57 protein-coding genes are annotated in these 55,191 nt (G+C 70.3%); 25 read left to right on the forward strand and 32 right to left on the reverse strand.

Features of this window, described 5'->3' with window-relative positions; all coding sequences use genetic code 11:
* Positions 1-585 precede the first annotated feature (585 nt).
* Positions 586-1,227, reverse strand: a complete 642-nt coding sequence (locus ACFY10_RS00005) for a DNA-3-methyladenine glycosylase (protein ID WP_390662693.1) — start codon at positions 1,225-1,227, stop codon at positions 586-588.
* Between the two features lie 137 nt (positions 1,228-1,364).
* Here ACFY10_RS00005 and ACFY10_RS00010 point away from each other — a divergent pair, with 137 nt between their 5' ends.
* From ACFY10_RS00010 to ACFY10_RS00020, 3 genes are all read left to right on the forward strand, one after another.
* Entirely contained in the window at positions 1,365-2,147 is a 783-nt protein-coding gene (locus tag ACFY10_RS00010; RefSeq protein ID WP_390662694.1) for a sporulation protein, read from the forward strand.
* A 42-nt stretch (positions 2,148-2,189) separates the two neighbouring features.
* Positions 2,190-2,729, forward strand: coding sequence for a YbhB/YbcL family Raf kinase inhibitor-like protein (locus tag ACFY10_RS00015; RefSeq protein WP_390662695.1), 540 nt, complete (start codon positions 2,190-2,192; stop codon positions 2,727-2,729).
* Positions 2,730-2,873: 144 nt separating this feature from the next.
* Positions 2,874-3,380: an HNH endonuclease gene (locus ACFY10_RS00020; RefSeq protein ID WP_390662696.1), complete on the forward strand. Its 507-nt coding sequence runs from the start codon at positions 2,874-2,876 to the stop codon at positions 3,378-3,380.
* A 63-nt stretch (positions 3,381-3,443) separates the two neighbouring features.
* Here the strand turns inward: ACFY10_RS00020 and ACFY10_RS00025 are convergent, their stop codons facing one another.
* The 3 genes from ACFY10_RS00025 to ACFY10_RS00035 all read right to left on the reverse strand — a co-directional run bounded on the left by ACFY10_RS00025 (position 3,444) and on the right by ACFY10_RS00035 (position 5,837).
* Complete coding sequence (locus ACFY10_RS00025; protein WP_390662697.1) at positions 3,444-4,388, reverse strand: SPFH domain-containing protein; 945 nt, start codon at positions 4,386-4,388, stop codon at positions 3,444-3,446.
* Between the two features lie 131 nt (positions 4,389-4,519).
* A complete protein-coding gene (locus ACFY10_RS00030; RefSeq protein WP_390662698.1) occupies positions 4,520-4,951 on the reverse strand; it encodes an NfeD family protein in 432 nt (143 codons plus the stop codon).
* Positions 4,952-5,045: 94 nt separating this feature from the next.
* Positions 5,046-5,837, reverse strand: coding sequence for an ABC transporter ATP-binding protein (locus ACFY10_RS00035; RefSeq protein WP_390662699.1), 792 nt, complete (start codon positions 5,835-5,837; stop codon positions 5,046-5,048).
* 143 nt (positions 5,838-5,980) lie between these two features.
* Between ACFY10_RS00035 and ACFY10_RS00040 the strand changes: the two genes are divergently transcribed.
* Positions 5,981-6,769 (forward strand): hypothetical protein, encoded by a 789-nt coding sequence (locus ACFY10_RS00040; protein ID WP_390662700.1) that lies wholly within the window; start codon positions 5,981-5,983, stop codon positions 6,767-6,769.
* 193 nt (positions 6,770-6,962) lie between these two features.
* Here the strand turns inward: ACFY10_RS00040 and chpE are convergent, their stop codons facing one another.
* From chpE to ACFY10_RS00055, 3 genes are all read right to left on the reverse strand, one after another.
* The gene (gene chpE / locus ACFY10_RS00045) at positions 6,963-7,208 is read right to left on the reverse strand and encodes a chaplin ChpE (protein WP_390662701.1); all 246 of its coding nucleotides are present in this window, start codon (positions 7,206-7,208) and stop codon (positions 6,963-6,965) included.
* 169 nt (positions 7,209-7,377) lie between these two features.
* Positions 7,378-8,019, reverse strand: coding sequence for a response regulator (locus ACFY10_RS00050; protein ID WP_390662702.1), 642 nt, complete (start codon positions 8,017-8,019; stop codon positions 7,378-7,380).
* Positions 8,012-9,190 (reverse strand): GAF domain-containing sensor histidine kinase, encoded by a 1,179-nt coding sequence (locus ACFY10_RS00055; protein ID WP_390662703.1) that lies wholly within the window; start codon positions 9,188-9,190, stop codon positions 8,012-8,014. Before ACFY10_RS00055 ends, ACFY10_RS00050 begins: the two co-directional genes overlap by 8 nt.
* Positions 9,191-9,415: 225 nt before the next feature.
* Here ACFY10_RS00055 and ACFY10_RS00060 point away from each other — a divergent pair, with 225 nt between their 5' ends.
* From ACFY10_RS00060 to ACFY10_RS00070, 3 genes are all read left to right on the forward strand, one after another.
* Complete coding sequence (locus ACFY10_RS00060) at positions 9,416-10,114, forward strand: SDR family NAD(P)-dependent oxidoreductase (protein WP_390662705.1); 699 nt, start codon at positions 9,416-9,418, stop codon at positions 10,112-10,114.
* On the forward strand, positions 10,111-11,196 hold the full coding sequence (locus ACFY10_RS00065; RefSeq protein ID WP_390662706.1) for an S-adenosylmethionine:tRNA ribosyltransferase-isomerase: 1,086 nt from the start codon (positions 10,111-10,113) through the stop codon (positions 11,194-11,196). The genes ACFY10_RS00060 and ACFY10_RS00065 overlap by 4 nt, the downstream gene beginning before the upstream one ends.
* Before the next feature lie 299 nt (positions 11,197-11,495).
* Positions 11,496-12,254 carry a transglycosylase SLT domain-containing protein gene (locus ACFY10_RS00070; RefSeq protein WP_390662707.1) on the forward strand — a complete coding sequence of 253 codons (759 nt, stop codon included), beginning with the start codon at positions 11,496-11,498 and terminating at the stop codon, positions 12,252-12,254.
* 94 nt (positions 12,255-12,348) lie between these two features.
* Here ACFY10_RS00070 and ACFY10_RS00075 read toward each other — a convergent pair whose 3' ends face one another.
* The gene (locus tag ACFY10_RS00075; RefSeq protein WP_390662708.1) at positions 12,349-14,865 is read right to left on the reverse strand and encodes an FHA domain-containing protein; all 2,517 of its coding nucleotides are present in this window, start codon (positions 14,863-14,865) and stop codon (positions 12,349-12,351) included.
* 240 nt (positions 14,866-15,105) lie between these two features.
* On the opposite strand from ACFY10_RS00075, the gene ACFY10_RS00080 reads away from it, so the two are divergent.
* Both ACFY10_RS00080 and serB read left to right on the forward strand, forming a co-directional pair.
* A complete protein-coding gene (locus ACFY10_RS00080) occupies positions 15,106-17,151 on the forward strand; it encodes a streptophobe family protein (protein WP_390662709.1) in 2,046 nt (681 codons plus the stop codon).
* A gap of 634 nt (positions 17,152-17,785) precedes the next feature.
* Positions 17,786-19,012, forward strand: a complete 1,227-nt coding sequence (serB, locus tag ACFY10_RS00085; protein ID WP_390662710.1) for a phosphoserine phosphatase SerB — start codon at positions 17,786-17,788, stop codon at positions 19,010-19,012.
* A gap of 109 nt (positions 19,013-19,121) precedes the next feature.
* On the opposite strand, the gene ACFY10_RS00090 is transcribed toward serB, so the two are convergent.
* The 4 genes from ACFY10_RS00090 to ACFY10_RS00105 all read right to left on the reverse strand — a co-directional run bounded on the left by ACFY10_RS00090 (position 19,122) and on the right by ACFY10_RS00105 (position 21,553).
* Positions 19,122-19,640: a SixA phosphatase family protein gene (locus ACFY10_RS00090; protein ID WP_390662711.1), complete on the reverse strand. Its 519-nt coding sequence runs from the start codon at positions 19,638-19,640 to the stop codon at positions 19,122-19,124.
* A gap of 65 nt (positions 19,641-19,705) precedes the next feature.
* On the reverse strand, positions 19,706-19,912 hold the full coding sequence (locus ACFY10_RS00095; protein ID WP_390662712.1) for a hypothetical protein: 207 nt from the start codon (positions 19,910-19,912) through the stop codon (positions 19,706-19,708).
* A gap of 181 nt (positions 19,913-20,093) precedes the next feature.
* Complete coding sequence (locus ACFY10_RS00100) at positions 20,094-20,210, reverse strand: SGM_5486 family transporter-associated protein (protein ID WP_086023195.1); 117 nt, start codon at positions 20,208-20,210, stop codon at positions 20,094-20,096.
* Positions 20,211-20,254: 44 nt separating this feature from the next.
* On the reverse strand, positions 20,255-21,553 hold the full coding sequence (locus tag ACFY10_RS00105; protein WP_390662713.1) for a CynX/NimT family MFS transporter: 1,299 nt from the start codon (positions 21,551-21,553) through the stop codon (positions 20,255-20,257).
* A gap of 70 nt (positions 21,554-21,623) precedes the next feature.
* Here ACFY10_RS00105 and ACFY10_RS00110 point away from each other — a divergent pair, with 70 nt between their 5' ends.
* Positions 21,624-22,313 (forward strand): FadR/GntR family transcriptional regulator, encoded by a 690-nt coding sequence (locus tag ACFY10_RS00110; protein WP_390662714.1) that lies wholly within the window; start codon positions 21,624-21,626, stop codon positions 22,311-22,313.
* On the opposite strand, the gene ACFY10_RS00115 is transcribed toward ACFY10_RS00110, so the two are convergent.
* From ACFY10_RS00115 to fabG, 3 genes are all read right to left on the reverse strand, one after another.
* Positions 22,294-22,641, reverse strand: coding sequence for a hypothetical protein (locus tag ACFY10_RS00115; RefSeq protein ID WP_390662715.1), 348 nt, complete (start codon positions 22,639-22,641; stop codon positions 22,294-22,296). The two genes, ACFY10_RS00110 and ACFY10_RS00115, sit on opposite strands and share 20 nt — an antisense overlap.
* Before the next feature lie 175 nt (positions 22,642-22,816).
* Positions 22,817-23,584: an enoyl-ACP reductase FabI gene (fabI, locus tag ACFY10_RS00120; protein ID WP_390662716.1), complete on the reverse strand. Its 768-nt coding sequence runs from the start codon at positions 23,582-23,584 to the stop codon at positions 22,817-22,819.
* A 5-nt stretch (positions 23,585-23,589) separates the two neighbouring features.
* The gene (gene fabG, locus ACFY10_RS00125; protein WP_390662717.1) at positions 23,590-24,294 is read right to left on the reverse strand and encodes a 3-oxoacyl-[acyl-carrier-protein] reductase; all 705 of its coding nucleotides are present in this window, start codon (positions 24,292-24,294) and stop codon (positions 23,590-23,592) included.
* A gap of 254 nt (positions 24,295-24,548) precedes the next feature.
* On the opposite strand from fabG, the gene ACFY10_RS00130 reads away from it, so the two are divergent.
* The 3 genes from ACFY10_RS00130 to tyrS all read left to right on the forward strand — a co-directional run bounded on the left by ACFY10_RS00130 (position 24,549) and on the right by tyrS (position 28,874).
* On the forward strand, positions 24,549-26,072 hold the full coding sequence (locus tag ACFY10_RS00130) for a TldD/PmbA family protein (RefSeq protein WP_390662718.1): 1,524 nt from the start codon (positions 24,549-24,551) through the stop codon (positions 26,070-26,072).
* Between the two features lie 82 nt (positions 26,073-26,154).
* Entirely contained in the window at positions 26,155-27,549 is a 1,395-nt protein-coding gene (locus ACFY10_RS00135; protein WP_390662719.1) for a metallopeptidase TldD-related protein, read from the forward strand.
* 56 nt (positions 27,550-27,605) lie between these two features.
* On the forward strand, positions 27,606-28,874 hold the full coding sequence (gene tyrS, locus ACFY10_RS00140) for a tyrosine--tRNA ligase (protein WP_390662720.1): 1,269 nt from the start codon (positions 27,606-27,608) through the stop codon (positions 28,872-28,874).
* Between the two features lie 88 nt (positions 28,875-28,962).
* Here tyrS and ACFY10_RS00145 read toward each other — a convergent pair whose 3' ends face one another.
* A complete protein-coding gene (locus ACFY10_RS00145; protein ID WP_390662721.1) occupies positions 28,963-29,241 on the reverse strand; it encodes a GlsB/YeaQ/YmgE family stress response membrane protein in 279 nt (92 codons plus the stop codon).
* 246 nt (positions 29,242-29,487) lie between these two features.
* Between ACFY10_RS00145 and ACFY10_RS00150 the strand changes: the two genes are divergently transcribed.
* Entirely contained in the window at positions 29,488-29,886 is a 399-nt protein-coding gene (locus tag ACFY10_RS00150) for a DUF3099 domain-containing protein (protein WP_390662722.1), read from the forward strand.
* Between the two features lie 225 nt (positions 29,887-30,111).
* Positions 30,112-30,330 (forward strand): hypothetical protein, encoded by a 219-nt coding sequence (locus ACFY10_RS00155; RefSeq protein ID WP_232653188.1) that lies wholly within the window; start codon positions 30,112-30,114, stop codon positions 30,328-30,330.
* A gap of 12 nt (positions 30,331-30,342) precedes the next feature.
* Here ACFY10_RS00155 and moaA read toward each other — a convergent pair whose 3' ends face one another.
* The 3 genes from moaA to ACFY10_RS00170 all read right to left on the reverse strand — a co-directional run bounded on the left by moaA (position 30,343) and on the right by ACFY10_RS00170 (position 33,479).
* Positions 30,343-31,332 (reverse strand): GTP 3',8-cyclase MoaA, encoded by a 990-nt coding sequence (gene moaA / locus ACFY10_RS00160; RefSeq protein WP_390662723.1) that lies wholly within the window; start codon positions 31,330-31,332, stop codon positions 30,343-30,345.
* 168 nt (positions 31,333-31,500) lie between these two features.
* The gene (locus ACFY10_RS00165; protein ID WP_390662724.1) at positions 31,501-33,126 is read right to left on the reverse strand and encodes a cation acetate symporter; all 1,626 of its coding nucleotides are present in this window, start codon (positions 33,124-33,126) and stop codon (positions 31,501-31,503) included.
* The gene (locus ACFY10_RS00170; RefSeq protein ID WP_390662725.1) at positions 33,123-33,479 is read right to left on the reverse strand and encodes a DUF485 domain-containing protein; all 357 of its coding nucleotides are present in this window, start codon (positions 33,477-33,479) and stop codon (positions 33,123-33,125) included. The genes ACFY10_RS00165 and ACFY10_RS00170 overlap by 4 nt, the downstream gene beginning before the upstream one ends.
* Positions 33,480-33,731: 252 nt before the next feature.
* Here ACFY10_RS00170 and ACFY10_RS00175 point away from each other — a divergent pair, with 252 nt between their 5' ends.
* From ACFY10_RS00175 to ACFY10_RS00190, 4 genes are all read left to right on the forward strand, one after another.
* Complete coding sequence (locus ACFY10_RS00175) at positions 33,732-35,258, forward strand: S8 family serine peptidase (RefSeq protein WP_390662726.1); 1,527 nt, start codon at positions 33,732-33,734, stop codon at positions 35,256-35,258.
* A 109-nt stretch (positions 35,259-35,367) separates the two neighbouring features.
* Positions 35,368-36,891, forward strand: a complete 1,524-nt coding sequence (locus tag ACFY10_RS00180) for a S8 family serine peptidase (protein ID WP_390662727.1) — start codon at positions 35,368-35,370, stop codon at positions 36,889-36,891.
* 70 nt (positions 36,892-36,961) lie between these two features.
* Positions 36,962-38,326: a CoA transferase gene (locus ACFY10_RS00185; protein WP_390662728.1), complete on the forward strand. Its 1,365-nt coding sequence runs from the start codon at positions 36,962-36,964 to the stop codon at positions 38,324-38,326.
* A 106-nt stretch (positions 38,327-38,432) separates the two neighbouring features.
* Positions 38,433-39,437 (forward strand): CopD family protein, encoded by a 1,005-nt coding sequence (locus tag ACFY10_RS00190; RefSeq protein ID WP_390664100.1) that lies wholly within the window; start codon positions 38,433-38,435, stop codon positions 39,435-39,437.
* 14 nt (positions 39,438-39,451) lie between these two features.
* Here ACFY10_RS00190 and ACFY10_RS00195 read toward each other — a convergent pair whose 3' ends face one another.
* The 6 genes from ACFY10_RS00195 to ACFY10_RS00220 all read right to left on the reverse strand — a co-directional run bounded on the left by ACFY10_RS00195 (position 39,452) and on the right by ACFY10_RS00220 (position 45,568).
* Positions 39,452-40,498, reverse strand: coding sequence for a zinc-dependent alcohol dehydrogenase family protein (locus ACFY10_RS00195; RefSeq protein WP_390662729.1), 1,047 nt, complete (start codon positions 40,496-40,498; stop codon positions 39,452-39,454).
* A 127-nt stretch (positions 40,499-40,625) separates the two neighbouring features.
* On the reverse strand, positions 40,626-41,339 hold the full coding sequence (locus ACFY10_RS00200; protein ID WP_390662730.1) for a VIT family protein: 714 nt from the start codon (positions 41,337-41,339) through the stop codon (positions 40,626-40,628).
* 24 nt (positions 41,340-41,363) lie between these two features.
* Positions 41,364-42,596: an amidohydrolase family protein gene (locus ACFY10_RS00205; RefSeq protein ID WP_390662731.1), complete on the reverse strand. Its 1,233-nt coding sequence runs from the start codon at positions 42,594-42,596 to the stop codon at positions 41,364-41,366.
* Entirely contained in the window at positions 42,593-43,879 is a 1,287-nt protein-coding gene (locus ACFY10_RS00210; RefSeq protein WP_390662732.1) for an amidohydrolase family protein, read from the reverse strand. The genes ACFY10_RS00205 and ACFY10_RS00210 overlap by 4 nt, the downstream gene beginning before the upstream one ends.
* A 7-nt stretch (positions 43,880-43,886) precedes the next feature.
* Complete coding sequence (locus tag ACFY10_RS00215) at positions 43,887-44,771, reverse strand: SDR family NAD(P)-dependent oxidoreductase (protein WP_390662733.1); 885 nt, start codon at positions 44,769-44,771, stop codon at positions 43,887-43,889.
* On the reverse strand, positions 44,771-45,568 hold the full coding sequence (locus ACFY10_RS00220) for an acetoacetate decarboxylase family protein (RefSeq protein ID WP_390662734.1): 798 nt from the start codon (positions 45,566-45,568) through the stop codon (positions 44,771-44,773). The genes ACFY10_RS00215 and ACFY10_RS00220 overlap by 1 nt, the downstream gene beginning before the upstream one ends.
* A gap of 182 nt (positions 45,569-45,750) precedes the next feature.
* Here ACFY10_RS00220 and ACFY10_RS00225 point away from each other — a divergent pair, with 182 nt between their 5' ends.
* The 5 genes from ACFY10_RS00225 (at position 45,751) to ACFY10_RS00245 (ending at position 50,530) form a co-directional block, all read left to right on the forward strand.
* Positions 45,751-46,749, forward strand: a complete 999-nt coding sequence (locus ACFY10_RS00225) for a DEDDh family exonuclease (RefSeq protein WP_390662735.1) — start codon at positions 45,751-45,753, stop codon at positions 46,747-46,749.
* A gap of 63 nt (positions 46,750-46,812) precedes the next feature.
* Positions 46,813-47,046 carry a hypothetical protein gene (locus ACFY10_RS00230; RefSeq protein WP_275770846.1) on the forward strand — a complete coding sequence of 78 codons (234 nt, stop codon included), beginning with the start codon at positions 46,813-46,815 and terminating at the stop codon, positions 47,044-47,046.
* 49 nt (positions 47,047-47,095) lie between these two features.
* Complete coding sequence (locus ACFY10_RS00235) at positions 47,096-47,887, forward strand: SURF1 family protein (protein WP_390662736.1); 792 nt, start codon at positions 47,096-47,098, stop codon at positions 47,885-47,887.
* A gap of 94 nt (positions 47,888-47,981) precedes the next feature.
* Entirely contained in the window at positions 47,982-49,769 is a 1,788-nt protein-coding gene (locus tag ACFY10_RS00240) for a glycoside hydrolase family 15 protein (RefSeq protein WP_390662737.1), read from the forward strand.
* 5 nt (positions 49,770-49,774) lie between these two features.
* Positions 49,775-50,530 (forward strand): SDR family oxidoreductase, encoded by a 756-nt coding sequence (locus tag ACFY10_RS00245; protein ID WP_390662739.1) that lies wholly within the window; start codon positions 49,775-49,777, stop codon positions 50,528-50,530.
* Between the two features lie 108 nt (positions 50,531-50,638).
* On the opposite strand, the gene amaP is transcribed toward ACFY10_RS00245, so the two are convergent.
* Genes amaP through ACFY10_RS00270 form a run of 5 tightly spaced genes read right to left on the reverse strand, consistent with a single transcriptional unit; the run spans position 50,639 to position 52,982 of the window.
* Positions 50,639-51,217 carry an alkaline shock response membrane anchor protein AmaP gene (gene amaP, locus ACFY10_RS00250; protein WP_390662741.1) on the reverse strand — a complete coding sequence of 193 codons (579 nt, stop codon included), beginning with the start codon at positions 51,215-51,217 and terminating at the stop codon, positions 50,639-50,641.
* Positions 51,218-51,222: 5 nt separating this feature from the next.
* The gene (locus ACFY10_RS00255) at positions 51,223-51,879 is read right to left on the reverse strand and encodes a DUF6286 domain-containing protein (RefSeq protein ID WP_390662742.1); all 657 of its coding nucleotides are present in this window, start codon (positions 51,877-51,879) and stop codon (positions 51,223-51,225) included.
* On the reverse strand, positions 51,876-52,259 hold the full coding sequence (locus ACFY10_RS00260) for an Asp23/Gls24 family envelope stress response protein (RefSeq protein WP_390662743.1): 384 nt from the start codon (positions 52,257-52,259) through the stop codon (positions 51,876-51,878). Before ACFY10_RS00260 ends, ACFY10_RS00255 begins: the two co-directional genes overlap by 4 nt.
* Positions 52,256-52,441, reverse strand: a complete 186-nt coding sequence (locus ACFY10_RS00265) for a hypothetical protein (protein WP_275770853.1) — start codon at positions 52,439-52,441, stop codon at positions 52,256-52,258. The genes ACFY10_RS00260 and ACFY10_RS00265 overlap by 4 nt, the downstream gene beginning before the upstream one ends.
* Before the next feature lie 43 nt (positions 52,442-52,484).
* The gene (locus ACFY10_RS00270; RefSeq protein ID WP_390662744.1) at positions 52,485-52,982 is read right to left on the reverse strand and encodes an Asp23/Gls24 family envelope stress response protein; all 498 of its coding nucleotides are present in this window, start codon (positions 52,980-52,982) and stop codon (positions 52,485-52,487) included.
* 89 nt (positions 52,983-53,071) lie between these two features.
* On the opposite strand from ACFY10_RS00270, the gene ACFY10_RS00275 reads away from it, so the two are divergent.
* Positions 53,072-53,785: a nucleopolyhedrovirus P10 family protein gene (locus tag ACFY10_RS00275; RefSeq protein WP_390662745.1), complete on the forward strand. Its 714-nt coding sequence runs from the start codon at positions 53,072-53,074 to the stop codon at positions 53,783-53,785.
* Between the two features lie 96 nt (positions 53,786-53,881).
* Here ACFY10_RS00275 and ACFY10_RS00280 read toward each other — a convergent pair whose 3' ends face one another.
* The gene (locus tag ACFY10_RS00280) at positions 53,882-54,685 is read right to left on the reverse strand and encodes an enoyl-CoA hydratase/isomerase family protein (protein ID WP_390662746.1); all 804 of its coding nucleotides are present in this window, start codon (positions 54,683-54,685) and stop codon (positions 53,882-53,884) included.
* A 129-nt stretch (positions 54,686-54,814) separates the two neighbouring features.
* A complete protein-coding gene (locus ACFY10_RS00285) occupies positions 54,815-55,036 on the reverse strand; it encodes a helix-turn-helix domain-containing protein (protein ID WP_004002281.1) in 222 nt (73 codons plus the stop codon).
* Positions 55,037-55,191: the final 155 nt, after the last annotated feature.

Below are 55,191 nucleotides of genomic sequence, written 5' to 3' on the forward strand. Positions count from 1 at the left end.
CCGTGAATGTTTTCCCGTAATCGGGACACACATCACGAGAGCGGAACCGCCGGGCGGAATAAGCCCGGCCGTTCACAGCGTCCTCGCTGTGTTTTCTTCAAAGGAACCTCGCCCCGACCGTGACGGCCGGAGACGGGGTATCAACATATCTGGCGTTGATTTTTGGCACGCTGTTGAGTTCTCAAGGAACGGACGCTTCCTTCGTACTCACCCTCGCGGGCTTTCCTCCGGGCGCTTCCCTTCGGTCTTGCGTTTCCGACTCTATCAGACCGTTTCCCGATCCGATTTCCTCGGTGCTTTCCAGGATCCCGCTTTCGCGTTTCCCTTTCCGGCGCTTCCGACTCTATCAGATCCTTTCGGGCCTGACTCCCTGTCGGCGGGGCCTTTCGACATTCACTACGTTAACCGATTCCCCCGGCAACTCATAATCGAGTTCCGCGAGTTCGAATTCAGGCATGCGGGCACGCCGAATTTGCCCCCGCTTAGGGGTGACCGTAGGTAGTGGTTTGGCCGCTTCCGGCTGCTGGCGATCGCCGTACCCGGTTCAAGCGGCTCGGGCTACATTACGCACCTTCCAGGGACGCGTCAACTTGAGCGGCGCCTCGGAACGTGGGCCCGATATGGGCTCACCGTCGGGTCGTTGGCGATCCAGAAGCGCCACGGATGCACGCCCCCGTCACCCGCCACGCCGGTGCGTGGACCGTTGCGTACCTGGTCGGGGGCGATCGCGGTGCCAGTCAGGATCCGCAAGGGGGTGTCCCTGGAGGCGCACGCGTCCGTGCCGTCGAGATCGCGGCCCACGTCCAGGGCTGTGGCCAGGCGTGCGGGCCCTTTGGCCAGTTCTTTGTCGTTTCGGGCCGAGAGTCGACGTTTACGAGCGAGCTCTGCGCCCTCAACGATCTCGCCGGCCCGGAGCAGGACCGCGCTCGCCTTCCCTTCGGGGCCGCACACCAGGTTCATGCAGAACCACATGCCGTAGGTGAAGTAGACGTACACGTGCCCAGGCGGACCGAACATCACGCCGTTGCGGGCGGTGCGGCCGCGATAGGCGTGGGAGCCGGGGTCGTTCGGACCGTCGTAGGCCTCGACCTCCGTGAGGCGCAGGGCGATCGGACCGTCCGGTGTCGTACGCACGAGGATGCGGCCCAGGAGATCGGGGGCGACTTCCAGGACGGGGCGGTCGAAGAACTCTCTGGGGAGTGGCGTACGGTCCGGTGGCGCGATCATGGAGCTTGAGCCTAGTCCAGACGGGTGGAGGCCAAGGGGTGGTCAAGGTTCCCTCTCCTTGCCAGGGTGTGGGGCGGAACCGGCCGTGCCCGGATCGCGTTTGTAGGGATCAAGGGTCCACACGTATAGGGAGAGACATGGCGTTCAAGAAGCTGCTCGCGAGCCTGGGGGCCGGTGGGGCTTCGGTCGAGACGGTGCTGACCGAGGTCAACGTCGTTCCGGGCGGCGTCGTCCAGGGTGAGGTCCGGATCCAGGGCGGGTCCGTGAACCAGGACATCGAGGGCCTCTCCGTCGGGCTGCAGGCCAAGGTCGAGGTCGAGAGCGGCGACGAGGAGTACAAGCAGAACATCGAGTTCACCAAGGTGAGTCTCGGTGGGGCCTTCGAGCTGCAGGCCGGTGCCGTGCACGCGGTGCCGTTCGGGCTCGAGATCCCGTGGGAGACGCCGGTCACGATGATCGACGGGCAGGCGCTGCGCGGGATGAACATCGGGGTGACCACGGAGCTGGCGATCGCGCGGGCCATCGACTCCGGTGACCTGGACCCGATCAATGTGCACCCGTTGCCGGCGCAGAAGGCGATCCTGGATGCGTTCATCCAGCTGGGCTTCCGCTTCAAGAACGCGGACATGGAGCGCGGGCACATCCGGGGTACGCGGCAGAAGCTGCCGTTCTATCAGGAGATCGAGTTCTTCCCGCCGTCGCAGTACCGCGGGCTGAACCAGGTCGAGTTGAGTTTTGTGGCCGACGAGCACGCCATGGACGTCATCCTGGAGATGGACAAGAAGCCGGGTCTGTTCAGCGAGGGCAGTGACACGTTCCGGTCGTTCCAGGTGGGTCTGCACGACTTCCACGGAACCGACTGGGCTGCGTACCTCAACCAGTGGCTGTCCGAGGTCGGCAGCAAGCGCAACTGGTTCTAGGCTCGGAACTGCTGATTCCGTAATCGATCAGGAGGTACCGAGGTGACCGAGCTCAAGCGGCGGCCGCTCCCCCATGACTTCCATCCGTCCGTGCCGTCGTTCACGGTGACGAGTGAGGACGTCGAGGAGGGCGCCACGCTCAAGGACGCTCAGGTCTACGCGGCCGGCAACACCTCGCCGCAGCTGCGGTGGGAGGGCTTCCCTGCCGAGACCAAGAGCTTCGCCGTGACCTGCTACGACCCGGACGCCCCTACGGGGAGCGGGTTCTGGCACTGGACCGTGTTCGATATCCCGGCCTCGGTCACCGAGCTGCCGGCCGGTGCGGGCAGCGGCAAGTTCGAGGGGCTGCCCGAGGGTGCCGTGCAGGTGCGCAACGACTACGGGAGCAAGGACTTCGGCGGGGCTGCACCGCCGCCCGGGGACGGGGCGCACCGGTACGTGTTCACGGTGTACGCCGTGGATCAGGAGAAGTTGGGGCCGGATTCCGATGTCTCTCCCGCCGTCGTCGGTTTCAATCTGCGGTTTCACGCGATCGCGCGTGCCCAGCTGATCGGTGAGTACGAGGCACCTGCCGAAGACTGACGTTCATGGAACGTTTGCCCGCCTCTGGTCTTGGAATTGATCAGGGGCGGGCAGTTTTTATTGCGTTGTCCATCTCGGCGTGCCCGGCCAGAGTTGATCCAAGCCCGCCAGGAGGTGGGCCGGTGCGCATGGGAGGTGGGCTGGATGCGGGACACGCTGGTGCTGAATGCGAGCTTTGAGCCGCTGTCGACGGTGACATTGAATCGAGCCGTCGTTCTGGTGCTGCAGGACAAGGCCGTTGTCGAGCAGGCCCACCCCGAGCTGCGCATGCGCGGAGCCGCGGTCGACATACCCGTGCCCCGGGTGATCCGGCTGTGCAGGTACGTAAGGGTGCCGTTCCGAAGACAAGCTCCGTGGTCGAGGCGGGGTGTGCTGGTCAGGGACCGGCATCGTTGCGCGTACTGCGGCAGGCGTGCGACGACCGTGGACCACGTGGTGCCGCGGGCGCAGGGCGGTCAGGACTCGTGGCTGAACACCGTCGCCTCGTGCGCGGACGACAACCACCGCAAGGCGGACCGGACACCGGAGCAGGCGGGTATGCCGCTGCTGCGGCAGCCGTTCGAGCCGACGCCGCAGGATGCGATGCTTTTGACGTTGGGGGCCGAGGAGTTCGAGGCACTGCCGGGCTGGCTGGCCCAGCCTGCCGCCTAGGCCATACGCAGAACTGGGGCTCGCCTCCCGACGGAGGTGAGCCCCAGTGTCGTACGGGAGACGTCAGTCGATCGACGGCTTCTCTCGGCGTTCCGGAGCCTTCTCCGAGCCTCCGCCGCCTGAATTGCCGCCGAACGGGCCGAGGTTGCCCATGGCGCCGGACAGGCCCTTGAGGGCGTCGCCGATTTCGCTGGGGACGATCCAGAGCTTGTTGGCGTCGCCCTCGGCGATCTTCGGGAGCATCTGGAGGTACTGGTAGCTGAGGAGCTTCTGGTCGGGGTCGCCTGCGTGGATGGCCTCGAAGACCGTGCGGACGGCCTGGGCCTCACCCTCGGCGCGCAGGGCGGCGGCCTTGGCCTCGCCCTCGGCGCGCAGGATCTGGGACTGCTTCTCACCTTCCGCGGTGAGGATGGCGGCCTGACGCGTACCTTCCGCGGTGAGGATCGCGGCGCGCTTGTCACGGTCGGCGCGCATCTGCTTCTCCATCGAGTCCTGGATGGAGGTGGGCGGTTCGATCGCCTTGAGCTCGACGCGGTTGACGCGGATGCCCCACTTGCCGGTGGCCTCGTCGAGGACTCCGCGCAGGGCCGCGTTGATCTCCTCGCGGGAGGTCAGGGTCCGCTCGAGGTCCATGCCACCGATGATGTTGCGGAGCGTGGTGACGGTGAGCTGCTCGATCGCCTGGATGTAGCTGGCGACTTCGTAGGTGGCGGCCCGGGCGTCGGTCACCTGGTAATAGATGACCGTGTCGATGTTGACGACCAGGTTGTCCTGGGTGATCACCGGCTGCGGCGGGAACGGCACGACCTGCTCGCGGAGGTCGATGCGGTTGCGGATGGTGTCTATGAACGGGACCACGATGTTGAGGCCCGCGTTGAGTGTCCGCGTGTAGCGGCCGAAGCGCTCGACGATGGCGGCGCTGGCCTGTGGGATGACTTGGATTGTCCTGATCAGGGCGATGAAGACCAACACCACCAGAATGATCAGGACGATGATGACCGGTTCCATCGTCGTTCCCCGTACCCTTCTCCGCCTCGGCGCTTTCGGAAGATCTTATGGTTGTTGAAGATCTTGCTGGTCGAGTCTGACAGACCGTCGCACAACTCGTGGGCTGTTCGCTTCAGTTGAGTCCTACGAGGTCAGATGACGATCGCGGTGGCCCCTTCGATCTCCACGACATCCACTTCCTGCCCCACTTCGTAGGTGCTGTCGGCGTCGAGCGAGCGTGCCGACCAGACCTCGCCGGCCAGCTTGATCCGGCCTCCGGAGCCGTCGACGCGCTCGAGCACGACGGCCTGCTTTCCCTTCAACGCCTCGACTCCCGTGGCGAGTTGGGGGCGCTGCGCGCTGTGCCGGACCGCGATGGGCCGTACGACGGCGATGAGGGCGACCGAGACGACGACGAAGGCGAGTACCTGGGCCACGGATCCGAAGCCCACTCCGGCCATGACGGCGGCGGCGACGGCGCCCACCGCGAGCATGCCGAACTCCGGCATCGCGGTCACCACGAGCGGGATTCCGAGCGCAGCCGCGCCGACGAGCCACCACACCCATGCGTCGATGTCGTTCACATGGTCATGGTAGGACCGCGGGTCCTGCCTGGGACAGGGCGCGATGTGGCTGGGCCGGGCTTCTTACCCGTGTTTTCGCGCGGGCTTCACACCGTCAGGACAGCGGCAGGCCCTGGGCGGTCCAGCGGTCGCCGACCTGTTCGACGACGAGCGGGAGGCCGAAGCAGAGGGAGAGGTTGCGGGAGGTGAGCTCGAGTTCGAGCGGGCCGGCGGCGAGGACCTTGCCCTGGCGGATCATCAGGACGTGGGTGAAGCCGGGGGCGATCTCCTCGACATGGTGGGTGACCATGATCATCGATGGGGCGATCGGGTCGCGGGCGAGGCGGCCGAGCCGGCGTACGAGGTCCTCGCGGCCGCCGAGGTCGAGGCCGGCGGCGGGCTCGTCGAGGAGGAGGAGCTCGGGGTCGGTCATCAGGGCGCGGGCGATGAGGGTGCGCTTGCGCTCGCCCTCGGAGAGGGTGCCGAACTTGCGGTCCACGTACTCGGTCATGCCGAGGCGGTCGAGGAAGGCGCGGGCGCGCTGCTCGTCGATGTCCTCGTAGTCCTCGTGCCAGCCGGCGGTCATGCCGTACGCGGCGGTCAGCACGGTCTGCAGGACGGTCTGGCGCTTGGGGAGTTTGTCGGCCATGGCGATGCCGGCCATGCCGATGCGCGGGCGCAGTTCGAAGACGTCGACCTTGCCGAGGGTCTCGCCGAGGATGGTGGCGGTGCCGCTGCTGGGGAAGAGGTAGCTGGAGGCGACGTTCAGGAGGGTCGTCTTGCCGGCGCCGTTGGGGCCGAGGATGACCCAGCGCTCGCCTTCCTTGACCGACCAGGAGACCTGGTCCACCAGAGCCCGGCCCTCACGGACCACGGATACGTCCTGAAGCTCCAGAACATCGCTCATGAGCGCGTTGTCTCCCCTTGCAGTGTGACCGGTCTCGGGTCGGCGTCTCGGCTGTCGCGTGCGCTTTCGGGCACAGCCCTCGAAGAAATCTACGCCACCGGTCCGCCCGCCCATTCCATCGGTCCGGTCCTTAGGGTGGAGGCATGCTCTCGGAACCGCGTTCAGGACGCCTTGCGGCTTGGGGAAATGCCCTTTTGGCCGGACTTGTCTCGCCGGACGACGCTGTGCTCGCGATCGTCGGGGACGATGCCGTGCATCGCGTGGAGGGGCTGCCCGGTGAGTCGGCGCCCGTCGGGCTCACGCTCGCGCTGGGTCGGCTGCGGGCGCTCGGCGTCACAGGGCTGCGGGTCGCGCTGCCCGCGCCGGGGCATCCGCTGGGCCTGAGCGGGCCGCCGGAGTTCAACGCGCGGGCGATGGAGGCCGAGGAGGCGGTGGTCTGTCACGGGGCCGCGTTCGGGCTGGTTCCGGAGGTGTACGAGGCCGGGCCCGAGGGCGATGTGCACGTCGAGGTGGTGTGGCACTGTCTGCCGGTGCGGGAGGCTCCGCCGGCCGATGTGCCCTCGCTGGGTGAGGCCGAGCGGGAGCTGGCGGAGGCGTTGCGGGAGGCGACGGAGGTGCTGTCGCGGTTGGACGTCGCCGGGTCGGGGCCAGTTGCGGAGGCGGCGATCGATGCCTACCGGGCGCGGGCCGAGCGGGGGCGGGAGGTGCTGGCGCCGGGGTATCCGCCGCGGGCGGTGCGGGTGCTGGAGCTGGCGCAGCGGGTGGGGCTGCTGATCTCCCTCGCCCACGGCAACGGGCACGGGGGTGCGGTGAGCGCCGGTGAGATGGGGGCGCGGGCTCAGGCTCTGCGGCCGGTGGAGCGGACGGCTCGGCGGGCGCAGGTCGCCGCGTACAACGCGTATGTGGAGGAGCGGGAGCGGGGGGTTCGGTGAGCGTTGGGTTTTCTGTGGCCGGCGGTTGCGTGGCCGTGTCTGGGGGCTTTGCCCCCAGACCCCCTTTGTCGGCCTGAACGGCCTCGTCCTCAAACGCCGGACGGGCTGAATACCGCTGACCGGCGCCGGAAAGACAGACCGGCCTCCCGGGGTACCCGGGAGGCCGGAGGTCATGCGCGGCGTGTGGCAGACGTCAGTGGTTGACGGCCAGGTTGCCGAAGGCGGGGTTCAGCACACCGACGACGTTCACGCTGTTGCCCGAGACGTTTACCGGGACGTGCACCGGGGCCTGGACCAGGTTGCCCGAGGCGATGCCGGGCGAGCCCGCGGCCGTGCCGTCGGCGTGCGCGCCGCCGGTGGCGGAGGCCATTCCGGCTCCAGCGGCGAGCAGGCCGCCGGCCACCATCGTCACAGCCGCTGCCTTCTTCAGGTTCTTCACTTTCCAAGCCCTCCCTAGCGGTTGCCGCGGCAATCGCCGCAGCACGCACTGAAGAACGGCGGAGATCCACGAAGGATGCGCCATCTGGGGGACATTCCCACGACGGTATGAATCTCAGTCCGGAACGGAACCCTCCGTATTGCCGTGGCGTACCGGCGCGCGGCGCGTTTCAGCCGGTCACGCCGTGGCGCACGGCCCACAGCGCCGCCTGGGTGCGGTCCGCCAGATCCAGCTTCATCAGGATGTTCGAGACATGGGTCTTCACGGTCTTCTCGGACAGGACGAGGGCGCGCGCGATCTCGCGGTTCGAGCGGCCGTCGGCTATCAGTCCCAGCACCTCGCGCTCCCGTTCCGTGAGCGAACCGCCTCGTCCCTGGCCCGAGTTGGCCTCTTCCTGGGACAGCAGGGCGCCCGCGACCTCGGGTTGGAGCAGGATGTGCCCGGCGTGGACGGAGCGGATGGCGCCGGCCAGGGCGTCCGGGTCCACGTCCTTGTAGAGGTAACCGGCGGCTCCGGCGCGCAGGGCCGGGACCACCGTGCGCTGTTCGGTGAAGCTGGTGACGATCAGCACGCGCGCGGGATTGTTCAGCTCGCGAAGCTTGCGCAGGGCGTCGACGCCGTCCATGCCGGGCATCTTGACGTCCATCAGCACGACGTCGGGCTGCAGCTCCTCTGCGCGGGCGACTCCTTCGGCGCCGTCGGCCGCCTCGCCCACGACCTCGATGTCGTCCTGCACCTCGAGGAACGTGCGCAGGCCGCGGCGGACCACCTGGTGGTCGTCGACGATCAGCACCTTGATTGCGTCAGCCACCGGGGACCTCCATCTCGATCGTGGTGCCCTTGCCGGGCGCCGATTCCACGGTCAGCACGCCGCCGACCCCGCTCGCGCGGTCACGCATGGACACCAGGCCCAGGTGGCGTCCCGCGCGGCGTATCGACTTGGGGTCGAAGCCGCTGCCGTCGTCCGTGATGCGGAGGACCGTTCGGGTGTCGTGCCGGGCCAGGGCCACGTCCACGTGCTGTGCCCCGGAGTGCCGCAGGGCGTTGTGCAGGGCCTCCTGGGCGACGCGCAGGACGGCCTCCTCCTGGGTGGCGGGCAGGGCCCTCATGCCGCGGCTGTCGAAGGTCACCCGCGCGGTGTGGGCGCGGTCGAGGACCTGGATCTGGGTGCGCAGGGTGGCGACCAGGCCGTCCTCGTCGAGGGCCGCGGGGCGCAACTCGACTACGGCGGCACGCAGTTCGTCGGCGGCTTCGGCGGCGAGCACCGCCACCTGCTGCAGTTCGCCCTTGGCCCGGGAAGGGTCGCGGTCGACGAGGGCGGCGGCGGCCTGGGCGGTCAGGCGCAGGGAGAAGAGCTTCTGGCTGACCGCGTCGTGCAGTTCGTGCGCGAGGCGGGAGCGCTCCTCGGCGATGGTCAGCTCGCGGCTGCGCTCGTACAGGCGGGCGTTGGTGAGGGCGATCGCGGCGTGCTGGGCGAGGATGGCGAGCAGTTCCTCGTCCTCCTCGGTGAAGCCGCAAATGCCTTCCGGTTTGGGGCACGGGGGGTGTGGAGGGTTTCCCCCCACAGGGCGCCCCTTGTTCGCGAGGAAGAGCGCTCCGATGACCTCGTCGCCGTCCCTGATGGGCAGGCCCAGGAAGTCGGACATGTCGGGGTGCGCGGCCGGCCAGCCCTCGAATCGGGGGTCCTTGCGCACGTCGGCTAGGCGCTCGATCTTCGCGTCCTGCAGCATCGCGGCGAGGATGCCGTGCTGGCGCGGGAGCGGACCGATGGCCTTCCACTGCGCGTCGCTCACGCCGTCGACCACGAACTGGGCGAAGCCGCCGTGGTCGTCGGGGACGCCGAGGGCGGCGTACTGCGCGTCGAGCAGCTCGCGGGCCGAGGCGACGATCGTCTTGAGGACGTCGCGCACCTCGAGATGCCTGCTCATGGCCAGCAGCGCGGAGCTCACCGCGGCGAGGCCGGACCGGGGGCCTTGACTCATGCCCTCAAGGTACCGGCGGGGTGTGACAACGCGGATCGGACCAGTGGCGGCGGGGTCTGGGGCCGTGGGCCTAGGCCCGGCGGACTAGGTCCGGGGCCCCGGACCGGCGGCTTAGGCCGAAGGGCCCCGGCTTGTTGCGGCCCGCGTCCGAGGCGGGGCGGGCGGTGCCGTTCCTACGTTGAGGTCACCGCCGATCGACGGGCGGTCGAGACGAGGGGACGTGTCATGCCGGTAGCGATCATCACGGGGGCTTCGAAGGGGCTGGGGCAGGCGCTCGCCGGGGCACTGGCCGCGCGCGGCTGGGACCTGGTGCTCGACGCAAGGACCGAGGGGGTTCTCACGGAGGCGGCGGGGGCCGTGTCCGCGTACGGCACGCGTGTGACCGCCCTGCCCGGGGACGTCACGGACGCCGGTCACCGGGCCGAGCTGGTGGCGGCCGCGTGGAAGCTGGGCGGCATCGATCTGGTGGTGAACAACGCGAGTGCGCTGGGCGCCGAGCCGCTCGTACGGCTGGAGGGGCTGCCTCTGGAGGGGCTCAGGCGGGCGCTGGAGGTGAACGTGGTGGCCGCGCTGGGCCTGGTCCAGGAGGCGCTGCCGCTGCTGCGGGCGTCCGAGGCCGGCACGGTGATCGCGGTCAGCTCGGACGCGGCCGCCGAGGCCTACGAGACCTGGGGCGGCTACGGGGCGTCCAAGGCGGCCCTCGACCACCTCGCGGCGGTGCTCGGCGAGGAGGAGCCCGGGCTGCGGGTCTGGGCGGTCGACCCGGGCGACATGGCCACGGACCTGTACACGGCGGCCGTACCGGACGACGGCGATCCGCGGCCGGCGCCGGCCAGTGTGGTGCCGGCGTTCCTGCGGCTGCTGGACGAGCGCCCGGCGAGCGGGCGGTACGCGGCCCCGGCACTGCTGGAGGAGCAGCGGTGACGGTGGCGGTGCGCGTACCGGAGGAACTGTCGGCCCGGATCCCGGTCGAGCAGCGCGGGGTCGGGCTCGACCGGGATGCCGTACGACTGCTCGTGTCGCGTGGGACCGAGGTGTCGCACCACGCGTTCGTGGAGCTGCCGCGGCTGCTGCGGGCCGGGGACCTGCTCGTCGTGAACACCTCGCCCACGCTGGCCGCCGCCGTGGACGGGCGGGTCGGGCACGCGCGCGTGGTGGTGCACTTCTCCACGCGCGGGGACGACGGGCGGTGGGCGGTCGAGCTGCGGGATCCGGACGGGAAGGGCACCACGCGCGCGCGTACGGGCGGGCCCGCGGGTTTGGAGGTGCGGCTGCCCGGGGGCGGGTGGCTGGTCCTGGAGGAGCCGCTGAGCGCGCGCGGCGACCGGTTGTGGTGGGCGCGGGTGTCCGGGCCCGGGGTCCTGGGGATGCTGCGGGAGCACGGGCGGCCCATTCGCTACTCCTATACGGAGCGGGACCAGCCGCTGTCCGCGTACCAGACGGTGTTCGCGCTGCCGTCCGCCGACGGGACGGGCAGCGCGGAGATGCCGAGTGCGGCGCGGCCCTTCACGGCTCGTCTGGTCGCGGAGCTGGTGAGCCGGGGTGTGCAGTTCGCGCCGATCACGCTGCACACCGGGGTGGCCTCGGCGGAGGTGCACGAGCCGCCGTATCCGGAGCGGTTCTCAGTGCCGGAGGCGTCGGCGCGGCTGATCAACGCGGCCAGGGCCGGGGACGGGCGGGTCGTGGCGGTCGGGACGACGGCCGTGCGGGCCGTGGAGTCGGCGGCGGGGCCGGACGGTGTCGTACGCGCGCGTGAAGGGTGGACGGACCTCGTCGTCACCCCGGAGCGCGGGGTGCGGGTGGTGGACGGGCTGCTGACCGGGCTGCACGAGCCGGAGGCCTCGCATCTGCTGATGCTGGAGGCGATCGCCGGACGGGCCGCGATCGACCGCAGCTACGAGGAGGCGCTGCGCGGGCTCTACCTGTGGCACGAGTTCGGGGACATCCACCTCATCCTCCCGGAGGAGGGCCCTCACGCAGTGCATTGCGCCAGCAACTGCCGGTGAGACTGATGCGTCGCGCGTGTGAGCCCGCGCATAGGGCGCAGATCACGTACGAAGGCCGATAGGAGACATACCTTCCCCCCATGAGCGGGGAAGACGGTCCAGTCTGTCCGTTTTTGCCCTTCCCCGCTCCACTACCGGGGATCGTACGTCACACCTTTGCCACGACATTTTGCGGCCGCTAAGAATGGCTGCCGTCGCTCAGCGCCGCGGGTTCCCACCGCGGCGTTTGTGCGGGAAGGACCCATGTCCCCCGCCGGACAGAGAGCGACCTCCGCGCTATTCGAAGAGGTCCGTCTGCCATGCTCAAGAACACCAATATTCGCCGTCTCAGTCGTTCGCTGACCCGTCACCAGAAGGTCGCGATGGCGGGTGTCGCCACCCTCGGTGCCGCCGCTCTCGCGTTCTCCGCGGTGCCCAGCAACGCCGAGACGACCACGAACGAGGCCACCGTCTCCACGGCCAAGGTGGAGTACGGCTCCGACCAGATCAAGGACGTCAAGGCCAGCGTCACCGACCAGCTCGCCGGTGCCAGCCTGAAGGCCGAGGCCATCAAGGCCAAGGCCGAGGCCAAGAAGGCCGAAGCCAAGAAGAAGGCGGCCGCAGCGGCCGCAGCGAAGAAGAAGGCCGCCGCAGCGGCCGCGGCCAAGAAGAAGGCCGAGGCAGCGCGCAAGGCGAAGGAGGCCGCGAGCCGGTCCGCCAAGCGTGCCGCGATCAAGCCGGTCGCCGCGAAGACCTACGCGAACAACCTCGACGGCTGGATCAGGAACGCGCTCGACATCATGCAGGCCAAGGGCATACCGGGCAGCTACAACGGCCTGTACCGCAACATCATGCGGGAGTCCTCGGGCAACCCGATGGCCATCAACGACTGGGACATCAACGCCATCAACGGCATCCCGTCGAAGGGCCTGCTGCAGGTCATCCCGCCGACCTTCAACGCCTACCACGTCGCGGGCACGTCCTGGGACATCTACAACCCGGTCGCCAACATCACCGCCGCCGCGAACTACGCGGCCGACAAGTACGGCTCGATCGACAACGTCAACAGCGCGTACTGAGGTCGGCGCGGACCTCTTCACGTGAACGCCGAAGGGCGGCACCCCCTGACGGGTGCCGCCCTTCGCGCCGTACGAGAGCGTCGTAGGACTGCGACTACTTGCGCATGACCTCCGGCTCGTGGCGGCGCAGGAAACGGGCCACGAAGAAGGCGCAGATCACGCCGAGCGCGATCAGGGCGATCATGTCCATGCTCCAGGCGCCCACGGTGTGCTCCCAGAGCGGATCGTTGGGCTTGCCCTTGCCGGGCGGGCTGATCCTGTTGAAGTCCAGGGTGGCGCCCGCGGCGGCGACGGCCCAGCGCGACGGCATCAGGTACGAGAACTGGTTGACGCCGATCGCGCCGTTCAGGGCGAAGAGGCAGCCGGTGAAGACGACCTGGACGATCGCGAACATGACCAGCAGCGGCATGGTCTTCTCGGATGTCTTCACCAGTGCGGAGATGATCAGGCCGAACATCATCGAGGTGAAGCCCAGGGCCATGATCGGGATGGTGAGCTCGATGAGTGTGAGCTTGCCGAGGACCAGGCCCTCCGTCGGGATCTTCCGGCTGGCGAAGCCGATCATGCCGACCATCAGGCCCTGCAGCACCGTGATGAAGCCGAGCACGAAGACCTTGGACATCAGGTAGGCGGAGCGGGACAGACCGGTCGCGCGCTCCCGCTCGTAGATCACCCGTTCCTTGATCAGCTCACGGACGGAGTTCGCGGCGCCGGCGAAGCAGGCGCCGACCGCGAGGATCAGCAGGACGGTGGTGGCCGTGCCGTTCGGGACGGGCTGGCCCGTCGTCGGGTTGATCTCCGTGTTGACCAGCAGGTCCTTGCCCGAGTCGATGAGCAGGCTCACCGAGCCGAGGACCAGCGGCAGGATCACCGTCAGGGCGAGGAAGCCCTTGTCGGAGGCGATGACGGAGACGTAGCGGCGCACCAGGGTGCCGAACTGGCTCATCCAGCCCTGCGGCTTCGGCGGCTTCATCGCCTGCATCGGGGGCATCTGTACGGACTGCGGCGCAACGGCGTCGATGTCCGCGGCGTACATCTGGTAGTGCTGCGAGCCCTTCCAGCGTCCCGCCCAGTCGTAGTCGCGGTAGTTCTCGAAGGCGGAGAAGACATCGGCCCAGGTGTCGTAGCCGAAGAAGTTCAGCGCCTCCTCGGGAGGGCCGAAGTAGGCGACCGCGCCGCCCGGTGCCATCACCAGGAGCTTGTCGCACAGCGCCAGCTCGGCCACGGAGTGGGTGACGACGAGGACCGTACGGCCGTCGTCGGCGAGGCCCCGCAGCAGCTGCATGACGTCGCGGTCCATGCCCGGGTCGAGGCCGGAGGTCGGCTCGTCCAGGAAGATCAGGGACGGCTTGGTGAGCAGCTCCAGGGCCACCGAGACGCGCTTGCGCTGGCCACCGGAGAGGGAGGTGACCTTCTTCTCCTTGTGGATGTCCAGCTTCAGCTCGCGCAGCACCTCGTCGATGCGGGCCTCGCGCTCGGCGCCGGTGGTGTCGGACGGGAAGCGGAGCTTGGCCGCGTACTTGAGGGCCTTCTTGACGGTCAGTTCCTTGTGCAGGATGTCGTCCTGCGGGACCAGACCGATGCGCTGGCGCAGCTCGGCGAACTGCTTGTACAGGTTCCGGTTGTCGTAGAGGACGTCGCCCTGGTTGGCGGGGCGGTAGCCGGTGAGTGCCTTGAGCAGGGTCGACTTGCCCGAGCCGGAGGGGCCGATGACCGCGATCAGGGACTTCTCCGGGACGCCGAACGAAACGTCCTTGAGGATCTGCTTGCCGCCGTCGACGGTCACCGTCAGATGGCGGGCCGAGAAGGACACCTCACCGGTGTCGACGAACTCCTCGAGGCGGTCGCCGACCAGGCGGAACGTGGAGTGGCCGACGCCGACGATGTCGTTCGGGCCGAGCAGCGCCGAGCCGCCCTTGGGGATCGGCTGGCCGTTGACGTACGTGCCGTTGTGCGAGCCCAGGTCGCGGATCTCGAAGCGGCCGTCGGGTGTGGCGTGGAACTCGGCGTGGTGGCGGGAGACCTGCAGGTCGGAGACGACCAGCTCGTTCTCCAGGGCACGGCCGATGCGCATGATGCGGCCGATGGAGAACTGGTGGAACGTGGTCGGGCTGCGGTCGCCGTAGACCGGCGGCGCCCCCGCGCCACCACCGGGGCCCTGCTGCTGCGGAATCGGCGCGGCGGCCTGCTGAGGTGCGGCCTGCTGCGGCTGCTGCCAGCCGGCCTGCGGTGCCTGCTGCTGCGGCGGTGTTTGCTGCGCCCAGCCGGGGCCCGCGCCCTGGGCGGCGTACGGCTGCTGGGGCTGGGCGACGGCGGCCGCCGCGCCGGTGACGTTCACCAGCGGGCCGTCGGTCGCGTTGCCGAGGTGCACCGCCGAGCCGGGCCCGATCTCCATGTGGTGGATCCGCTGCCCCTGCACGAACGTGCCGTTGGTGGAGCCCTGGTCCTCGATGGCCCAACTGCGGCCGCCCCAGCTGATCGTGGCGTGACGCCAGGACACTCTGGCGTCGTCGAGCACGATGTCCCCCTGCGGATCACGTCCGAGGGTGTACGGCCTGGACGGGTCGAGCGTCCAGGTACGTCCATTCAATTCCAGTACGAGTTCCGGCACTCCATGCCCCACTGAGTAGTCCCCCGAGTTACCCCCAACACAGGGAGTCTAGGGATGTCGAACATCGTCGGGAACTATTTCAGGCTCGCCCCCCTGACCGAAAGCCGGGCCTTGTGAACACCACGCGCATACGCATCGGCTGGTTCCGTTGACGGGGTTGAAACCGACCCGGAGAGTGGTAATCCACGCGAGGGGGACATGAGCGGCCGCCGTGCCGCGATGCGGATCGGGGGGTCTGCCATGAGCGCGTCGTCGAGTGTCGAGGCCGCGAGGAGCGGTACGAGTGTGCCGTGGGGGGACGTTCTGCTGTCCGCCATCGCCTCTGTGAGCTGGGCGTTGATCGGGATGGCGGGCACGGCGGCGCTCGGCCTGCACCTTCTGGAGGCGGACGCGGCGGGCTCTTTGGGGCCGATGACCGCGGCTGTCGTGGCACTTGGGGCGGGTGGTTCGGTCACGCCGTCCGGCGACGTGTCCGCGTTCGGCCTGACAGGCGCTCAGGCGCATACCGCCGTCACGATCACGCCACTGGGTGTGAGCCTGGTCGGCGCGCTTCTGCTGTCGTGGTTCTTCCTGCGGTCCTTGCGCGCGGCGGGAGTTGTGATCGCACCGGCCGAACTGCTTGCCCGCGCGGGCGCGGTGGTCGCGCTGTTCGTGGCGACGCTGGGCGGGCTGGCCTGGGCGGGGCACGACGTCATCACGATCGACGGCGGCTCGCTGGGGCTCGACAAGCTGCCCGGCGGCGGAGGGGGCGGCGGCGTCAAGATCCCCGGCCTGGGCGACATCGGGAACATCGGCGGGCTGCTGCCCGACAACATCGGCAACCTCATCCACGCGAAGGCGGCGGTCGGCTTCACCGTCGACACGGCGGCCACCCTGCTGGGCGGTCTCGGCTGGTCGACCGGCATCCTGCTGATCGCCCTGCTGGCCTCACGCCGCACCCCGCTGCCGCGCGGCTGGGAGGCCGTGCACCGGGTCGTACGGCCGGCGGCGTCGGCGATCGTCACGGTGATGCTGATGGCGGTGGTGGCGGGCTTCGCGGCGGCGGCGTACGCGGCGATCGGCGACGACCATCCCAAACGGATCTTCGGCGCCGCGCTGCTGGGTGCGCCCAACGGCACCTGGCTGGGCATCCCGATCGGCCTGTTCGTGCCGTTCGACGGCAAGGCGACCGGCGAGCTGGCCAAGCTCCTGCCGGATCCGCTGGACAACCTGCTCACCGCGAAGACCGGCCAGTCGGTGACGCTGGGGCGGCTCGCGGAACTGGACGGGCGGGTGTGGCTGCTGGCGGTGGCGGCGGCCGTGATGATGCTCCTGGCGGGGGTGCTGGCCGCGGTGCGGACCCCGGTGGGGGCCGGGGGGCCTGCTACCGGGGGCTCCGCGGTGAGTGGGGCTTGGGCAAGTGGAGCGGCCGGGGCTGCGGCTTCCGGGACCGATGGGGCTTGGGGAGGCGGCGCCGCCGGGGGAAAGGCTTCCGGGGGCATACGGGGGCCGGGTGCCCTCGGCTTTGCCGGGCGCTGTGCGTTGCGGCTGGGCGTCGTTACGGCGTTGACGTTGCCGTTGCTCGCGTGGCTGACGGAGGTGTCGGTGGACGCCTCGCTGTCGGTGCTGGGCTTCGATGCGTTCGGCGCCGGGATCGAGCTGCACGGGCACCTCAGCATGGCGCTGCTCCTGGGCGCCCTCTGGGGTGCGGGGGCGGGGGCTGCCGGGGCGTTGCTGGCGTGGGCGACCGGCGCGGCGGGGCGGCGGGCGGCGCCGTTGGCGCTGAGCGGCGGGGCCGCGGGGGCGCCGGCCGGGGATGCCGGGTATCCGCAGTACGCGCGCGAGGCCGGGGCCGGGGTGCCTGCGGTGGGGGGCGAGCGGGGCGTGCGCGGGGGTGCCTCGGGGCCGTACAGGCCCAGTACGCCGTACCGGGCGCCGAACCCCGCCACCAATCCGTATCTGCAGTTGCCGGACGGGCTGCGGGAACCGGAGGACGCGCGGCCGCCGGACCGGGCCCGGCAGGGTGAGGGCGCGCCGCCGGGGGACGGTGCGCGACCGTCCGGTGCCCCCGGCCGCGGACGCCCGTCCGGCGATGCCCGGGACCCCGGCGGTTCGCCGCCGCCCGGCAGCGGCAACAGTGACATGTACGGCGCGCCGACGGTGGCCCGGCCGATCGGGAGTCCCCCGCCCCGACAACCGCGGCAGCCGCCCAGGCCCCGGCGCGGGAGGCGGAAGTCCGGTCCGGACGAGGGCCCGCCCCCGCCCCAGCCGCCGCCCCCTCCGGGGAGGCCGAAGGGCGACGGCTGAACCGGACGGTCGGCCGACGGTGGAACCGGGCTTTCCCGCGCGCGTGCGCCGCTCGAGGCACCCGCTGAGAGCCGGTGTGTCCGATGCGGCTGATGCGGCCGATGCAGTCGTGGCCGACGCAGAAGACTCCCGCCGGCCAAAGGGAGGCCGCCGAGCCGAATGCATCGCCCCCCGACGGAACCGGACCTTCCCGCACACGGGCACCACTCGAGGCACCCCCCGAAAGCCGACGCGGCCCAGGCAGACGCAGCCGACGCGAGAGACTCCCGGTGGCAGAGGCAAGCCACCGAGCCGAATGCATCGCCCCCGGCAGAACCGGACCTTCCCGCACACGGGCACCACTCGAGGCACCCCCCGAAAGCCGACGCGGCCGAGGCGGACGTAACCGACGCGTGAGACTCCCGCCGGCCAAAGAGAGGCCGCCGAGCCGAATGCATCGCCCCGGCGGAACTGGTCCTTGTCGCGCGCGTGTGCCTCTCGGGGTGCCCGCCGAGTGCCGGTGCGGACGATGCGGGTGGGTCAGACGTGGCCGGCGCGTAAGGGACCCGCCATCCGCCCGACACCCACTGTTCCGTGTCCGCTAGGCGGACCGCGGCGGCGGTAGGCACTGGGTGCCGGATACGGTGGGTACACCATGAGCGCTTCGCAGATCCCGACCTCTGACGTCACGCCCGATGCCCCCACCCTCCTTGTCAAGATCTTCGGCAAGGACCGGCCGGGCATCACGGCCGGCCTGTTCGACACCCTCGCCGCCTACTCCGTCGACGTGGTCGACATCGAGCAGGTCGTCACCCGTGGCCGGATCGTGCTGTGCGCGCTCGTGACCCAGCCGCCCACCGGGCTCGAAGGTGATCTGCGGGCGACCGTCCACAGCTGGGCCGAGTCGATGAAGATGCAGGCGGAGATCATCTCCGGCCGCGGCGACAACCGGCCACGCGGCCTCGGGCGCTCCCTGGTCACCGTCCTCGGCCATCCGCTCACCTCCGAGGCGACCGCCCGGATCGCCGCCAAGATCACCAAGGTCGGCGGCAACATCGACCGTATCTTCCGCCTCGCCAAGTACCCCGTGACAGCGGTCGAGTTCGCGGTGTCCGGCGTCGAGACCGAGCCACTGCGCACCGCCCTGGTGACGGACGCGGCGGCACTGGGTGTCGATGTGGCGGTCGTCGCGGCGGGGCTGCACCGGCGGGCGCAGCGGTTGGTCGTCATGGACGTCGACTCGACGCTCATCCAGGACGAGGTGATCGAACTCTTCGCCGCGCACGCCGGCTGTGAGGACAAGGTCGCCGAGGTGACCGCGGCCGCGATGCGCGGGGAACTGGACTTCGAGCAGTCGCTGCACGCGCGTGTGGCGCTGCTGGAGGGGCTCGACGCGTCCGTGGTGGACAAGGTGCGCAGTGAGGTGCGGCTGACACCGGGTGCCCGCACGCTGATCCGCACGCTGAAGCGGCTCGGGTACCAAGTGGGCGTGGTCTCCGGCGGGTTCACCCAGGTCACGGATGACCTCAAGGAACGGCTGGGGCTCGACTTCGCGCAGGCCAACACCCTGGAGATCGTCGACGGGAAGCTCACCGGCAGGGTCACCGGCGAGATCGTCGACCGCGCGGGCAAGGCACGGCTGCTGCGCCGGTTCGCCGCGGAGGCGGGCGTACCGCTCGCCCAGACCGTGGCGATCGGCGACGGTGCCAACGACCTGGACATGCTCAACGCGGCCGGTCTCGGCGTCGCCTTCAACGCCAAGCCTGTCGTACGGGAGGCCGCGCACACCGCGGTGAACGTGCCCTTCCTGGACACCGTCCTGTATCTGCTGGGCGTCACCCGGGAAGAGGTCGAGGCGGCGGACACGCACGACGAGGAGTGATCGCCCCCCATCCGCACGTCGAGGGGCCCGGCACCGCTGTGGTGCCGGGCCCCTCGGTCGTCGTGTCGCCTGCTCGCTTCGTCGGTCGCCTACTTGTTCGACGTGTCGGTTACTCGGTCGGCGCCCAGTAGTCGAGCAGCGTGGCCACGCCCGGCTCCAGGGTCTTCCAGGGACCCTCGAAGGACAGGACGGCGAAGGCGGCGGCCGGGAAGCCGCGGCGGTTCATCCGCTCGCCGGCGTCGCCGTCGGCCGAGCCGGCCAGGATCTCGGCGAGGCCCTGCACGCCCGGGTTGTGACCGATCAGTACGGCGTTCTGCGCGTCGTCGGGGGTCTCGTTGAGCAGCGCGATCAGCTCGCCGGGTGAGGCCTCGTAGATCCGCTCCTCGTAGACGGTTTTCGGCCGGTGAGGGAATTCATGGACGGCGAGCTTCCAGGTCTCGCGGGTCCGGATCGCGGTGGAGCACAGGGCCAGATCGAAGGGGATACCGGTGTCGGCCAGCTTGCGTCCGGCGACTGCGGCGTCCGTGCGGCCCCGCTCGGCGAGGGGGCGTTCGTGGTCGGTCACCTGTGGCCAGTCGGCTTTCGCATGCCGGAAGAGGACGATCCTGCGGGGTTCTGCGACGCTCATGGGACCCAGCTTCGCATGAAACAGGCCATGGGGCGCAGGGAGTTGACTGGCGGCCGAACCGGTGCTCAGCGGCCTATGAGCTGCTGTGCCCGCTCGAAGAGGTGGGTGATCGCCGGGTCGCCCGCCGCCGCCTGCGCGTCCGACGGGTTCAGCATCAGAGCCAGGAGCACGATGAAGGCGAGCGTCGGCAGGGCGAGGGCCCACCAGGGCAGCCTCATGTCGACGCCACCCGTGGTCGCCGGGTGGGGCCGGGTGTGCGACTGGGCCGACATGGGTGCCTCCGCTGGTCTTCGATTCTCCGGTGATCCGCCACTCGCGGTCACACTTCGAAGTTACGGAATCCGGAGCCCTCAACCCATCCGGAGATCCACCCAGTTGACCCTGACACTCACCCCCTAGGGGATGGTGGGGCTAGCCCCACCACCGGGCCCGATCAGACCCCGTCGTCGGGCGTCAGGGCGAGGCGATCGTCGCGATGATGGCGATGATCACGAAGATGGCGAAGAACGAGCCGAAGACCAGCAGCATCTTCTTCTGGCCGTTCTGGGGGTTCGGGTCGAGCACTGGCATACGGCAAGTCTCGCACCCTGCGCCCGCGACGGTTCGGCCGGGGGTCAGCGGGCCGCCTCGTCCTCCACCGTGTGATTGCGCCCCGCCAGGACGCCGACGACCATCTGCGGGACCATCAGGGCGGCCATGAGCGCGATCGGCAGTCCCCAGCCGCCGCTGTGCTGGTAGAGCACGCCCACCAGGAGCGGGCCGGGGATGGAGATCAGATAGCCGGTGCTCTGCGCGAAGGCCGACAGCTGGGCGACGCCCGCGCCGGTCCTGGCCCGCATGCCGACCATGGTGAGGGCCAGCGGGAAGGCGCAGTTGGCGACGCCGAGCAGCAGCGCCCAGGCCCAGGCGCCGGCGGCCGGTGCGAGGTACAGGCCGGCGTAACCGGCGAGGCCGCAGGCGCCCAGCGCGAGCACGATCGGCCCCTGGTGCGGCAGCCTGGCGGCGACTCGCGGGATGACGAAGGCCAGCGGCACGCCCATCACCATGGTGACGGCGAGCAGCAGCCCCGCCGTGCCCGCGGGCACGCCCGCGTCCCGGAAGATCTGCGCCATCCAGCCCATCGTGATGTACGCGGCGGTGGCCTGGAGCCCGAAGAAGACGGCGAGCGCCCAGGCGGTGCGGCTCCGGGTGATCCGCAGCGCGGGCGCCTCCACGCGCGCGTGCTCCTGCCGCCCGGCCGGCTGCTCGTCGGGCCGCGCACCCCGCTGCCGTACGAACGGGATCCACGGGAGCACGGCCGCGGCGGCGAGGCCCGCCCACACCGCGAGCCCGGTCTGCCAACTGCCGCCCAGGACGTCGGTCATGGGTACCGTCACCGCCGCCGCTGACGCGGTGCCCAGGGCGAGTGCCATCGAGTAGAGGCCGGTCATGGAGCCGACGCGGTCCGGGAACCAGCGCTTGACGATGACCGGCATCAGGACGTTGCTGACCGCGATGCCCATGAGGGCGAGCGCGCTGGCGGCCAGGAAGCCGGCCGTACCACCCGCGTACGGCCGTATGAGCAGGCCCGCGGTGATGGCGACCATGCCCGCGCAGACGACCGCGCCCGCTCCGAAGCGGCGGGCCAGGCGCGGGGCCGTGACGCCGAAGACGGCGAAGCAGAGCGGGGGCACGGAGGTGAGCAGGCCGGCGACGCTGCCGCTCATGCCGAGCCCGTCGCGGACCTCCTCCAGGAGCGCGCCGAGGCTGGTGATGGCGGGGCGGAGGTTGAGCGCCGACAGGACGATGCCGATCACGAGCAGTCTTGTCGTCCACGCGCGCGTGGCGGTTCGCCGGGGCTCGTCCGCGGCCGAACTGCGCACGGCCGTGAACATCGTCGTCCTGGTTTCCTCACTTGCCATGCCGCCCATCATAGAATCATAGGATGATTGGTTGTCCATCCCCGGGTCGACCGAACCCGCCCGCCTCGTGCGAAGGTGTGCCATGCCCCTGAGTCATCCCCGCCGTTCTGCGCTGTCCGAGCAGGTCATCGCCGCGCTGCGGCACCAGATCAGCTCGGGCGAGTGGCCGGTCGGCTCCCGCATCCCGACGGAGCCCGAGTTGGTCGAGCAGCTCGGCGTCGCCCGGAACACGGTCCGGGAGGCCGTCCGCGCGCTCGCGCACAACGGTCTGCTGGACATCCGGCAGGGCTCGGGCACGTACGTCGTGGCGACCAGTGAGCTGGCGGGCGTGATGCACCGCCGCTTCGCCGACGCGGACCCGCGGCACATCGCCGAGCTGCGCTCCACACTGGAGTCGGCCGCGGCGAAGCTCGCCGCCGGGCGGCGCAGCGAGAAGGACCTCAAGCAGCTGGACGCGCTGCTCGTGCGGCGCGAGGAGGCCTGGGACTCGGGCGACACGGAGACCTTCGTGACGGCGGACGCGACCTTCCACATGGCGGTGGTGGCGGCCTCCCACAACGACGTGATGACCGCGATGTACTCGGACCTCGGCGAGGTGCTGCGGGACTGGCTGCGCGAGGACGTCGGCCAGGAGCTCACGCCGGAGACGTACATGGAGCACACGCGCCTGGTCGACGCGATCCGTGCGGGCGACGCCGAGGCGGCCGCTGCGGAGGCGGCGAGCTATCCGTTCCTGTGCCGTCCCGGGCGGTTCAGCGCCTCTGGTGGCTGATCCACACCGAGCCGACCTCCTTCCAGCACCGGCCGGTGAGCCGCACGGTCAGCGCCGGCCCGACGTCGACCGGGGTGCCGTCGGTATCGAGGTCCCACCACCGGGCGCATTCGACGTGCAGGCTGACGCCGTCGATCTGCGGATAGGGGTTGTGGCAGTACACGGTCACGTGGGAGCCGGTGATCCTGGTGCGGCACTCGGCGCCGAAGAGCTGCGGGGCCGGTGGCTTCCCGGGCTTCACGCGCGCGTGGGGCATCGCCTCGTACGGCAGGGACATCACGAGAGCGACGGCGACGGTCGCTGAGGCCAGGCTGCGGAAGACTCGCACAAGGGGACCTCCTCGGCCGTGCTGGGGAGGGAATCACGTGCCGAACACGTAATCCAGAGTGCGCAGTTGAGCCCCGGCTCCGCCCGGCCGGATAGGCCGAACGGGTGACACGCCAAGGGCGCGCGCCCGGCCGGACGCGCGCCCTCGATCGCCGTTCAGACCACGGCGGCTGCGATCACGCGCCGATGGCGTGCAGACCGCCGTCCACGTGGACGATCTCGCCGGTGGTCTTCGGGAACCAGTCGCTCAGCAGGGCGACGATGCCCTTGCCGGCCGGCTCCGGGTCCTTGAGGTCCCACTCCAGCGGGGAGCGGGTGTCCCACACGGAGGCCAGCTCGGTGAAGCCCGGAATCGACTTGGCGGCCATCGAGCCGAGCGGACCGGCCGAGACGAGGTTGCAGCGGATGTTCTGCTTGCCCAGGTCGCGGGCGAGGTAGCGGCTGGTGGCCTCCAGGGCGGCCTTGGCCGGGCCCATCCAGTCGTACTGCGGCCACGCGAACTGTGCGTCGAAGGTGAGGCCGACGACCGAGCCGCCGTTCTGCATCAGCGGCAGGCAGGCCATGGTCAGCGACTTCAGGGAGTACGCCGAGACGTGCATGGCCGTGGCGACCGACTCGAACGGCGTGTTCAGGAAGTTGCCGCCGAGCGCGTCCTGCGGCGCGAAGCCGATGGAGTGCACGACGCCGTCGAGGCCGCCGAGCTCCTCGCCGACGATGTCGGCCAGACGGTTCAGGTGCTCGTCGTTGGTGACGTCGAGCTCGATGACCTTGGTGGGCTTGGGGAGCTTCTTGGCGATGCGCTCGGTCAGCGTGGGCCGCGGGAACGCGGTCAGGATGATCTCGGCGCCCTGCTCCTGGGCCAGCCTGGCGGCGTGGAAGGCGATGGAGGACTCCGTCAGCACACCGGTGATCAGGATGCGCTTGCCCTCGAGAATTCCGCTCATGGTGATCAGTGACCCATTCCCAGTCCGCCGTCAACGGGGATGACGGCTCCAGTGATGTACGAGGCGTCGTCCGAGGCGAGGAACCGCACCGTTGCGGCCACTTCCTCCGGCTGCGCGTAACGACCGAGCGGCACCTGCTGCACGATGTTCGCGCGCTGCTCGTCGGTGAGCGCCTTGGTCATGTCGGTGTCGACGAAACCGGGCGCGACGACGTTGAAGGTGATGTTGCGCGAGCCCAGCTCACGGGCGAGGGAGCGCGCGAAGCCGACCAGGGCGGCCTTGGAGGCGGCGTAGTTGGCCTGGCCGGGACCGCCGTACAGACCGACGACCGACGAGATCAGGACGACACGGCCCTTCTTGGCGCGCAGCATGCCGCGGTTGGCGCGCTTGACCACGCGGAAGGCGCCGGTGAGATTGGTGTCGAGGACGGACGTGAAGTCCTCCTCGGACATGCGCATCAGGAGCTGGTCCTTGGTGATGCCGGCGTTGGCGATCAGGACCTCGACCGGGCCGTGCTCGGCCTCGATCTCCTTGTAGGCCTGCTCCACCTGCTCGGTGTCGGTGATGTCGCACTTCACCGCGAGGAAGCCGGCCGGCGGCTCACCCGAGCGGTACGTGATCGCGACCTTGTCGCCGGCGTCGGCGAATGCGCGGGCGATGGCGAGGCCGATGCCCCGGTTGCCTCCGGTGACGAGAACCGAGCGGCTCAACGGATCACCCTTTCGATAGCGGTCTGATACCTCCGCCCGGACACCTGGATGACAGGCGGCTTCCTCGAAAACCTATCGGTCCCGGCGCTCCGGCGGACAATCGGGCACCGACAGTGGCTTACGGGACTCACTGTCGGGTCCCTACAGAAAGTTCCCGGTACCGACTCGAAACCTGTGGTCCGCGGGCCCGCCGACGCGCCATGATCGGAGCAACCACAGGTCACGACAGGTCACGACAACAAGGAGAGACCTCGGTGCCTCATTCCATCGACGAAGCCTTCACGGCACTTCCCCTACGCGCCCTGGCCGACGCCGCGCTCGCACGCGCGCGTGCCCTGGGTGCCGAGCACGCGGACTTCCGGTTCGAGCGGGTACGCAGCGCGTCCTGGCGCTTCCGGGACGCCAAGCCCTCCGGTTCGTCGGACACCACTGATCTCGGGTACGCGGTGCGGGTCGTACACGGCGGCACATGGGGCTTCGCATCGGGGGTGGACCTGAGCCTGGACGCCGCCGCCAAGGTCGCCTCGCAGGCGGTGGCGATGGCCAAGCTCTCCGCCCAGGTGATCAAGGCGGCCGGTTCGCAGGAGCGGGTCGAGCTCGCCGACGAGCCCGTGCACACCGAGAAGACCTGGGTCTCGTCGTACGAGATCGACCCGTTCTCCGTGCCCGACGAGGAGAAGTCGGCGCTGCTGGCGGACTGGAGCGCGCAGCTGCTGGCGGCGAACGGCGTCAACCATGTCGACGCCTCACTGCTCACCGTGCACGAGAACAAGTTCTATGCCGACACGGCCGGGACCGTGACCACGCAGCAGCGCGTCCGGCTGCATCCGCAGCTGACGGCGGTGTCGGTGGACGAGTCGAGCGGCGAGTTCGACTCGATGCGGACGATCGCGCCGCCCGTCGGACGCGGCTGGGAGTACCTCACCGGCACCGGCTGGGACTGGGAGAGCGAGCTCGAACAGATCCCGGAGCTGCTCGCCGAGAAGATGCGCGCGCCGAGCGTCGAGGCGGGCCTGTACGACCTGGTCGTCGACCCGTCCAACCTGTGGCTGACCATCCACGAGTCCATCGGCCACGCCACCGAACTGGACCGCGCCCTCGGCTACGAGGCCGCCTACGCCGGCACCTCCTTCGCCACCTTCGACCAGCTCGGCAAGCTCAAGTACGGCTCCGAGCTGATGAACGTCACCGGCGACCGCACCGCCGAGCACGGCCTTGCGACCATCGGCTACGACGACGAGGGCGTCGAGGGCCAGTCCTGGAACCTGGTGAAGGACGGCACGCTCGTCGGCTACCAGCTCGACCGGCGGATCGCGAAGCTGACCGGGTTCGAGCGGTCCAACGGGTGTGCGTTCGCCGACTCCCCCGGACACGTTCCGGTGCAGCGCATGGCCAACGTGTCGCTTCAGCCGGATCCGGCCGGGATGGCGACGGAGGACCTGATCGGCGGGGTCGACCGCGGGATCTACGTCGTCGGGGACCGGTCGTGGTCCATCGACATGCAGCGCTACAACTTCCAGTTCACCGGTCAGCGGTTCTTCAGGATCGAGAACGGGCGCATCACCGGGCAGCTGCGGGACGTCGCGTACCAGGCGACGACCACCGACTTCTGGGGCTCGATGGCCGCGGTGGGCGGCCCGCAGACGTATGTCCTCGGGGGCGCCTTCAACTGCGGCAAGGCCCAGCCGGGCCAGGTCGCCGCCGTGTCGCACGGCTGCCCCTCCGCGCTCTTCAAGGGCGTCAACATCCTCAACACCACGCAGGAGGCTGGTCGATGAGCGTCAGTGCAGGACTTGGCTGGGGGTCCGGGGGTTATCCCCCGGGAAAGCACAGTCTCAACACCACGCAGGAGGCCGGTCGATGAGCGCCCGCAGCAACAAGCCGCACGAGATCGTCGAGCGGGCACTGGAGCTGTCCACCGCCGACGGCTGTGTCGTCATCGCCGACGAGCACTCGACCGCCAACCTGCGCTGGGCGGGCAACGCGCTCACCACGAACGGCGTCACGCGCGGGCGCACCCTCACGGTGGTCGCGACCGTCGACGGCAAGGAAGGCACGGCCTCCGGTGTCGTCTCCCGCTCGGCCGTGACCGTGGACGAGCTGGAGCCGCTGGTGCGGGCCGCCGAGGCCGCCGCACGCGGCGCCGGACCGGCGGAGGACGCACAGCCGCTGGTCACGGGCGTTGCGCAGTCGCCGGACTTCACGGACGCGCCCGGTGAGACCTCGTCGACCGTGTTCGCCGACTTCGCACCGGCACTCGGTGAGGCGTTCGCACGCGCGCGTGCGGGCGGCCGCGAGCTGTACGGCTTCGCCAACCACGAACTCGTGACGAGCTACGTGGGTACGTCGACGGGGCTGCGCCTGCGCCACGACCAGCCCAACGGGACGCTGGAGCTGAACGCCAAGTCGCCGGACCGTACGCGCTCGGCGTGGGCGGGCCGCTCCACGCGGGACTTCAAGGACGTCGACCCGGCGGCGCTGGACGCGGAGCTCGCCGTACGCCTCGGGTGGGCCGAGCGGCGGATCGAGCTGCCCGCGGGGCGGTACGAGACGCTGCTGCCGCCGACCGCCGTGGCTGACCTGCTGATCTACCAGATTTGGTCGGCGTCCGGCCGGGACGCGGTCGAGGGCCGCACGGTGTTCTCCAAGCCGGGCGGCGGCACGCGCGTGGGCGACAGGCTCAGCGAGCTGCCGCTGACCCTGCGCAGCGACCCGAACGAACCGGGCCTTGAGTCGGCGCCCTTCGTGATCGCGCACTCCTCCGGCGGAGACCAGTCGGTGTTCGACAACGGCCTGCCGCTCGCGGCCACCGAGTGGGTACGGCAGGGCGAGCTGACCCACCTGACGACCACCCGGCACAGCGCGGGTCTGACCGGGCTGCCGGTGGCTCCCGCGATCGACAACCTCGTCCTGACCGGCGGGGACGACCGCTCCCTGGAGGAGATGGTCGCGAACACCGAGCGCGGGCTGCTGCTGACCTGCCTCTGGTACATCCGCGAGGTCGACCCGGCCACCCTGTTGCTCACCGGCCTGACCAGGGACGGCGTCTATCTCGTCGAGAACGGCGAGGTGGCCGGCGAGGTCAACAACTTCCGGTTCAACGAGTCGCCGGTCGACCTGCTCGGGCGGGCCACCGAGGCCGGGCGCACGGAAAAGACGCTGCCGAGGGAGTGGAGCGACTGGTTCACTAGGGCTGCGATGCCTGCGCTGCGGGTGCCCGACTTCAATATGAGCTCTGTCAGTCAGGGCGTATAACCTCGTAGCCGGTAGTCGCTCGACTGCCCGAAGATCATCAAGGAGATACGAGAACCGTGACGGACATCGTCGACGAGCTGAAGTGGCGGGGTCTGTGGGCCCTGTCCACTGACGAGGATGCATTGCGCAAGGCGCTCGCGGACGGTCCCGTCACGTTCTATTGCGGCTTCGACCCGACCGCGGCCAGTCTGCACGTCGGCCACCTGGTCCAGGTCCTCACCATGCGCCGGCTCCAGCAGGCGGGCCTGCGTCCGCTGGCTCTGGTGGGCGGCGCCACCGGCCAGATCGGTGACCCGCGCCCCACGGCGGAGCGGACGCTCAACGACCCGGAGACGGTCGCGAACTGGGTGAACCGGCTGCGCGCGCAGATCGAGCCGTTCCTGTCCTTCGAGGGCGAGAACGCCGCGGTCATGGTGAACAACCTGGACTGGACGGCCGGTCTGTCGGCCATCGAGTTCCTCCGGGACATCGGCAAGCACTTCCGCGTCAACAAGATGCTGACGAAGGACTCCGTCGCCCGGCGTCTGGAGTCCGAAGAGGGCATCAGCTACACGGAGTTCAGCTACCAGCTGCTGCAGGGCATGGACTTCCTGGAGCTGTACCGCCGCCACGGCTGCACCCTGCAGCAGGGCGGCAGCGACCAGTGGGGCAACCTCACGGCGGGCCTGGACCTGATCCACCGTCTCGAGCCGCACGCCAATGTGCATGCGCTGGCGACGCCGCTGATGACCAAGGCGGACGGCACCAAGTTCGGCAAGACCGAGGGCGGTGCCATCTGGCTCGACGCCGAGATGACGACGCCGTACGCGTTCTACCAGTTCTGGCTGAACGTGGACGACCGGGACATCTCGACGTACATGCGGATCCTGTCCTTCAAGTCCCGTGAGGAACTCGAAGAGCTGGAGAAGCAGACCGAGGAGCGCCCGCAGGCCCGGGCGGCGCAGCGCGCGCTGGCGGAGGAGCTGACGACGCTGGTGCACGGCGCCGACCAGACGGCCGCCGTGATCGCCGCGTCCCGCGCCCTCTTCGGACAGGGTGATCTGGCGGAGCTGGATGAGCGGACGCTGGCAGCAGCGCTGTCCGAGGTGCCGCACATCCAGGTCTCCGAGCCCGGCCTGGTGGTGGACCTGTTCGCCGAGGTCGGCCTTGTGGCCAGCAAGTCCGCTGCGCGGCGGACCGTGAAGGAGGGCGGCGCCTACGTGAACAACGTGAAGGTCGCCGGCGAGGACGCCGTGCCTGCGAAGGAGGATCTGCTGCAGGGGCGGTGGCTGGTGTTGCGGCGCGGCAAGAAGAATCTTGCCGCTGTTGAGGTTACTGGAGCGTAAGCGCCGTAGGGGTGCGGGAATCTGACGGCTGCGGCCTTCGTCGTGGCTTGTCGCGCAGTTCCCCGCGCCCCTTTCGGGGCGCTGCAGCTCACGCCTGTTGTTTGTGTTTGCCCAGTGTTGCCATGTATGCCATGTCGACCAAGAAGACGATGATGATCGCGGCGACCAGCTGGAAGACGTGACGGCTCCAGTCGATGCCTCGGGTCGAGGCGACGCCGACCGCGCGGGCGAGGGCGTTGCCGGCGGTGGCGCCGAGCATGCCGCAGATGGTGGTCAGCCAGAGGGGGCTGTGCTGCTTGCCGGGGATGACCGCCTTGGCGATCACGCCCAGTACGAATCCCACGATGATCGCCCACAACCAGCCCATGGCTGCCTCCTTGTACGGCTCGACGTGAGCATTACGCCCAGTGTCGGCCCGTGCACCGTACGGCGCATGCCGGGTGGAGCTGTACGCGCTACGGCTGAGGCCGTTCGGCCAGGTAGGAGATGACCCGGTCTCGTAGGCGGCGCAGGCGCGGCGTAACGTTGGAGGTGTCCGGGCACCGTCCCCGACCGGGGGCGGACCGGGCACGGGGACGGGGACAAGTCCGATGCGGGCGGATGGTGGAATGTGATGCGGAAGCAGCATGGCGGCGGCAACAGCCAGGTGTTCCGGATCACCGGGGCTCGGGCGAGCCTGGACGAGGACGTGCGCGGCCGGCAGCGCCGGTACGTCATCTCGATGTCGATCCGTACGGTGTCGGTGATCCTCGCGGCCTCGCTGTGGAACGTCGAACGGCACGTCGCGATCGTGGCGTTGGTCCTCGGACTGGTCCTCCCCTACATCGCCGTGGTGATCGCGAACGCGGGGCGGGAGAACGCGCCGTCGCTTCCGTCGACGTTCGTGGGTGCCCCGATGCGTCCGATGATTGCGCCGCCGCGGACGAACGACGGTTTCGCGGAACCGGTCCCGGAAGATGTCGCGGCCGAGCCCGCACCGGGCGCACGAAGCGAGCCGCACGACCGCGCGTGACCACGGCGGAAGGGTCGCAAACGGAAGTCGGCTCCGCACCAAGCTCAAGAAAAGCTCAGATCAATCATGTTGTTCCGGTGCCGAGCGACCGGTTACCCGTGACATACTTCGTAGGCGCTCCGCATCCCCCGTCGGAGCGACAGACCGACGCCGGGCAGCTCCCCCCGTGGCTGCTCGGCGTCGCCTTGTTCTGCGCCTTGTTCAGCCCGCTTGTGAGACGAACCTGTGAGTGACGAGAACCCGATCTGCTCCGCCAAGGGCTGCCGTGCCGATGCCGTGTGGGTGCTCGCGTGGAACAACCCGAAGATCCACACGCCGGAGCGGCGCAAGACGTGGCTCGCCTGTGAGGAGCACCGGGAGCATCTCTCCCAGTTCCTCGGTGTACGGGGTTTCCTCAAGGACGTGGTCCTGCTGAAGGAATGGGAGTCGTCCGAGGGCGCCTAGGCCTGTCCGGCGCTAGCCGCCGATCGCCGACATGGGGCGGTCCGGCTGGACGAAGGACGGGTCGTCCAGGCCCGCTCCCGCCTTCTTGCCCCACATGGCCAGTCGCCAGATGCGGGCGATTTCCTCGTCGGGGGCGTCGGAGCGCAGGGCGGCGCGCAGGTCCGTCTCCTCCTGCGCGAAGAGGCAGGTGCGTATCTGGCCGTCGGCCGTGAGGCGGGTGCGGTCGCAGGCCGCGCAGAACGGGCGGGTGACGGAGGCGATGACGCCGACGCGGTGCGGGCCGCCGTCCACGACCCAGCGCTCGGCGGGGGCCGAGCCGCGCTCGCCCGCGCCCTCCTCGGTGAGGTCGAAGCGGGTGCGCAGCGAGGCCAGGATGTCGCCCGCGGTGACCATTCCCTCGCGCTTCCAGCCGTGCTGGGCGTCCAGGGGCATCTGCTCGATGAAGCGCAGTTCGTAGTCGTGCTCCACCGCCCAGGCCAGCAGGTCCGGGGCCTCGTCCTCGTTCAGCCCCGGCATGAGGACGGTGTTGACCTTGACCGGGGTCAGGCCTGCGTCGCGGGCGGCCTGAAGGCCCTCGATGACGTCCTTGTGCCGGTCCCGGCGGGTGAGGATCTTGAATGTCTCCGGACGGAGGGTGTCGAGGGAGACGTTCACCCGGTCCAGGCCCGCTGCCTTCAGGGCCGCCGCCGTGCGCTTGAGGCCGATGCCGTTCGTCGTCAGGGACATCTGGGGGCGGGGCTGCAGCGCGGCGACCCGCTCGACGATGCCGACCAGGCCCGGGCGCAGCAGGGGTTCGCCGCCGGTGAAGCGGACCTCCTTGATACCCAGGGAGGTGACGGCGATGTCGATCAGGCGGACGATCTCGTCGTCGGTGAGCAGGTCGGGCTTGGCCAGCCACTGCAGGCCCTCTTCGGGCATGCAGTACGTACATCGCAGATTGCACCGGTCGGTCAGCGAGACCCTCAGGTCGGTGGCCACTCGGCCGAAAGTGTCGATGAGCACGTGGGCCCCCTCCCTCGTAACGGATCAGTGCGGCTTCATCATTTCCCGTTACCTGCGAGCCTACGTGACGCCACCGACAACGACAGCGGCCCGATCCCACGAGGTACGGCGCGGCCGCGTCGTAGATCCCTACGACGCGGCCGCTCAGGGGACGTGTTCAGTGGGTTTTCAGTGCGCGCCGGTGCCGGTCAGGGACCGGACCTCCAGCTCCGCGTACTTGCCCTTGTCGGGCTCCTCCTTGGACAGATACGTGCCGAGGATGCCCAGCAGGAAGCCGACCGGGATCGAGATGATGCCCGGGTTCTCCAGCGGGAACCAGTGGAAGTCGACGTGGGGGAACATCGACGTCTCCTTGCCGGAGACCACCGGCGAGAACAGCACCAGGCCGACGGCCGTGATCAGGCCGCCGTAGATCGACCACAGGGCTCCCTGGGTGGTGAACCGCTTCCAGAAGAGGCTGTAGAGGATGGTCGGCAGGTTGGCGGAGGCGGCGACCGCGAAGGCGAGGGCGACGAGTCCGGCCACGTTCAGGTCGCGGGCCAGGGCGCCGAGGCAGATCGAGACGGCACCGATCGCGACGGTCGCCCAGCGGGCCGCGCGCAGTTCCTGCTGCTCGGTGGCCTCGCCCTTCTTGATGACGTTGGCGTAGATGTCGTGGGCGAACGACGAGGACGAGGCGAGGGTCAGGCCCGCGACGACCGCGAGGATCGTGGCGAAGGCGACCGCCGAGATGGAGGCGAGCAGGATGGCGCCCCAGTTGGAGTCGACACCGCCCAGATGCAGCGCCAGGAGCGGTGCCGCCGTGTTGCCTGCCTTGTTCGAGGCGATGATCTCGTCCGGCTTGATGAGCGCCGCGGCGCCGAAGCCCAGCGCGAGCGTCATCAGGTAGAAGGCGCCGATGAGGCCGATCGCCCAGTTGACGGACTTACGGGCGGCCTTGGCCGTGGGCACGGTGTAGAACCGGATCAGGATGTGCGGCAGGCCCGCGGTGCCCAGGACCAGGGCGATGCCCAGGGAGATGAAGTCCAGTTTGGACGTCGAGGTGAGGCCGTACTTCAGCCCGGGCTCCAGGAAGGCCGACCCCTTGCCGCTGTTGTCGGCGGCCTTGCCGAGCAGGTCGGAGATGTTGAAGTGGAACTTCAACAGCACCAGGAAGGTCAGCAGCAGGGCGCCCACGATGAGCAGCACGGCCTTGACCATCTGGACCCAGGTGGTGCCCTTCATGCCGCCGATGGTGACGTACACGATCATCAGGACGCCGACGAGCGCCACGATGCCGACCTTGCCGGCGTCGCTGGTGATGCCGAGCAGCAGCGAGACCAGGACGCCCGCGCCCGCCATCTGGGCCAGCAGGTAGAAGATCGAGACCACGATGGTCGACGTGCCGGCCGCCGTACGGACGGGGCGCTGGCGCATCCGGTAGGCGAGGACGTCGCCCATGGTGTAGCGGCCGGAGTTGCGCAGGGGCTCGGCCACCAGGAGCAGCGCCACCAGCCAGGCGACCAGGAAGCCGATGGAGTACAGGAAGCCGTCGTACCCGGCCAGCGAGATCGCGCCCGCGATGCCGAGGAAGGACGCGGCGGACATGTAGTCGCCGGAGACGGCGAGGCCGTTCTGGAAGGCGGTGAACTGCCGTCCGCCGGCGTAGAAGTCGGCGGCGTCCTTGGTCTGGCGGCCCGCCCATACGGTGATCACCAGGGTCGCGGCGACGAACACCGAGAACAGGGTGATGATCAGCGGCCGGTGCTGACTGGCCTCACCGGCGGCCAGCACGGTCTGCTGCGCGATGCTCATGCGTCGCCCTCCATACGGGACTTGATCGCCTCGGCCTTGGGGTCGAGCTTGGTGGCGGCGTGCCGCGAGTACCACCAGGCGATGAGGAAGGTGGTGAGGAACTGGGCGAGGCCCAGCACGAGGGCGACGTTGATGTTGCCGAACAGCTTGGTGCCCATGAAGTCGTCCGCGTAGTTCGACAGCAGGACGTAGAGCAGGTACCAGGCGATGAAGCCGACGGTGAGCGGAAAGGCGAAGGAGCGGTGGGAGCGGCGCAGTTCACCGAACTCCGCGCTCTCCTGCTCCGCGACGAACTCCTCGGTGGAGGGAAGTCGGGCTTGGGTTTTCGAGGGGGGCGGTGTCTCGGTGGCCACGGAGTCTCCTCGCGTTGCGGATGCGGTTTTTACGGGGATCGGGGGCGAGTGTCCTCGTGCTCCCTGTCCAAGGTCACGGCGCCACGCGAGGGCAGGTTCAACTCCCTTGACCTGTTTCCGAACTCACCTTGGGCAACTCATTGCTGGCCAGCGACTTCGGGAGATAGCTTCGGCCTGCACCACCCGTCATGTACCTGCCCGGGCAACATCTGTGTCTCGGGCGGTTTCGTTTCCGGATGATGTGGAGACCCCATGGCTCATCTGCGTTCCAGACGCCGGCTCGCACTCGCCGTACCGGTCGTGCTGTCACTGACCGCCTCGCTCGGCTTCCTGCCTGCGGCCGCGCAGGCCGCCCCGCGCGTGGAGTCCGCCGCCCAGGCGGCCGATGCAGGCACCTTCGCCTATCTCGTCAACACCAAGACGGACCCTTACACGATCAAGTCGGTCAAGAAGGCGATCAATGCGGCCGGCGGTTCCGTCGTGGTGTCGTACGACAAGATCGGCGTGATAGTCGTCCACTCCGCGAACCCCGACTTCGCCAAGGAGATACGCAAGGTGCGCGGCGTCCAGTCCGCGGGCGCCTCGCGGACCTCGCCGGTGCAGGCGGCCGGGACGACGGACGAGGGCGCGGTGCAGTACCTCTCCAAGGCCGAGGCAGCGAAGGTCGCGGGGACTTCGACGGCCGGGGAGGAGCCGCTCGAGGCCGACCAGTGGGATCTGAGGGCGATCGGCGCCGACAAGGCTGCCCAGATCGACCCGGGCAGCAAGAGCGTGACCGTCGCCGTCATCGATGTCGGCGTCGACGACACCCACCCCGACATCGCGCCGAACTTCTCGCCCTCGCAGTCCGCCAACTGCGTGAGCGGCAAGGCGGACACCACGTACGGTTCCTGGCGGCCGGTGGACGCCGACCACTACCACGGCACGCACGTGGCGGGCGAGATAGCCGCGGCCCGCAACGGCATCGGTGTCGCGGGTGTCGCGCCCGGTGTGAAGGTCTCCGGCATCACGGTGGCCCAGCCGGACGCGAACCAGCTGTTCTTCCCCGAGAGCGTCGTCTGCGCCTTCGTGTTCGCCGCCGACCACGGCGTCGAGATCACCAACAACAGCTACTACGTTGATCCATGGCAGTACAACTGCATGGACGATCCCGATCAACGTGCCATCGTTGATGCGGTCAACAGGGCCCAGTTGTACGCCCAGCACAAGGGCACGCTCAATGTCGCCGCGGCGGGCAACTCCAACAACGACCTCGACTCGAACGCCCTCGTCGACGCCTCCAGCCCCGACGACTCGACGCCCGTGACCCGCACGGTCGACCCGCACGAGTGCTTCGACGTGCCGACCCAGCTGCCGGGCGTGGTCACGGTCAGCGCGACCGGTGTCAAGGGCGCGAAGTCCTACTACTCGAGCTACGGCGACGGTGTGATCGACGTCGCGGCGCCGGGCGGCGACAAGTACCAGATCCCGGACACGCCGTCGAAGAACGGCCGCATCCTGTCGACGCTGCCGAACAACCAGTACGGCTACCTCCAGGGCACGTCGATGGCGACTCCGCACGTCGCGGCCGTCGCCGCGCTGCTGAAGTCGACGCACCCGTGGGCGACCCCGTCCCAGCTGCAGGCCCTCCTCAAGGCCGAGGCGGACAACCCCGGCTGCCCGACCGACCCGTACGACGGGAACGGCGACGGCGTCGTGGACGCCACCTGCGTGGGCGGTAAGCGGATCAACGGATTCTACGGTTTCGGCATCGTCAACGCGCTGCGCGCGGTGAAGTAGACCCTGTGCTCGTACGGGCGGCGCGGAGACAGAGACCGCGCCGCCCCCGGACTTCCCGCACGGTCCGCACCTACCGCTCGCACCGCGAACGAACTGGAGACACCGACACATGACAGCGCCTGACCCGCGCTACCGCCGCGCGATCGCGATCCCGCTCGGGATAGCGATGGCAACGGCCCTCGCGTTCCTGCCGAACGGCACGGCCGCGGCGGCGGACAGCGCGCCGGCGGCCACGACCGCCGCCGACGCGAGCTCGCTCAGCTACGTCGTCAACGTCCGCCCCGGGCACGGCACTTCGGCGTACCTGAAGAAGGCGATAGCCGAGGCCGGCGGCACGATCGTGACGTCGTACGACGAGATCGGTGTGATCGTCGTCCACTCGGCGAACCCCGACTTCGCCAAGGCCATCCGCACGGTGCACGGGGTGGAGTCGGCCGGCAACACCCGCAACGCCCCGCTGCCCGCCCAGTCGACGACCGACGTGGGCACGCCCAAGGCGCTCACGGCCGAGGAGCTGAAGGGCGTTCAGGCCGCCGACGGGCAGGACCCGTTGGAGCCGCTGCAGTGGGATCTCGCTGCCATCAAGGCGGACAAGGCGCACGAGAAGTCGCTGGGCAGCCCGAAGGTCACGGTCGGCGTGATCGACACCGGCGTCGACGACACACACCCCGACATCGCGCCGAACTTCAACCGGAACGCCTCGGTCAACTGTGTGTCGGGCAAGCCGGACACCACCGACGGCGCCTGGCGGCCCAGCTCCACGGAGAGCCCGCACGGCACGCACGTGGCGGGCGAGATCGCGGCCGCGAAGAACGGCATCGGCATGACCGGTGTGGCGCCGGGCGTGAAGGTCGCCGGCATCAAGGTGGCCGACCCGAAGGGCTACTTCTACGCCGAGGCCGTGGTCTGCGGATTCGTGTGGGCGGCCGAGCACGGCGTCGACGTCACCAACAACAGCTATTACACCGACCCCTGGTACTTCAACTGCACCGACGACCCGGACCAGAAGGCGCTCGTGGACGCCGTCACCCGGGCCGCGCGGTTCGCCGAGAAGAAGGGCACGGTCAACGTCGCGGCGGCCGGCAACGAGAACTACGACCTGGCGTCGGACTCGATCACGGACCCGTCCTCGCCGAACGACGGCACGCCCTCCGACCGGGTGGTCGACCCGTCCAAGTGCCTTGACATACCGACCCAGTTGCCAGGTGTGGTGACCGTCGCGGCGACCGGCGCGAAGGGCATCAAGTCGTCGTTCTCCAACTACGGTCTGGGCACCATCGACGTCGCCGCGCCGGGCGGCGACTCGACCCGCTACCAGGCCCCGGCCCCACCGGCCACCAGCGGCCAGATCCTGGGCACGCTGCCCGGCGGCAAGTGGGGCTACATGGCCGGTACGTCGATGGCCTCGCCGCACGTGGCGGCCGTCGCCGCATTGATCAAGTCAACCCACCCGTACGCCTCTCCGGCCCTGGCGAAGGCTCTGCTGTACGCCGAGGCCGACGGCACGGCGTGCACGGACCCGTACGACATCAACGGGGACGGCAAGGTCGACGCGGTGTGCGAGGGGCCGAGGAACTACAACGGCTTCTACGGCTGGGGCACGGTGGACGCGCTGGACGCGGTGACGAGATAGGCGGAAGCAGGACGGAGGCCTCCAGACCTCCGTCCACATATTGATTCAGTCAATGATGCATAGTGCAGTCATGACTGGAATCAAGTTCGCATGGTCCGCACTCGGCGGCGACGCCGCACTTCTCCCGCAGGTGTCGACCGTGGTGCGGGAGGGCGCTCTCCAAGGGCGCCTTCCCGCACGGGAGTTGGCGCGGGCCTGCGTCGGAGCGTGCGCGCTGGCCGGTGCCGAGCTGGGGGCACGGCGGGGCGGGCTCGTGGGGGTGCCCGGGGTGCGGGTGGACGACGGTGCCGTCGCCGCGGCCTTCCACAGTGAGCGGCATCTGCTGGTCGACGGGCGGGCACCGGTCACCTTCGCGCCGCTGTCGCGGTTCTGGCGGACGGCGGACGGATGGGTTCGGACGCATGCGAACTATCCGCACCACCGGGCGCGACTGCTGGACGCACTCGGGGTACCGGACGACGTGGCCGCCGTCGAGGCCGCGCTGGCCGAGCGGTCCTCCCTGGAGGTCGAGGAGGCGGTGTACGCGGCCGGGGGTCTGGCCGTGGCACTGCGGACCCCCAAGGAGTGGGCCGTGCACGAGCAGGCCGTCGCGGTGGCGGCTCGGCCTCTGGTGGAGCGCGAACGGCTCGACTCCGCACGCGCGCGCGTGCTCACCCCGGTCGACGGGCCTCCCCTGCTGCCCGCGGCCGGACTGCGGGTCCTCGACCTGACCCGGGTCCTGGCCGGCCCGGTCGCCACCCGCACGCTCGCCCTGCTGGGCGCGGACGTGCTGCGCGTGGACACCCCGCACCTGCCCGAACTGCCCGACCAGCACGCGGACACCGGCTTCGGGAAGCGGTCGACGACGCTGGACCTGGCGGCCGACCGGCGCACCTTCGAGGAACTGCTCGCGGCGGCCGACGTGGTCGTCACCGGCTACCGGCCGGGCGCCCTGGACCGGTTCGGGCTGTCGCCGCAGGCGCTGGCGGAACGGCGGCCCGGGCTGGTCGTGGCACAGGTGTCGGCATGGGGTGCGTACGGGCCGTGGAGGGAGCGGCGGGGCTTCGACAGCCTGGTGCAGGTGGCCTCGGGGATCGCTGTCCTGGAGGGCTCCGAGGAGCAGCCGGGTGCGCTGCCCGCGCAGGCCCTCGACCACGGGACGGGCTATCTGCTGGCGGCGGCAGTGCTGCGGGCGCTGACCGAGCAGTCGTACGAGGGCGGCAGCCGGTTCGTACGGCTGGCGTTGGCGCGGACGGCCGAGTGGCTCGTGAACGGCATCGGGGCCGGTGCCGCGGGCGACGACTCGTACGACGGGCCCGGTCCCTGGCTCACCGGCACGGACAGCTCACTGGGCCGGCTGCGGTACGCCCTGCCGCCGGTGTCCTTCGCGGGCGGGCCCGTCGACTGGGCGCGGCCGCCGGTGCCCTGGGGGTCGGATCCCGCGCGGTGGGTCTGAGTCACGGTAGCGACCGAAAACGTATCCATGAGCAGAATGCCGTACCCCACTTGTCTTACTCCACTTGCCCGGTTCTGCGACGGCTGGCGAACATCGTGAGGTGACCTTGATAAAGCCCACGGCCGGGGAGGCCGAGGCCGGGGAGCCCGTACGGCGCCGCGGTGCCGTACGGGCCGTCGCCGTCCTCGTCCTGGTGGCCCTGGCCTCGCTGATACCCCTGCTCGGCCCGTCCGCCGCGCTGCACGGCACGGGGGAGGCCGCCGCACCCGGTGTCAGCGGCATCGCGCTGCTGCGGGCGGTGCTGTTCGCCGCGGTGTGCGTGCCGGTGGGCGAGCTGTTCGTGAACCGTCTGGCCCGTTCGCTGCCCGGCGCTCCGCAGGCCGCGCCCCGCAGCTGGGCCCCGTATGCGGCCGCCGCCGGTTTCGTCGCCGCACTGGGCCTCGCCTCGGTCGTGTCCACCGGCAACCTGGTGCCGCACAGCCTTGCCGACATCAACGTCGGCGGTCTCTACGACTCGCGGGACGGCAAGCTCGCGCTGGTCGAGGTCAACGCCTTTCTCGCGGCCGGCCTCTGCGCCCTCTCCCGCCGCCCGGCCACCCAGGTCTGGCCGCTGGCCGCGATCGTCGCCGCCGAGGCCCTGCGCGCGCACCCCACGACCGAACACGGCCCGCTGGTCGGGTCGGGGCTGACGGTCGTGCACCTGACGTGCGCGACGCTGTGGACGGGCAGTCTGCTGCAGACCCTGCGGACGCTGCGCCGGTGGGGCACCTCCGAGACGGGCGCGGCCCTGTTGGGCCTCTACGCGCGCGTGGCGACCGTTCTGCTCGCCGTCATCACCGCGACCGGCGTGTGGAGTTCGCTGCGCCGCATGCCGCCGCACACGATCCTGGACCAGCTGACGACAACGGCATACGGACGCACCCTGCTCGCCAAGGTGATCCTCGTGACCGCCGTCGCGCTGCTCGCCCTGTGGGCGCGGATCCGGCTGCGCCGCGCCGCCGACCCGCTGACCGCCTGCTCCCCGGCGCGCCTGGAGGTCGCCGCGCTGGGGGTGGTGGTCCTGGTGTCGGGGCTGCTGACGGCGCTGCCGCTGCCGATCCGCTGGTCGTGACGTCGATCGATTGATCAACCGTTGGTGACGAGCACCTTGAGGGCCGTGCGCTCGTCCATCGCCTTGTAGCCGTCGGGGACGCCCTCCAGACCGACCGTCAGGTCGAAGACCGGTGAGGCGTCGACGGTGCCGTCGAGGACGTCGGGCAGCAGTTCCGGGATGTAGGCGCGGACCGGCGCGACGCCGCCGCGCAGTGCGATGTTCCGGTCGAACATGACGCCGAGGTCGAGTCCGGTGCCGCTGCCGTGCGGCACGCCGACGAAGCCGATCGCGCCGCCGTCGCGCGTGATGTCGACTGCCGTACGCATCGACTGTTCAGTGCCGACGGCTTCGACCACGGCGTGTGCGCCCTGTCCGCGGGTGAGTTCGCGTACGGCCTCGACGGCCGCGTCGCCACGTTCGGCAACGACGTCGGTGGCACCGAAGCAGCGCGCGATGTCCGTACGGACCTGGTGGCGGCCGAGCGCGATGATCCGCTCCGCGCCGAGCCGCCTGGCGGCGAGCACCGCGCACAGGCCGACGGCCCCGTCACCGACGACGGCGACCGTGGCTCCCGGGCGGGCACCCGCGCCGAGGGCCGCGTGGTGGCCGGTGCCGAGGACGTCGGAGAGGGTCAGCAGGGCGGACAGCAGATGGTCGTCGGAGGCCGCGTCCTTGGGGAGCTGGACGAGGGTGCCGTCGGCGAACGGCACGCGCACGGCCTCGCCCTGGCCGCCGTCGTGTCCGACGGAGCCCCAGAAGCCGCCGTGCTCGCAGGAGGTGGTGAGACCCTCGCGGCAGTAGTCGCAGATGCCGTCGGACCACATGAAGGGCGCGACGACGAGGTCACCGCGCCTGATGTTCGAGACCTCGCCGCCGACCTCCTCCACGACGCCGAGGAACTCGTGCCCGATCCGCTGCCCCGGCTGCCGGGCCGCCTCGCCGCGGTACGCCCACAGGTCGCTGCCGCAGATACAGGCGCGCAGCACCCGCACCACGGCGTCGGTGGGCAGCTGCACCACGGGCTCGGGCACGTCCTCCACGCGCATGTCGTACGGGGCGTGGATGGTGGTGGCGCGCATGGCGAGGATCCTTCTCGTGCGGTGTCGTGGGCGCGCTCAGGGGGTGGTCGAGCGCACTTCACGGTACGCCGTCGCGAACACCCACCGCTCGCCGAGGGCGCCGCGGACCAGCAGGAATCGGGGGCTGCTAGACCCCGGCCGCCCCCAGCAGCGTCCCCGCCGCGTAGGTGACCCCCATGGCCAGGGCCCCGCCCACCACGTTCCGCAGCACAGCCTGGCCGGGCCGGGCGCCGCCGAGCCGCGCGCTGGTCCAGCCGGTGAGGACGAGGGCGGCCAGTACGGAGACCACGGTGACCGGGAGGCGCCAGTCCGAGGGCGGCAGCACGATCGCCAGCAGCGGCAGCAGCGCCCCCACGGTGAACGCCAGGAAGCTCGCCCACGCCGCGTGCCAGGGATTGGTCAGCTCGTCGGGGTCGATGCCGAGCTCCACGCGCGCGTGCGCCCTGAGCGCGTCCCGTTCCGTCAGCTGTTCCGCCGCCTCCCTGGCCACCTCACGGGACATCCCCCGCTGCTGCAGCAGCCCGGTGAGTTCCTCCAGCTCGGCCTCCGGCTGCTCACGCAACTCCCGCCGCTCCAGGGCGAGTGCGGCCATTTCGGAATCCCGCTGGGTGGAGACGGACACGTACTCCCCCGCGGCCATCGACATCGACCCGGCGAGCAGGCCCGCAAGCCCGGCGGTGAGCAGGGCCGAGCGGTCCTCCGTCGCGCCGGCCACACCGACGACGAGGCCCGCGGTGGAGACGATGCCGTCGTTCGCGCCCAGCACGGCCGCGCGCAGCCAGTTCAGCCGCTCACCCAGTGCGCCCCCGTGGGCCTCGCCGGCGTGCGTTGGTTCCGTCACACCGGGAGGATCCCACTCCGGGCGTCACCAGACCCGTACCGACGCTCCCCGGGCGAACGCCGGGCTGGTCGCGTCCGCCGGCGGTTCGGTCAACGGCTGTGCCAGCTCCGCCACCGTCGGCCCGACCTTGGCCGCGATGGGGTCCAGCAGGTCCAGGTCGAAGCCGTAGACGCGGGCCGCGTTCCCCCCGATCATGGCGGCGACCTCGTCGCGCGGCACGCCCGCGTACGCGATGCGCAGGCCCTCCCTGGAGTACGGGTACGTCCCCTCGTCGTGCGGGTAGTCGCTGCCCCACATGATCTTGTCGACGCCGATGCGGTCGCGCAGGGGCACCTCGTGGGGGCGCATGAAGCTGGCGCCGACGAAGCAGTTGTCGCGCCACACCTCGGAGGGCGGCTTGCCCATGCGGGCGGCGAGGCCCGCGCCGAACCTGGACTCGGCGGTGGTCGCCTTCGTCGCGGCCGCGACCAGGCGGCCGTGGTAGTAGTCCAGCATGTCGAGCACCCCGGGGATCCAGCCCGAGCCCTGCTCGGTCAGCACCAGCTTCAGTTCGGGGTGGCGGCGGAAGGCGCCGCCGAAGACCAGGTGCCACAGGGCGCGGTGGGAGAACCAGGTCGTCTCGACCATGAAGACCGCGCGGGCGGCCGGTTCGTCGCCGAGCGGAGGGGAGGCCGAGCCGGCGTGGTGGTTCACGGGGACGCCGAGCTCCGCGCAGACGGCCCAGATGGGGTCGTACGACTGCGAGTGGAGCTCCGGCAGGCCCGAGCCCGGTGGTGTGCCGGGCAGCGTCAGGCCGCCCCTGAGGCCGGCCTGGATGGCCCACCTGATCTCCTTCACCGCCGCGTCCACGTCGTTCAGGAGGATCTGGAAGACGCCCGCGCGGCGGCCCGGTGCGGCCGCGCAGAAGTCCGCGAGCCAGCGGTTGTGGGCGCGCAGGCCGGCCCAGCGCCGCTCGAACTCCTCGGCGGTCGGGGCGGGGGCCATCAGGGACCCGGAGGGGAAGAACGGCGGGATGGTGTTGGGGAACAGCACCTCCGCGACGATGCCGTCCTGCTCGAGCTCCGCCACCCGGCGCTCGGAGTTCCAGTTCTTGTCGGCCGTGTCGGCGAGCAGGTCCTCGTACGGGTTGACGTACGTCGCCGCCCACGCGTCGAACTCGTCGTGGAAGCGCTTCTCCAGGTACGGCTTGTAGTCCAGGAGGTCGGCGCCCGCGTGGCAGTCGGCGGAAATGACGGTGTAGCGATCCTCTGTGTTCATCGGTCCGCCCCCAGTACCGGGAAGTCGTGGTCGGTCAGCCAGTGCCGGCCCACCTCGCGCGAGCGCGCCCAGGACGCCTCCACGGCCGCCTGGTCGTCCGGCTGGCCGAGGTCGGCCGGTGTGGGCCCGATGCGGTGGGCCAGTGGGGTCAGCTTCTCGACGTCGAAGCCGAAGACCTCCGCGGCCGCCAGGCCCAGCATGCGGCGGGTCTCGGTGACCGGGATGTCGTGGAAGGTGCGCCGCAGCCACGCGCGCGTGTCGGGCCAGGTGCCCTCGGGGTGCGGGAAGTCGCTGCCCCAGAGGATGTTGTCGACGCCGATCTCGTAACGCTGGGCCAGTTCACGGCGCTTGGTGTTGGTGGCGCAGATGAAGACCTGGCGGTCCAGGTACTCGTGCGGCGGGCGCTTCACCTCCTGGAACGGGGACAGCTTCTTGCTGCCGTGCGCGCCCAGGTGGAGGCGGTCCATGAACCACAGGAGGTTCGGCAGCCACCAGCAACCCGACTCCGCCACACCGAACTTCAGTCCCGGATGGCGCTCGAAGACACCGGACCACAGGAGGAACCACAACGGCCGGGCGGGCCACCAGGTCACCTCGCTCACGAAGATCCCCAGATGGTCGCCGTACTCGTGGCGGGGTGCCGATCCGGAGTGCGTCATCACCGGCATCCCGCATTCGGCCGCCGCCGCCCACACGGGGTCGTAACGGCGGTCGTGGTACGGCTCCCGGTCACCCCACAGTGAGGGGATCAGCAGTGCGCCGAGCCCGGACTCCTTGGCGCGGTGGATCTCGGCGACCACCTTCGGCACCTCGGCCGTGATCGGCAACAGGGCCACCCCGCAGTGCCGTTCGGGGTGCTCCGACACGAAGTCCGCCAGCCAGCGGTTGTGCGCCTGCGCGCCCGCCATGCCGAGCTCCGGGTCCTGGTCACCGGAGAGGCCGAGGCCCACACCGAAGGGGGCGGCCGTCCGGCTGTCCACCGCGTCGGCGTCCGGGAACACCACCTCGGCCACGACCCCGTCGCCGTCGAGCTCCTTGAGCCGCTGAGCGGTCTCCCAACCGCCGCGCAGCCCCTCCTCGTTGTCGTGGAACCACTTGGCCGCGAACGCCTCGTTGCGGATGCCGAGCCGCGTCATCTCCTCGCGGCGGCGCTCGCGTCCGGCGAGGAAGCCGTCGAAGTCCCGGCGGAAACGGGCGTCCAGGTAGGGCCGGTACTCCTCGGTGGGCAGCCCGGCGTGGCAGTCGGAGGAGATGATCAGGTACGGGTCCTGGTCGGTCACCATGGCCCCCTCAGTCCAGGATGAAGTTCTCGAGGTACGACGGGTTCGTGCGGTCCAGCATCGACTCGGCCCGCGCGCGGATCCGGGCGTCGCTGTGCTCGCTCGCCGGCAGCAGCCAGAAGCGGTCCGCGCGGATGCCGTCCACGACGAGCTCCGCGACCTCCTCCACGGGCGTGAACCGCACCTCCCGGCCCGCCGCGCGCATCGCCGCCTCCCACTGGCCGAGACTGCGGTACGGCGTCCTGCGCGGCCGCTCCTTCGCGTACCGCTCGGGCCTGTTGCGGTGCGACTCCCACAGGCCGGTGCGCAGCATGTGCGGCCCTGGGAAGAGCACCGACGCGCCCACGCGCGCGTGCTCCGCCCGCAGGTGGGCGTACAGGGACTCGGTCATCGTCACGACGGCCGCCTTGGTGACGGCGTACACGGAGGCGGTGGGCAGCGGGGCGATGCCGCCGTCGCCGGAGGACGTGTTGACGACATGACCGGGTTGACCCGACTTGATCATCCGTGGAACGAACGCCTGGATGCCATGGAAGACGCCCCACACGTTGACGGCGAAGGCCCACTTCCAGTCGTTCGGCTCGTGCTCCCACATACGGCCCTCGGCACCCGAGCCGACCCCGGCGTTGTTGCACAGGACGTGTACGGCGCCGTACGTCTCGTACGCCGACTCGGCGAGGTCCAGGACCTGCTGACGCTCCCCGACGTCGACCACGCGCGCGTGCACGTCGGCGCCCTCGGCGCGCAGGTCCGCGGCCGCCTTCTCCAGGGCGCCCTCCTCGACGTCGGCGAGAACCACCTTCAGCCCCTCGGCCGCGAACCGCCGGGCCATCGCGAGCCCGATCCCGCTCGCCGCGCCAGTGACGACGGCGACCTGCCCGGCCTGCAACTCCATCAGGCGCTCCCCTCGGGAGGGCCGTCATGAACCTGCTGCGGGTCGTCGTACCGCTGGTGGATGTACGGCAACAGGGCTTGCGCAGCGACCCGTTCGACGACCTTGCCGCGCTGGTCGCTGGTCTTCTCCCCGATGGTGATGTCGACGAGTTCGAGGACCGGGAGGTCGGCCACCGGGTCGTACGGGGACTCGCGCAGGACGACCTCCCCGGTGACCCGCTCCAGCCGGCGCACCTTCTCGTTGCGCAGGCAGTGCACGAGTACCGGATCGGCGTCGAAGCCCGAACCGTCCACCGCGGGAAGGAACTTGAAGTAGAAGTCGGTCTTCCGGCTCGGCTCCGGCAGCGGCAGCGGCCCGCTCACCGTGCCGCGCACCTCGACGAAGGCGATGCCGTGCCGCGCCATCCGGGCGTGCACGACGAGCCCCTCCCGCTCGACCGCCACCTCACCCAGCTTCTTCGGCTCCCCGAAGACCTCCCGGCCGCCGGTGAGGGCCCGCTCGTGAGTCATCGGCATGACGAGCGGATACCAGCCGTCGACGCCCGCGTGCGAGGCGGCGACCGCGAACGAGCCCGCGCCGAGCGGGTATCCGGGCAGGTCGACCCTGCTGATGTTCACCCGTACCAGGGGGCGGCCCGTGGGTTTCAGGGGCGGCGGCAAGACCGCGGCCAGCGCGTCCGGGTCGGTCTCCCACAGGGCCACCACACCGGTGGACCAGATGTCGGGAAGCTTCGCGCTCGCTGTGCGCGCGGCGGCGATCTCCGCCTCGGTCCGTGCCCCGTACCGTACGCGTGCCATAGCCGTACCGCCCTTCCGTCGACCGTCACACGCCGGGCGGGCAGCACGCTTGCACCGGCCGCCGAAAAGGTCCATAGCCGGGGGGCACAGACATTCGCACCATTCACGGCAGTCGAACAGACCGGCGCGGAAGGCCACCTGACGGACAGGACTGTCAGTGCCGGCCCGTATCCTCAGGAACCATGCTCGAAGACCTTCCGACCGCAGCGTCCTCCCCCACGGCGTGGCCGGCCGCGTATCCGCAGGGATACGCGGTCGTTGACGTGGAGACCACGGGCCTGGCCCGGGACGACCGGATAATCTCCGCGGCCGTCTACCGGCTGGACGCGCGCGGCGAGGTCGAGGACCACTGGTACACGACGGTCAACCCGGAGCGGGATCCGGGGCCGGTGTGGATCCACGGTCTGACGAGCGAGGTGCTCGAGGGCGCGCCCCTCTTCCAGGACATCGCCGAGGAGTTCGCGACCCGGCTGGAGGGCCGGGTGCTCGTCGCGCACAACGCGGTCTTCGACTGGCAGATGATCGCGCGGGAGTACGCGCGCGCGGAGCGCGAGGCGCCGGTGCGCCAGCGGCTGTGCACCATCGCGCTCTCCAAGGAGCTGGGGCTGCCGCTGCCCAACCACAAGCTGGAGTCGCTGGCCGCCCACTTCGGCGTCGTACAGCAGCGTGCGCACCACGCGCTGGACGACGCGCGCGTGCTGGCGGAGGCGTTCCGGCCGAGCCTGCGGGCCGCGGCCGCCGGGGGCGTACGGCTGCCACTGCACGAGTGCCGGCCGCTGACGGAGTGGGCGGACCGGCCGGCGCCGCGGATCGGACAGCAGACCGGCGGATACGGCGGCTACAGGAGCTACCAGTCGAGCAGTTGGCGCCCCTCCCGCAAAAGGCCCGCATGCCCGTATCCCAACCCAGGACGTTACGAAGAGGGCAAACCGCTCAAACAGGGCATGCGGATCGCCTTCTCCGGGGACACCTCGGTCGAGCGGGAGCTGCTGGAGGACCGCGCGGTCGAGGCGGGGCTGCATGTCGCGACGAGCCTGTCCCGGCTGACCAGCCTGCTCGTCACGAACGACCCGGACTCGGGTACGTCGAAGGTGGTCAAGGCCCGGCAGTACGGGACACCGGTGGTGGACGAGGCGGCGTTCGGTCAGCTGCTCAGGGATGTGGAGCCCGCGGACGGGTGATTGCCGTGCGACTCGCCCGCCGACCGCTCGCCCGTGCGGCGGCGAAGGCTCACCCTGTGGCGCATGGCGACCTGTGAAGTATGTGGCAATGACTACGGAATGACCTTCGAGGTGCATGCGCAGGGAGCGGTGCACGTCTTCGACTGCTTCTCCTGTGCGATCCATCGCATGGCACCCGTGTGCGAGCACTGTCGTGTGTCGATCATCGGGCAGGGGGTCGAGGTCGAGGGCCAGTGGTTCTGCGGAGCACACTGCGCCCGCGAGGAGGGCAAGGTGGGCATCGTCGACAAGGTGTAACCCGCTACCCCCCTGAATGCACCCCACGACCGAGTTGTACGGTCGTGGGGTGTACCGCTTCCTGTTGTCCCGGCAGTGGGTGATCCTCACCCTGATCGCCCTCCTCCTGATCCCCACGATGATCAGGCTGGGCATCTGGCAGAAGCACCGCTACGAGATGCGCACCGCCCGCAACGACCTGGTCTCCTCGGCGCTGCACGCGAGGCCGGTCCCCGTGGAGCAGCTGACCTCCCCCGGACACGCGGTCACCAGCAGCGAGAAGTACCGCACCGTCACCGCGACGGGCACCTTCGACACCGCCCGCGAGGAAGTCGTCAGGCGCCGCACCAACTCCGACGACGAGGTCGGCTTCCATGTCCTGACCCCCTTCGTCCTGGCGGACGGCAAGGTGGTGCTGGTCAACCGCGGCTGGATCCCGGCGAACGGGGCGCAGACCACCTTCCCGAAGATCCCCGCACCGCCCGCCGGCAAGGTCACCATCAAGGGGCGGCTGAAGGCCGACGAGACGACCGCGGCGAGCGGCATCAAGGAGATCAAGGGGCTGCCGGACCGGCAGATCATGCTGATCAACAGCGCGGAGCAGGCCCGGCGTCTGGGCGCCACGGTCCTCGGCGGTTACATCGAGCAGACGGCGCCCGAGGCGAAGGGCGACAGCCCGGAGCAGATTTCCGACCCCGGCAGCGAAGACGCCCCGCTGAACTACGCGTACATGATCCAGTGGTGGCTGTTCGCCGCCGGTGTCCCGTGGGGCTGGTGGGTCCTGGTGCGCCGCGAGCGCCGCGACCGGGCGGAGGCGGCGGCCGAGGACCAGACGAAGGAAGCGGAACCGGCGGCGGTGTAGCGCGGGCTTCTGCGCCGGGCACGCCCCGCGCAGCGGTCACTCCCCCGGCCCCACCCCTGATTGCCTTGTGGCCCTTGCGGGAACCCGCAACTCCGTGCACCCCAGCATCGAGGACTACGCCCTCATCGGCGACGAACAGACCGCGGCCCTGGTCGGCCGGGACGGCTCCGTCGACTGGCTCTGCCTGCCCCGCTTCGACTCGTCGGCCTGCTTCGCCAAGCTGCTCGGCGACAAGGAGAACGGCCACTGGCGCATCGCACCCAAGGGGGCCAAGGGCCACTGCACCCGCCGCGCCTACCGCCCCGACACCCTCGTCCTGGACACCGAGTGGGAGACCGGCGAGGGCACGGTACGCGTCACCGACCTGATGCCGCAGCGCGACCGCGCCCCCGACCTCGTACGCGTCGTGGAGGGCCTCAGCGGCAGGGTGACCGTCCGCAGCACACTGCGCCTGCGCTTCGACTACGGCTCGATCGTGCCGTGGATGCGCAAATCCGGCGGCCACCGGGTGGCGATCGCCGGCCCGGACTCGGTGTGGCTGCGCACCGAACCCCAGGTGCACACCTGGGGCGAGGACTTCGGCACCCACTCGGAGTTCACCGTCGAGAAGGGCGAGAAGGTCGCGTTCGTCCTCACCTGGCACCCCTCGCACCACCCGCGTCCGCCCCAGGTCGACCCGTACAAGGCGCTGCACGCCAGCGTGAAGGACTGGCAGAGGTGGGCCGCCGAATGCCGCTACGACGGTCCCCACCGTGACGCCGTGCTGCGCTCCCTCATCACCCTCAAGGCCCTCACCTACGCGCCGACCGGCGGCATCGTCGCCGCCCCCACCACCTCCCTGCCCGAGGAACTCGGCGGGGTGCGCAACTGGGACTACCGCTACTGCTGGCTGCGCGACTCCACCCTCACCCTCGGCGCCCTCCTGACCTGCGGCTACCACAAGGAGGCCGAGGCGTGGCGGAACTGGCTGCTGCGCGCGGTCGCGGGCGACCCGGCCGACCTGCAGATCATGTACGGACTGGCGGGCGAGCGGCGGCTGCCCGAGTTCGAGCTGCCGTGGCTGTCCGGCTTCGCGGGGTCGACGCCCGTACGGATCGGCAACGAGGCCGTGAACCAGCTGCAGCTGGACGTGTACGGCGAGGTCCTGGACTCGCTGTGGCTGGCCCGGAGTTCGGGCCTGTCCACCAAGCCGCACATGTGGGCCATCCAGGCCTCCCTGATGGACTGGCTGCACGCTGAGTGGCAACAGCCCGACGAGGGGCTGTGGGAGGTGCGCGGCGGCCGGCGCCACTTCGTCCACTCCAAGGTCATGGTGTGGGTGGCCGCCGACCGTGCCGTGCGCACGCTGGAGGAGGACCCGAAGCTGCGCGGCGATGTGGACGGCTGGCGCGCGCTGCGCGACGAGGTGCACCGCGAGGTGTGCGAGAAGGGCTTCGACGCCGAGCGGAACACCTTCACGCAGTCCTACGGCTCCCGCGAACTCGACGCCGCGCTCCTGCTCATCCCGCGCGTGGGCTTCCTGCCGCCCGACGACCCGCGTGTGGTCGGCACCGTCGACGCGATCCGCGAGGAGCTGGGCCACGGCGGCTTGGTGCGCCGCTACAGCACGGCCGAGACGACGGTCGACGGGCTGCCCGGCGACGAGGGCACGTTCCTGGCGTGCTCGTTCTGGCTCGCGGACGCCCTGCACATGACGGGCCGCACGAAGGAGGCCCGGGAACTGTTCGAACGGCTGGTGGGGCTCGCCAACGACGTGGGCCTGCTGTCCGAGGAGTACGACCCCGTGGCCGGCCGCCAGCTCGGCAACTTCCCGCAGGCCTTCAGCCACGTCGGCCTGGTGAACACCGCTCTCGCCCTGTTCGGGGGCGACGAGGCAGGATAGGGGCCATGGATCTTGGACTGAAGGACCGGGTGTACGTCGTCACCGGAGCCACGCGAGGCCTCGGCAACGCCGCCGCGCGTGAGCTCGTCGCGGACGGCGCGAAGGTGGTCGTGACGGGGCGCGACGAGACGCGTGCGCTGGCTGCGGCGGACGAGCTGGGGTCGAACGCTTTCGGGGTGGCCGTCGACAATGCCGATCCGGAGGCGCCGGCGCGGCTGATCGCTGCCGCGCGTGAGCGGTTCGGCGGCTTCGACGGCATCCTGATCAGCGTCGGCGGGCCGGCACCCGGATTCGTCGCGGACAACACGGACGAGCAGTGGCAGGCGGCGTTCGATTCGGTGTTCCTGGGAGCGGTACGGCTCGCTCGCGCTGCGGCTGCGGAGTTGGAACCGGGGGGTGTGATTGGGTTCGTGCTGTCAGGTTCGGTGTACGAGCCGATTCCGGCGCTGACGATTTCCAATGGGCTGCGGCCCGGGTTGGCCGGGTTCGCCAAGTCGATCGCTGATGAGTTGGGGCCACGGGGAATTCGGGTCGTGGGGCTGCTGCCGGCTCGTATCGACACGGATCGCGTGCGCGAGCTGGACGGATTGTCCGCCGACCCCGAGGCCACGCGTGCCGCCAACGAATCCCGTATTCCGTTGCGGCGGTATGGGACGCCGGAGGAGTTCGGGCGGACGGCGGCGTTTTTGCTGTCCCCGGCGGCTTCTTATTTGACCGGGATCATGGTGCCCGTGGATGGGGGCATGCGGCACGGATTCTGAGTGCGGGTTGTGGTGGGTTGCTCGCGCCCACGCGGCGGAGCCGCAAATCGATGCAGCCCCGCGCCCCTGAGTAGCGTGCAGTCCCCGGCGCCCCAGAAAGAGGGGCAGTCAACTCACCCTTTCTGCACGGTGTTTGACACCCTTCAGGCGCACTTCTGCGGGTAGTGATGCCAAGCCCGCTGAATTGCGGGCGTGCATCAGGGCCTCAGTGGTGAGGTGGTGCAGTGCCGTCCCGGGGTCCACGTGTGGTTCCAGGAGGAGTTGGACGCGGGTCTCGGGGGCCGTGCGGCGGCCCGTGAGGTGGACATGGGCGTGGGCCACGCCGTCCAACTCGCCCGCCTCTTTCGCCAGTACGCCTTCCAGGGCCCGGCCCCGCAGCAGCGCGCCCTCGCCGTCGCCGGTGTCGACCAGGACCTCGGCGAGGCGGCGTCGGCGCAGGATCGCGGTCAGCCACCACAGGGCGAGCAGGACCAGGACGGCGAGTGCTGCGATGACGGTGGGCCACCACCAGCCGTCGTTCTGCCAGCGGGTGCGCTCGGCGTTGCTGAGCAGCACGTCGTGGCGGCCGTCGTGGATCCACCAGGAGGGCGGCGGCGCACCGAGTCCGACGGCCAGTACGGAGCCTCCCAGGAGGAGCAGGGCGAGGCCGACGATCCCGATCAGTACGCGGTTGACGGTCCTGAGCATCGCCGTCACCCCTTCCGTCCGGGTCGCCGTACATGGACCGTCAACGCGGGCGGGTGAGCAAGCCCGAGGCCCCTGATCGCCTCGTCGAGCGTCGCGTTCAAGTCGGCTCGTACGTCGCCCAGTTCGCGGAAGTGCGAGACGGCGCGGACATCGGCGTGAGCACGGCGCATCCGCACCCGTACCGACTGGACGCCGGCGACCTCCATCGCGCGGTCGCGCAGGACCAGGGCGGCCGCCTCGCGGTGCAGTCCGGCGCGGACGTCGGTCTGGGCGCGCCGCATCGGCAGGACGGCGCGCAGGCCGGGCGTGGCCGCCAGCACGACCAGCCAGAGGCCCAGGACGGCTGCGACTCCGGCACCGACGAGGACCCACGTGTCGTCGAGGGGGCGTTCGGCGAGCTGCCGGGCGAGCTCGCGGCGCCAGCTCATCGCGGGCCGGTGGGCCCGTACGGCCGCGATGTCGTAGAGGAAGAGGCCCGCCACCGCCAGGAGCAGGACCGCCACGACGGCCGCGGGGACGCGGCGCGCGGACCAGAAGCGGTGCTCGCGGCCGGCCTCGCCCTCCGGCGGAGGCGGTGGTCCGGAGTCGAGCTCGCCGCCGGGTGCCTTCTCGATGACCGGCAGTCGTTGTGTGGTGCCCTCGGAGCCCTGGGGCTCGCTCATCGCGTCCTCCCCTGTGCTACGCCGTGCGCCGGGATCAGATGCAGCCGCTCCACGTGGACGGCGACCTCCGGCACCTCCATGCCCACCAACGCGCGTACCCGCGAAGCGACATGTCGACGCACATCCGCGCATCGGACGCCGATGTCGCAGGGATAGTCGAGTTCGATGTGGACGCGGATGTGGGCGGCGGCATGGTGCACCACGACGGTGGCGTGCGGGCGTGTGGTGTCCTCGGACTGGTCGCTGAGCGTCTCCCGGGCCGCCTGGGCAGCGATCTTCGAGACCACCCGGTCGGCGATCCTGGTGGCCCCGCGCTCGGCGGCCGCGACGGCGGCCATGGGTCTGCGCAGCTCACCGACACCGTCGCTCACCGAGCTCACCGCCGACGGTCGTCACGCGTACGGAAGAAGTCGCCGATCTCCAGATCCCCCTCCAGGAACCGGCCGACGACGAAACCGATGGCGCCCAGGGCAGCCACCAGCAGGAAGGCCCCGAACCCGCCGAAGTACCCGGCGAACCCCAGCGCCATCCCTGCGATCATGCCAACCACGGCCCTGCTCATGGTGCGCTCCCCTCAGCGGTGCGGTTGTCCGGTCGCCGGCCGGTCACTGGATCCGGGGCTCCGACTCCTCGTCCTCTTCGTCCGGCAGCTTCACATCACTCACCGCGATGTTGACCTCGACGACTTCGAGGCCCGCCATCCGCTCCACCGCCGCGATGACGTTCTCGCGCACCGCATGGGCGACGTCGGAGATGGCGACGCCGTAGTCGACGACGATCTCCAGGTCCAGCGCCGTCTGCACCTCGCCGACCTCGGCCTTCACACCCCGTGTCACGGACTTCGAGCCGCCCGGCACCCGGTCGCGCACGGCCCCGAAGGTGCGGCTGAGCCCGCTGCCCAGGGCGTGCACGCCGACCACGTCCCGCGCGGCCAGCCCGGCGATCTTCTCCACGACCCCGTCGGCGATCGTCGTCCGCCCGCGCGTGGCCGGGTCTCCTCCGCCCCGCCGCGTCGGCTGCGCCTTGCGCATCGTCGGGGGGTCCGTCGCCTCGCCCGATCCTGAGGGAGTCCTCGTCCGGTTCTGCTCCGTCATGTCGGTCATCGCCGTACGTCCCTTCCGGTTCGTCGTCCCTTCCACCACGGTAAGCGGGGTTGCGCGACGGCGCGCCGGGGATGCGGCAGGCTGGAGGAATGACGGCGGAACGGTGGGCGCAATCAGTAAGGCACCAGTTGGGCCTCGGCAGGCTCCTGCCCCTGGGCGGCCCGCGGGACGGCGCGTGGATCTCGGAGGAGGCGGCCGAGGCGGTGCTCCGGCGCGCGGCCGAGGAGCTGCGCGGGGTACGGCTTGACGCACTCCGCATCGGACTCGCCGACCCGGACGCGGCCGACGACCCTGCCGTACCGCCTCCGCCGAGCGCCCTGCCGCCCGGTGCGCTGCGCGTGACGGCGGAGTTCGCCGCGACGGCGGCCGAGCCGCTCCCGAGGACTGCGGCCCTGGTGCGTACGACACTGGCGGCCGCGGCGACAGAGCTGCTCGGCCTGGCAGTGGCCGAGGTCGACCTGCGGGTCACGGCGCTGCTGGACGAGGAACCGGAACCCGTCCCCGTGCAGCCGCCGGAGCCGCCGCGCGCCGTGGAGCCCGACGACGCGGACGAGATGCGCGTGGCGTCCGCCGCGCTGATGGTCCCGGGGGTCGCCCACCTGACGGGCGGCCTGGGCCGTGCGGCGGTGCACCTCGTAGAGCGGCACGAGGAGGGCGCACTGCCGCACCGCCACGCGCGCGTGGAGATCGCGGTGCACGCGGACCACCGGGCGTCGGAGGTGGCCCGGCAGGTCCGCGCAGCTGTCGCCGAGTCGCTACCCGATCACCCGACGGTGGCGGTACTCGTATCAGCGGTCAGCTGATGCCCGACGGTTCAGCAGCGCCCCAAAAGGGGCGCGGGGAACTGCGCGACCAGCCACAACGGACCCGCAGACAAAAGCCGCCGAACCGCCGGAGGCTCACTCGCCGAGGCCGGCCAAATCCCGCAGCCGTCGCGCCTGCGCAGCCCTCTCCGCGGCACGCTGCTCGTCGTAGGAACGCCCCTGCGCCCCGCGGATCAAAGCCTTGGTCTCGATCACCGCATCCCGCGGCGCGGCCAGAACCGCCGACGCCAAATCCCGCACCGCGCCGTCGAGCTGGTCGCCCGGCACCGCGAGGTTGGCGAGACCCGTGCTGACGGCCTCCTCGGCCAGGACGGAGCGCCCGGTCGCGCAGATTTCCAGGGCGCGGGCGTAGCCGACCAGCCCGACGAGCGGATGCGTGCCCGTCAGGTCCGGTACCAGTCCGAGGCTGGTCTCGCGCATGGCGAACTGCACGTCGTCGGCGACGACGCGCAGGTCACAGGCGAGCGCGAGCTGGAAGCCCGCGCCGATGGCGTGACCCTGGACGGCGGCGATGGACACGAGGTCGCTCCGTCGCCACCAGGTGAAGCCGGCCTGGAACTCGGCGATGCTCGCGTCGAGTTCACCGTCGCTGCTGCGTGCAAGGTCGATGAACGTCGGCTCGCCCTCGATTCCCTCGGGCGTGAACATCTGCCGGTTGAGCCCGGCCGAGAAGGACTGGCCCTCGGCACGCAGCACGACGACGCGGACGGACCCCGGCAGGACCCGCCCGGCCTCGGCGAGCGCACGCCACATCGCGGGGCTCTGCGCGTTGCGCTTGGCCGGGTTGGTCAGCGTCACCGTGGCGATCGCGTCGTCGACGGTGAGCCGTACGCCGTCCTTGTCGAGCAGCGGACCGAGGTCCTGAGCAGGCGAAGCCATGGGGTGCCTCCGATGAGTGCGGTCAGCAGAGCAAGCTAAAGCGCAAAGCTAAGTGACTGCACAGTAACCACCCGGCCGATCTACCGACCGACCGGGTGGCCACCATCGAAGCCGATGGGCCGCCCGGGATCAGGACGAGGCGGCCTTCTTGCCCCGCGTCGCCCCGCCACGCCCACGCAGCGTGACGCCCGACTCACTGAGCATCCGGTGTACGAAGCCATACGAGCGGCCGGTTTCCTCGGCCAGCGCCCGAATGCTCGCACCGGAGTCGTACTTCTTCTTCAGGTCTGCCGCGAGCTTGTCGCGCGCGGCGCCGGTTACCCGGCTGCCCTTCTTCAGAGTCTCGGCCACCCGTGCCTCCTCATGGGAAGTGCGCTCTGGTCCCCTCATGATCACCCCTCCGGGCTTTCATGGCCACCCATTCGGCAAGGTCCGTGAGACAGGGTTTTGACGACAGGAGCGCATCCCCACAAGCGGAATGTGTAATTCCCCCCACCGGCGTTCGT

Origin of the sequence: Streptomyces sp. NPDC001401 (assembly GCF_042895385.1) — a bacterium.
Classification (GTDB): domain Bacteria; phylum Actinomycetota; class Actinomycetes; order Streptomycetales; family Streptomycetaceae; genus Streptomyces.

What these genes read in the sequence shown, in the direction of transcription:
- ACFY10_RS00005 (WP_390662693.1), bottom strand. Translation starts at nt 1,227, where the DNA reads ATGATCGCGCCACCGGACCGTACGCCACTCCCCAGAGAGTTCTTCGAC.
- ACFY10_RS00010 (WP_390662694.1), top strand. Translation starts at nt 1,365, where the DNA reads ATGGCGTTCAAGAAGCTGCTCGCGAGCCTGGGGGCCGGTGGGGCTTCG.
- ACFY10_RS00020 (WP_390662696.1), top strand. Translation starts at nt 2,874, where the DNA reads ATGCGGGACACGCTGGTGCTGAATGCGAGCTTTGAGCCGCTGTCGACG.
- ACFY10_RS00025 (WP_390662697.1), bottom strand. Translation starts at nt 4,388, where the DNA reads ATGGAACCGGTCATCATCGTCCTGATCATTCTGGTGGTGTTGGTCTTC.
- ACFY10_RS00035 (WP_390662699.1), bottom strand. Translation starts at nt 5,837, where the DNA reads ATGAGCGATGTTCTGGAGCTTCAGGACGTATCCGTGGTCCGTGAGGGC.
- ACFY10_RS00040 (WP_390662700.1), top strand. Translation starts at nt 5,981, where the DNA reads ATGCTCTCGGAACCGCGTTCAGGACGCCTTGCGGCTTGGGGAAATGCC.
- ACFY10_RS00055 (WP_390662703.1), bottom strand. Translation starts at nt 9,190, where the DNA reads ATGAGTCAAGGCCCCCGGTCCGGCCTCGCCGCGGTGAGCTCCGCGCTG.
- ACFY10_RS00060 (WP_390662705.1), top strand. Translation starts at nt 9,416, where the DNA reads ATGCCGGTAGCGATCATCACGGGGGCTTCGAAGGGGCTGGGGCAGGCG.
- ACFY10_RS00070 (WP_390662707.1), top strand. Translation starts at nt 11,496, where the DNA reads ATGCTCAAGAACACCAATATTCGCCGTCTCAGTCGTTCGCTGACCCGT.
- ACFY10_RS00080 (WP_390662709.1), top strand. Translation starts at nt 15,106, where the DNA reads ATGAGCGCGTCGTCGAGTGTCGAGGCCGCGAGGAGCGGTACGAGTGTG.
- serB (WP_390662710.1), top strand. Translation starts at nt 17,786, where the DNA reads ATGAGCGCTTCGCAGATCCCGACCTCTGACGTCACGCCCGATGCCCCC.
- ACFY10_RS00090 (WP_390662711.1), bottom strand. Translation starts at nt 19,640, where the DNA reads ATGAGCGTCGCAGAACCCCGCAGGATCGTCCTCTTCCGGCATGCGAAA.
- ACFY10_RS00095 (WP_390662712.1), bottom strand. Translation starts at nt 19,912, where the DNA reads ATGTCGGCCCAGTCGCACACCCGGCCCCACCCGGCGACCACGGGTGGC.
- ACFY10_RS00100 (WP_086023195.1), bottom strand. Translation starts at nt 20,210, where the DNA reads ATGCCAGTGCTCGACCCGAACCCCCAGAACGGCCAGAAGAAGATGCTG.
- ACFY10_RS00105 (WP_390662713.1), bottom strand. Translation starts at nt 21,553, where the DNA reads ATGATGGGCGGCATGGCAAGTGAGGAAACCAGGACGACGATGTTCACG.
- ACFY10_RS00110 (WP_390662714.1), top strand. Translation starts at nt 21,624, where the DNA reads ATGCCCCTGAGTCATCCCCGCCGTTCTGCGCTGTCCGAGCAGGTCATC.
- fabI (WP_390662716.1), bottom strand. Translation starts at nt 23,584, where the DNA reads ATGAGCGGAATTCTCGAGGGCAAGCGCATCCTGATCACCGGTGTGCTG.
- ACFY10_RS00135 (WP_390662719.1), top strand. Translation starts at nt 26,155, where the DNA reads ATGAGCGCCCGCAGCAACAAGCCGCACGAGATCGTCGAGCGGGCACTG.
- ACFY10_RS00145 (WP_390662721.1), bottom strand. Translation starts at nt 29,241, where the DNA reads ATGGGCTGGTTGTGGGCGATCATCGTGGGATTCGTACTGGGCGTGATC.
- ACFY10_RS00150 (WP_390662722.1), top strand. Translation starts at nt 29,488, where the DNA reads ATGCGGAAGCAGCATGGCGGCGGCAACAGCCAGGTGTTCCGGATCACC.
- ACFY10_RS00165 (WP_390662724.1), bottom strand. Translation starts at nt 33,126, where the DNA reads ATGAGCATCGCGCAGCAGACCGTGCTGGCCGCCGGTGAGGCCAGTCAG.
- ACFY10_RS00175 (WP_390662726.1), top strand. Translation starts at nt 33,732, where the DNA reads ATGGCTCATCTGCGTTCCAGACGCCGGCTCGCACTCGCCGTACCGGTC.
- ACFY10_RS00180 (WP_390662727.1), top strand. Translation starts at nt 35,368, where the DNA reads ATGACAGCGCCTGACCCGCGCTACCGCCGCGCGATCGCGATCCCGCTC.
- ACFY10_RS00185 (WP_390662728.1), top strand. Translation starts at nt 36,962, where the DNA reads ATGACTGGAATCAAGTTCGCATGGTCCGCACTCGGCGGCGACGCCGCA.
- ACFY10_RS00195 (WP_390662729.1), bottom strand. Translation starts at nt 40,498, where the DNA reads ATGCGCGCCACCACCATCCACGCCCCGTACGACATGCGCGTGGAGGAC.
- ACFY10_RS00205 (WP_390662731.1), bottom strand. Translation starts at nt 42,596, where the DNA reads ATGAACACAGAGGATCGCTACACCGTCATTTCCGCCGACTGCCACGCG.
- ACFY10_RS00210 (WP_390662732.1), bottom strand. Translation starts at nt 43,879, where the DNA reads ATGGTGACCGACCAGGACCCGTACCTGATCATCTCCTCCGACTGCCAC.
- ACFY10_RS00215 (WP_390662733.1), bottom strand. Translation starts at nt 44,771, where the DNA reads ATGGAGTTGCAGGCCGGGCAGGTCGCCGTCGTCACTGGCGCGGCGAGC.
- ACFY10_RS00220 (WP_390662734.1), bottom strand. Translation starts at nt 45,568, where the DNA reads ATGGCACGCGTACGGTACGGGGCACGGACCGAGGCGGAGATCGCCGCC.
- ACFY10_RS00225 (WP_390662735.1), top strand. Translation starts at nt 45,751, where the DNA reads ATGCTCGAAGACCTTCCGACCGCAGCGTCCTCCCCCACGGCGTGGCCG.
- ACFY10_RS00230 (WP_275770846.1), top strand. Translation starts at nt 46,813, where the DNA reads ATGGCGACCTGTGAAGTATGTGGCAATGACTACGGAATGACCTTCGAG.
- ACFY10_RS00245 (WP_390662739.1), top strand. Translation starts at nt 49,775, where the DNA reads ATGGATCTTGGACTGAAGGACCGGGTGTACGTCGTCACCGGAGCCACG.
- amaP (WP_390662741.1), bottom strand. Translation starts at nt 51,217, where the DNA reads ATGCTCAGGACCGTCAACCGCGTACTGATCGGGATCGTCGGCCTCGCC.
- ACFY10_RS00255 (WP_390662742.1), bottom strand. Translation starts at nt 51,879, where the DNA reads ATGAGCGAGCCCCAGGGCTCCGAGGGCACCACACAACGACTGCCGGTC.
- ACFY10_RS00265 (WP_275770853.1), bottom strand. Translation starts at nt 52,441, where the DNA reads ATGAGCAGGGCCGTGGTTGGCATGATCGCAGGGATGGCGCTGGGGTTC.
- ACFY10_RS00270 (WP_390662744.1), bottom strand. Translation starts at nt 52,982, where the DNA reads ATGACCGACATGACGGAGCAGAACCGGACGAGGACTCCCTCAGGATCG.
- ACFY10_RS00275 (WP_390662745.1), top strand. Translation starts at nt 53,072, where the DNA reads ATGACGGCGGAACGGTGGGCGCAATCAGTAAGGCACCAGTTGGGCCTC.
- ACFY10_RS00280 (WP_390662746.1), bottom strand. Translation starts at nt 54,685, where the DNA reads ATGGCTTCGCCTGCTCAGGACCTCGGTCCGCTGCTCGACAAGGACGGC.